The following is a 57671-nucleotide window of genomic DNA, read 5'->3' on the forward strand; positions in this document are numbered from 1 at the left end:
ATGAATACAGTACAAAGCGCTATCGAATTAATACTACATAAAGGGTTACGAAAATATAAATCTAAAAATTCGAAAGCTGGATTAGTATCTATTGCAACACAAGAGAAATTTGAAAGCAAAGTGTTAAATGGCAAGAAGAATAAAAAAGGTTCAGTTTTTATTACTCGTAAGAAAGAAGATTTAAGCGCCAAGTTTGGAACTAGGGGCGTAGTATTATCATCTGAAGAAGCTGTACTGGATCATGTTGGACAGGCTTCACACTGGACACCTAATGTATATAATTTTGGTACATATGGTGAAAATGGTCTTCGTACAATTGTGGGGCATACTGAAAAGAACCTACAACAAATTAACTGTTTTGTTATTGATATTGATTCAAAGTCATTCCCTATGACTGCGATTAATGATGTGGCATTAAATGCAGGTTTTGGTGTACCTACTATGATTCTTGAAACAACAAAGGGCTATCAAGTGTATTATGTGTTGGATAAAGCTGTGTACGTATCAAATAACAAGAACTTTATAGCTATTAAATCAGCGAAACGTATCTCTCAAAACCTACGAGAAATGTTTGCTGAGAGTTTGTCAAACGTGGATTTAACATGCAATCACTTTGGGTTCTTCAGAATGCCTTCAGTACAAAATGTTGTGATGTTCTTTGAGGAAAATGTGTATACATTCAAGGAGTTACAAGAGTGGAGCAAGCGACAAGACGACAACAAGGGAAATGAACAGTTTCATAATGTGATAGAGAGTCCTTTTGCTAAAAACGCTCCTGTAGAGCAACCAAAACAAATGGATGAACTATGGTTCAAACAGGTGATTAGTTGTACAAATGTATCTCCAAAACAAACGAAAGCAGGGCGAAACAATGCGATTTTCACCCTTTCTTTAGCGTGTTTCCAAAGTCAGTACGTTATTAAAGACACAATGGACTTAATGGATCAGTTTAATAGTAACCTAGAGCAACCGCTAGATCATACTGAAGTTAGAGGAATTGTTATGTCTGCGTACTCTGGAAAGTATCAGGCAGCACATAAAGATTACATAGAGCGTTTATTACAAACATATGGGGTGGGTGGACAGGCTTCAGCTTTCCGTGCGCCTTCTGTACTTTGGAAGAAACATAAGAAACAACGTAAGGATCGTGTGCGTAGTCATTGGCACGAGTGGGAAGCTGACATTATTACTTTCTTATCGATGAATTCAAATAATAAACCTGTGCTATACTTTACACAATCAGAACTGTGCGAAGCGCTTAACATTCCACGTAGTACATTAAACACGGTTCTAAAAAGGAGTACAAAAATCTATAAAACGGTTGAGGGAAAAGGCAAAACAGCAAAAACAGGACTATCTACACAAGGAATGCTAATTGCATTTGCTTTAAAGGAAAACGGAAAAAGAAGAGAGAGCTATTTAAACTATTTACAAGGGCTATTCCCTCAAATGGGTAATGTTCTTGGACAAGCAAAAACAAGTAACGCTATGGCGGAAGAAGAAACACTATACGGCATATTAGAAGGGCTACCAGCCGGTTAATTTTTAATTGTCCACTCTGCCAATACATAATTATATCTACGATACACGGTTCGGTCAGCTAGCTATAGCGTTATGGCCTTACATAGTTTATGTTTCTTTTATTCTTGGAGATTAGTCTTATACTACTAGGGTTAACTACTCATTATGGTATGTGAAATTTATAGAGGTTTACTAGAAAATTATAATATTGGTGGTGCTTACTTTGGGTAAAAATTATCCTATAGATCGTGATAGTAGAGGGCGTTACAGACACTCTTTTGTATTTATGAGGGGGGCTACTGTAGATATAAAGCTACTAAATCATGATGATTTGTTAAAAGGTAAAATTTCAACAATAGAAGAGTATTATTGTGTTCTTGATGTGGAGGGGAACGGTGCTCTGTATCAAGTAACAGTTAATTTCTCTGAAGTTAAATATATAAGGCATGAAGAGTTTCCAACTGTTGAAGAAAGATCTCCTAAGTTTAGCGAGGGGAAGAAGAAAACATCCTTTGTATTTGAGATTGGTGAACTGATAGGTTGTGTATTTAAAGATGGTAAGGGGATCAAAGGGACTTTATTGTCTGAAGATGCCTATTATCTTTATGTTAAAACTGAAAAAGAGAATTACTATACAATCATGAAGGGTGCTTTATCTTATGTTACACATGTGAAGCATGATCCATTACTTATGACAAATGATTTCTATACGAAGGAAATGAAACTAGCTGATTATAAAAAGCCTACGGAGTATGTATTTTCTGTAGAGGATACTATTACGGTTTATTTTCCTAGTGGTAAGAATGTATCAGGTGTTGTGTTGGATGAAAGTAAGTATTGGGTGTTGTTGCAGACTGAGAAGCGCCAACTAACGATTTTTAAGGGTAGTTACTCGTATTTTAAACATGAGCCTTATGAGACAAAAGCCTATTTGTATGTTGGGAACAGAAGTTTAAGAAAACAGTTAAGAAGCGAAGGGTAGCTAAAATAATAGTGCAAAAGAGAACTTTGGTTTCATTACTGAAGTTCTCTTTTTTGAAAATATGCATTATTTCATATTTGACAAGTACGGTTTATCGACAATTTACGACAAAATCTCTAGTGTTATTATGCTAAGATACGACATGCTAACATTACGTTAAAAGAATATTAAATGGATCGAGATTATTTTTTAGTTTTGTTTACTTTGATACTTCCAGACTGAAAGGTTCGATTTTAAAATAATAAATTAAAAATTAGAAATTACATAGTTCTATTCAAGGAGAAATGTTTATGCATGATAAAATAAATAAACAAGAAGAAACTAAAAAAGCGTTAATAGAATTTCTAAGAATACTTATTGATGAAATTGATTTTCAAAGAAGAACTCATGGTAAGTTAGCGGAACAAATTGGGATTAGTAGTGGCTTGTTATCAAGGCGTTTATCGGGGAAAAATCAATTCAATTTTTTGAGTTTAATTAAGTTGTTAAATATTTTATATGAAAATGATGCACTTCAAAAACAGAAATTAATACACAAGTTTTGTTTACTTACCACAAGTAAACAAAACTTACGTATTGCGATGGAGTATGCGCATGCTAAAGGAGATTTGAATCTGTTAAAACTACTCGTTGATCAGGAAAAAACATCATCCCTTGCAACAAATAGAGAATGGGCCTATGTATATGATTTGGTATGGACAAGGGGTCAAGGGACTCTTCTAGGTAAAGAGTTACTTGAAAAGTTAGAGAGTAGTAAAAAGGGTAGAGTAATAAAGACAACTGAAATGAATGCTTTATATGATGTTTTGACATGTTATATTATGTATGATATAGAAAAAGTAACCTCTTTTTTCGAATATATTGAGATATCGAAGCCGAAATTCACTGAAATAAAAGATGAATTTACTAGAAATATGTATAAAATTAGGATGAAGGAGGTTCATGCTGCTGCACATTTGTTGGGGGGAGATATAAAAACTTGTCGCAAATTATGTAATGAGATTATAGATACGGAAGATTTGTATGATGTTTTTTCGATACAAAAAGCTTCAGCATATTCGTATTTAGCTGAGTCATATACCTTTGATTGCTTTGAAACTGCATCAAGTTATGTGAAAATGGCTTTGCAATATTTAGATACATTGTATTTTAAAAGAGCGGAAGTAAGAAAAAAACAAATATTAAATACATATGGGTTTATGCAGATGGTACAGTATTTAACTAGTGAGAAACCACTTTTCAACCTAAATGATATTAAGGTGTTTCATCCTGCTGAACAAGCTTTATTAGAAACGCTAAAAGGAAATAGAGATACGGCGATAAAGATTATAAAAAATATGAAAAAAGAGAATGGATATCTATTACCAATAGAGTATTGCTATTTAGGATTGGCGATGAATGATATAGAATACATTCATAAATCTATTGAGTTATTTAGGTATAAAGGAGGAGGGTTTTATAGTGAATTACCGATTTTTATATTGAAATATTTTTCGGAAAATGGTATCATGTATAGGAGTGTAGAAAATGAAAAAAGTATTATGTGTAGTTAAAGTTTTAGTTATAGTTGCTGTTGTATTATGTACAGCTTACGAAAAAAAAGAATCATATCAGATTTCCCAAAAACATGAAAAGCCTTTACTTGCTAAAATGGTTAACCCAGGTGGCGGAGTTGGGTAATTAATTATATTTATGAATGCGATTGTCTCAAATGAGGCAATCGCATTCGCTGTTTTTAGGGATGTTTACTAAATTTCAAATTCGTAATTTAGTAAAGGATTGTGATTTGATTCACAAACTATGAAACGATAACTATATTTTAATTACTAATTATCAAGATTTTATATTAACAAAGCTAAAAAGAAGTGTTAAAATCAGAACAAACGTTCTACGCATTTCCACAATTTGTAATTTAGAAAAGTCAAAAAAAATCCCAGTTATCTAATCCGTTGATAACACTGGGTTTTCCGAAGACTTTTGATATGTAGTTTGGTTAGATGTAGCAGTTTTTGAGAAATTATGGATTGACGATAAAACACAATCGTTGTAATCTTAATTTTGAAAGATGTTTATTAGCATCTAAATTGTGAACTACTAACAATTACATAGTTACATGGGCTGAAAATAAAAAGAGCTACCAACTCTTGATATTTTCGACCTTTTAAAACAACGACCTGTTTTAGAAAGGCTGCCCACTTAATGAAGCATAACGAGATGCAACATCAATAATATTATACTGTTTCGTGTATTTATACAAGATATGTAAATGTATACGTACACGTGAGTTTAAGCAATATTATTGATGTTGTGCGGTTATCCTTCTTAAAAGTGGTTCTTCGGATTGAAGAAAAAGGCGTAGACTAAAACATTAGTTTACGCCTTTTTTGTATTCTGTAAGAAACCCATTGGCTATATGAAAATTTTATAATGCTCACCTTTATATTTGTAATTGTTTATGTGGATAGGGTTGAGTTAAGAAACTTGTTAAGTATGATGAATCTAGACCCTGAGAAAGTCTAGATACAAACTGAAATTTTAAAGATTGGAGAGAAGAACCATGAGAGAAAAAGAGTTTAGCAAAGGTACACACAGGCTTAAAGTAACAAAAGAGATGGATGTTGGCACTCTATTAAACAGAGCGCACAAAGTTAGTACATTTGATGGCAAGAATTTAGTCGTTCTCGACAATGGCAATCTGTACGATCAAACAGTTAGAAGAGAAGTTCCAGTAACAAATATGTTTAGGTATATCAAATGCGTAAGAAATAGCGATGGTATCATCATTGCCAAGAAGAATAAACCATGTGCTACATTGATGCAGGTTATTTTTGAGAGAAAAACAAAGAAAAAAGTGAAGTAGTAATACATTTGATCGATTTAATTGTGCAAGAAATACAGCACACTTGGGGTTCATAGCTTAAGGACATAATTCTTGTGTATGTTCCCCATACGTTCTTTGAAAACTTGATATAGTTGCTGGGGGAAGGGCAAATCATCGCATGCCAATCTATTTCGTGAATCTAGGAGATGCAAGACACGAATAAACCCTTAGGGACAATAGTCCGCTTGAAAATAGCAATCGATGTTGGTCTATCTGTAGCAAGCCTACAGACTACTTAAAGGGCTGTACACATGACGCCATGACGGAGAAATTCCAAAGCGATATATTTGTACAAGCATTCCTTTAACGAGAGGGCGTAACGAGACTAAACGCCCCTGTTACAAATGGAGATACTCCTTTTTCGCATTTGTATCCGACCGAATATAGACCGTTTATTTTTTAAAAATCAAGAATACAAAATATTTTTTGTAGAATTAAACAGATCAAATAGGAGTAAAAAATTATGAGTATGGAATGCCGAGAAAGGTATATTAGGCAAATAGCAAATATTCTTACAAGCAAAACAAAGCATGCAACAGGCTGCCTAATTGAAGGCAAAGATGATGTGTGTTTAGAGTTTCAAATAGAGCTAATAAACGCATTACAAGATAATGATACACTTGCTTATCATGTAGATTTCACCGATTATACAAGCGAAACTGAATGTCTTGCAGCGTTGAAAAAGGCACGTAAACAACTTAGTTCAAATAAGCAAGATGGAAAGACATTATTTCTTTCTCTAGCTTCCTTTGAACGTGTAGAGAAGAAAACAATGGATGCAGTAAAAATATTAATTGGTAGCCGATCACTAGGCATACATTTACTAGTTAGTGCAAATAAGAGATTCGTCCACTTAGTAGGATTAACAGAATACTTGGTTACAATGAACAAATCAGATGTAGTGTTTTCTCAGCTGTACCGCTATAGCACACAAAAGGTACTGGCTTCCCTAAAAAATGATTCATGGGGGGAAGCTGATGAATCATAAAATCGAGAAAATATTGAGAACAAAGAGCATTCATGTAGATTTGTTTAGATTGGATGAAAGATATGATCTCGGACAAAGTATAGATGTTTGCTGTAATAAAATGAATGTAATTCATACCTTTAAAGTGTTTAACATCACTTTGCTAAGAGGTAATCATTGGCTCGTTCATTTGCAGTAAGGTTGTAGTATAGCGCTATAAAAGTAGTGGGGTCTCAAATGTTCATATGTTAATATATTAATGTAATGAATATAAATGGAATGGAGTGTAGAGACCATGTTTAAAAGGTTTAAGTTTTTATCAGCTGTATCGGCTTTATTTATATCTATAACAGTACTGCTTGCAGGGTGTGGAGGTTCTTCAGTCCCCTATAAAAAGGGTGATACTTATAAAAATAGTAAAGACAATTTCGTTACTATTACAGCTGACAACGAATGGAGAGTTAAAGGGTATCAAAATCGTGAAGCAATTTATAAGGTGGAGCCAACGGAATATAAAGTTGATTCGTATTCAGTTGTATCAATTTCTGTAAAAGAAAAAATAAATGGTAGAGATCCTTTGCAGGTTGTAAATGATTATGAATATTACATACTTGCAACTACAGAAAAAGGCTTTAATTCTGTGTATATTGGTTCTTCGCATCCAAATGATACCAAATGGAAAGAAATCAAGAAAGAATTAGAAAGCTCTAGTGATAAAGAGGATCTTTTGAAAAAAGAGTATGAGAATAATAAGAAGACTCTAAAGAAATTCGAAAAGACAAATTAGGACATACAAATAACTGTAAGAGCAGAATCATATTAATGGTTCTGCTCTTTTTTATTGTCAAAATTAAGTAGGGCAATGGGAGGTAAGGGGATATGATCAGCCGAGATCAACTGTTATTTCCAGCTATGATAACTTTTATGGTTTTAATGATTTTGTTATTTGATGCATCGCTATCATTCATAATGATTCTTACAGAAAAGACAATGTAGTAATGGAAAACGTCAAATCAGCTGTAAAAGATGCTTGTTTGTGGTTGTTAGTTTTGGTTTTAACAACTTTAACCTGGCTGGGAATTGAAAAAATGGTTATTACCATGCTTTTAGACTAAATATATTTTTTGTGTGCAAACTCTTTTTGCACATTTTAAATGGGGGAAAGTCATGAATATTGTTGCAACATTTCATTTTGTAAGTGGTTTAAGAAGATCGACTATTATCAAATCGGAGAATATAGAGAAAGCGAGTATATTTATTAATAATAAGTTTTTTCAGGGTGTTGGACATGCAATATTTGAAGTAGAGATGCAAGAAAGTAGAGATGGATTTGAAGGTATTGATGGTAAAGTAGAAAAGTTTGAAGTGTTTCGTGATCAAGTAATGTTTATTGATTATCAAGTGAAATAATTTTATGTAAAGAGAGCAGATCCCTGGGGGCTGCTCTTTTTATGTTTTGAGATTAGCAATAAACAAAGCATATTGAGTATCTTCAATATGTTTTGTTTGTAATTAATCGATAAATTACAAGTTGATTAGAAAGTGGAGGTGTTAGCATGGTAAGGCTTGGTCAAGTCGAAAAAGCTGTTGAAATCGTGAAGGAAGAAGTACAGGAGCAAGAGAATGTAAACACAGCTGTTGTAGGTGGAATAGGAACAGGAAAAGATTTTTCTGTTATAATACCTAACATTCTGCTAGAGGAAGAAAAGAATTTAGTAGTAATAGATCCAATAGATCAAATATCAAATGTGTATACATTTAAAGAAAAACAAGGATATCATATTTTAACGTATAATTTAGAAAAAGAAGATATTTTGCGGCAGTTAAATAATGATTTAATGGCAAAAAAAGAAGAAAAACTTTTAATTCATGTAATCTTCCCTAATGAATTTTTTGGAAATCAAGAAATGAATAGTCAACGTGTTATGGAATTCTTAATGGAAATAAAAGAAATGCAAGATATAAAGTGGGGACAAGAAAAATCATTACATCTTTTCCTTATGGAATATGAAGAATATGCATCTCCTAAGTTTCATGCTATTTTTCAAACATGGTGTGGATACGGAATTAGCACCACGTTGAGCGTTCAGCATGTACTAAGATTGGATGATGTTATTCTAGATAATTGTCATTATGTACTTTATAAAAGAATACTTGATCCACAAACAGCTGAATGGATTGCAGAGAAGCTGAAATATCATCATGTAGAATTTCACTCGAAATTTTTAGTAACAAACTTATTGTTTTTACCATTGACAGCGGGTATGTTAATGGATTTACCTCTTAATTTAGGAATCTTACAGAAAAACTATAGAGATAATCCTTATGGAAATGATTCATGGACAAAACTTGTAGAAACTTACAATGCTGAGGATATTTTGGGCAGAGCGTTATATCCTAAAGTGTAAAAAAATCTAAAGATAAAGATGATAAAAGAGCAGCTCCTTAAAGGTCTGCTCTTTTTTTATAGTCAGTTGTGTATAAGAGTGGAGGTAACAGATATATTTCTTCCTCCTTTCCCCAGGTGATATAGCGTTGTTACCTCTACTCTTATGTACATCTAAAATATTTTAAACAAGATTGGTACTGAAAAAGGGTAGATCCTAAAGGGACTGCTCTTTTTGTTAAACAGTTGTATATAAAAGTAGAGGGAGGTGTTTGTATTGGTAAAAAAACCCCTAATAACGGAATACGAGTTAGCTAATTTGAAGCATAATTCAGAGAAAGAAAAACAAGTGGTGTTAGAAATTTATAGAATAGCTTTTGAAAATTTTTTAGAAAAAGAGTTTACTAGTAAATTTCTTACTAAAAAAATTAGAGAGCAAATGAATAAAGGATTTGATCATTTAGGAATAAGCCTAATGAATTGTAACATTATGGAGAACCGTACTAGTTTCAATTTTAAGGATATGATTAGAAAAACATTTTCGAATTTCTTTTGTAGGTTTTTCTATAATAGTGTCGTTATTAAATGGAAGTATTGGAAATATCGCAAAGACGTAAAAAGAATTGTAGGTATTTGTTGGGAAGATGAAATAATTGAACTTAGCATGGAAGAAATTGCAGAAGAAGTAATTTATAAGAGTAATGTTTACTTGAAAATAATTGATGATCTAGAGAAATCAGGATTAAGAGTAAGTGTGAAAGTTGATGGTGAAATCTTTATTTTACTTTTAACCTGGGGGAAATGGATGGAGACGGACAATGAAGAAGGTTAGAAAATGTAAAAAGTGCCAGGGCAAAGGTTTCATGTTCGGTAAAAATTACATAATAAAAGAGAATTCATTTGGTTATGAAACGCAGGAGTTTGGTATTAAAGTAACCTGTACTAATTGTTATGGGAAAGGTATTAAATAATTGTATGATTCTAAAAAAATATAATTGGTATTCAGAAAATAGATCCTATACTAACCGTAGCAAACGAGGGGGGAAATCATGAACAAGGAAGTCACAATAAAAATTAATGAAAAAGGTTGGGAAATGTTCGTTCAAGTTGGAGAGAACTTATATGAAGAGAAAGGTATCATGCAGAAGTTTAATGATGCTTTAAACGTAAAAGGCGTGTTAGACGAAGATGCTGCATGGATGTCAGATCCTTTGTTTCAAGTACTTAGTGAAAACTTCTTTTGCTATCAGGTAGCAAATGCCTTAATAAAAAGCTAGTAAGAGGGTGAATGTTTTGAATGCAGCAGAAAAAGAACGTAGGATAGGTCAACTGGAAGATGAAATTGGTGGTATATGGATATCTTTATTTATAGGATGTATTATGTTTTTGGCGTTACAGTGGGGAATAGAACCAATGATGAAAAATGTACTAGATAGAGAGGGTTTTCCAACTACTCTTGTTGATATTATTTTTAATTATATTATTGGTGCTGCTTTCTGGATAGGGTATATCATTGGAATTATAACTATTTTGAAGAAAAAGAAAGAAATTAGGAGATATAAAAAAGAAAAAAATTCTCCTTCAAAAATTAATATACAAAAAGATGATATAAATCAGAATCCTGTTTATGTAATTGATCATAGCAAGGATAAAAAAAATCGATATGAAAAAGGGGATAGAGATATGATGAAGCGAGTATTTAACCAAAATAACAATGTTTCTACTAATTTGGGTAAACAGAACACTAATAAAACGAGAGGTAAAGGAAGTCCAATACGTTCATACAATGGGTCTACTCATTCTTCTAATAGTACGGAAAGTAATGACATTAATAATATTGTTTTAGGTGTTGCATTAGGAAGTTCAATTTATTCTTCAGGGGATGATAATAATTGTTCCCAATCGGATTCTTCATCGATTGGTGATAGCGGCCCAAGTTGTGATTAATGGTTTCTGTTGAGGATTAATAAAATAAGAGAATGTAAAAGAAAGAGCAGATCTTAATTGGCTGCTCTTTTTTATTGGTAAAGATTAGCTATAAACAAAGCATATTAGGTAGTAATCAGTATGTTTTGTTTGTAATTAATCTCAAAAGGAAAGGCAATTTAAGAAATTAGGGAAGTGGGGATGGAGATATGAATAAGAAAAAAGCATTAATTAGTTTAGCGTACGCTATGGCGCTATATAGCTTAGTAGGTTGTTCGAATTCTACTAATACAGGTACTATGGCAGCGGAGAATGAAAAGGCTGCTACAAGTGTAAATAAAGAAGTTACAAATACCGAAGAAAATTATGAATTAGGAGAAATTAAGATTACAAATAAAGAACGAAATAAGGAATCAAGAATTGAAATTCTAGAAGCTCATATTGTTGATGATGGTGTAAGGGGAACTGATCCTCGAAATACAGCCTTACAAGAAGTAATCATTTTACATGATAAGGTACAAGATTGTAATTATCTTTATACATATAGCTCCAGTAGTACGGGATCAGGTTCAGCGACAATGAAAAAGCTAGAGTGTGGTAAGAAAGAGTAAGGTGATTCTATGAAGGGGTACCGCCAGCATTTCGGAAAAAAACCACGCTAAGAAAATCAGAGTTAAAAAATCAGAAAATATATCATTATTCCAAGACACATACAGTGTCTTTTTTTATACAAAAAATAATACAACACAATATTAATTGTGTTGTATTAGGTGTTATAATAAATATAAATCTAGGGGTTTAACGCAACACAATTTATCGATAAATAAATACTTTTAGACGCAACACAATTTATAGACGCGGAGGAAATCACATGGATGTTGCAAAACAGTTTTCTTCTTATCTTAAACAAGAGAATAAAACTGAGAACACTGTTCAGGGATACACATCAGGTATTAGACAGTACATAAAATGGTTTGAAGGTTCCTATGACAGAAAATTAACAAAATTGTACCGACAAAATATCTTAGAGTACATTAGTTATTTAAAGAATGTCAAAATGTTGAACGCCAAGTCCATTAACCACAAGATTAGTAGCCTTGCTAAATTTAATGAATTTCTAATACAGAAAGGAAGTCAACAAGATCAAGTAATTTTAAAAACAGACATGATAAAGGTTCAAACTGTCTATGCTTCTCCAACCCAAATTGTTGAATTAGATGTAAAAAAGTTTTTACAAAGTGTGTTAGAGGATAATAACAAACGTAATTATGCAATTGCCACTCTCCTAGCATATACAGGAGTACGTATTTCAGAGGCATTATCTATCAAAATGAATGACTTCAATTTACAGACTGGGGAATGTATTATTCGAAGTGGAAAAGGAGGTAAACAACGAATTGTATTACTAAATAGTAAGGTACTTAGTGCTATCAAAGATTATCTCATCGATCGAAAAACATACAGTACAGCACATGAATCTCCGTATCTTTTTATTAGTAAAAAGCGAGAAAAGCTCGACCGTACGGTCGTCAATCGTATCTTTAAATCATACAGCAATGTTATTACTCCACACCAATTACGACACTTCTTCTGTACGAATGCAATTGAAAAAGGATTTAGCATTCATGAAGTTGCAAATCAAGCTGGGCACTCTAACATCCATACGACACTACTTTACACAAATCCAAACCAACTGCAGCTAAAAAATAAAATGGAGCTCTTATAAAGGAGTAAAGGGGAAACAATGGGAGTTAAACAATTACTGTCAGAGGCACAACGAAATGAGTTAATGGATTTATCACGTTTAACAGAATGGGATTTGGTAACATTTCATACTTTTTCTAAACATGACTTACATTTAATATTAAAACACCGTAGAGGATACAATCGTTTAGGGTTCGCTCTTCAGCTTGCATTAATTCGTTATCCTGGCTGGTCCTTAACAGAATATAAAGACATTCCACAATATGTAGTGGCTTACGTTGCGAGTCAGTTACAGATTCCACCTGAAGAATTTTTAGTATATGCCAAACGTGGGAATACTTTATGGGAGCATCTTGGGGAAATTCGAACAGAATATGGATATCAGAATTTTTCTTCTGAATATAAAGAAACTTTATTACAATTTTTAGTGCAACAAGCAATGGATAACAATAATACCCTCTATTTAATTGAAATAACAATATCTACATTGCGAAAAATGAAAGTCATTCTTCCAGCTATGTATGTGATTGAAGATATCGTCTGGGAAGCAAAGCAACAAGCAGATCAGAAAGTGTATAGTATACTACATGACGGTTTGGTCCAAGAACAAAAAGATCAATTAGATGCGTTACTTTTACCAACTATAAATGGTAAATCTCCATTAGCATGGCTAAAAGATGTACCGGCCCAGCCTTCACCAGAATCATTTTTAAAAGTAATAGACCGATTACAATTTGTTCAAAAAATTGGTCTTACTATTGATACCACAAAAATTAATACAAATCGTCTTCGGCAGCTCGCTAGATTAGGATCAAAATATGAGCCATATGCTTTTAGACGATTCAATGAAGTAAAAAGATATAGTATGTTAGTCTCATTTTTATTGGAGATTACACAAGACCTTATAGATTACGCAATTGAAATTCATGATCGTCTTATGATGAATCTTCAAACAAAAGGGAAAAAAGAACAAGACGAAATACAGCAAGCAAATGGGAAAAAATTAAACGAGAAGATTTTACAATTTATTACTGTATGCGGGACACTAATTGAGGCAAAAGAAACGGGTAAAGATGCTTTTGCAGCCCTAGATGAAGTAATGTCATGGAATGAGATGGTCGAATCTGTTGAAGAAGCAAAACAACTATCACGGCCTTTAAATTATGACTATTTGGATTTGTTAAATACTCGTTATTCCTATGTTAGACGATATGCACCTACTTTATTACGCAGTCTTCATTTTAGAGCGACGAAATCTGGAGAACCCGTTTTACAAGCACTTGATACGATTCATGAATTGAATGAAACAGGTAAACGAAAAGTGCCTCATGGCGCTCCCTTACACTTTGTATCTAACCGTTGGCAAAAACATGTATATGATGATGACGGAAACATTAATCGGCACTATTATGAATTGGCAGCTTTAACCGAGTTAAGAAATCATATTCGTTCAGGAGATATTTTTGTATCAGGCAGTAGACATCATAAGGCATTTGATGATTATCTTATACCGTATGATGAATGGAACGAAGTTTCAAACATTCCAAATGGCCTTACAGCCCCTTTAAAAGCTGAAGATTATATAACTGACCGAATAAACCGATTAAATGAACATTTAGAATGGTTATCAAAAAATAGCGAGAAATTAGAAGGAGTAGATATTAGTCAAGGAAAACTACATGTTGAGCGATTGGATAGAGGAACTCCAGAAGAAGCAAAAGCATTTAGTAAACTTCTTCATAGTATGTTACCCAGAATAAAACTGACAGATTTACTAATAGAAGTGGCCAGTTGGACTGGATTTCATGATCAATTTATCCACGCCTCTACCAATCAATCTCCTGATCAAGAGGAACAGAATATTGTATTAGCTACTTTGATGGCAATGGGGACAAATATAGGTCTTACAAAAATGGCGGAAGCTACCCCTGGAATCTCCTATAGACAAATGGCAAATGCTTCACAATGGAGAATGTATGATGATGCAATGGTTCGCGCTCAATCTATTCTCGTGAATTTCCAAAAGGAACAAAAGTTATCATCCTATTGGGGAGATGGGACAACTTCTTCTTCTGATGGTATGCGTTTATCCATTGCTGTACGTTCTCTACATGCAGATTCCAATCCACACTATGGAACGGGAAAAGGTGGAACCATTTATCGATTTGTAAGTGATCAGCTATCTGCCTATCATGTGAAAGTCATTACTACCAATGCACGAGATGCTCTTCATGTATTAGATGGGCTTCTTCATCATGAAACAGATTTAAAAATTGAAGAACATTACACAGATACAGCTGGATATACAGATCAAGTTTTCGCTTTAACACACTTGTTGGGATTTCGATTTGCTCCTCGTATTCGTGATTTGGCAGATACTAAGCTTTTTTCTATACCTGGTGGAGAAGAATATGAAAATGTTCAAGCACTTTTAAAAGGAAAAATTAATGTAAAGTTAATAAAAGAAAACTATGAAGATATTAGAAGGTTGGCATACTCGGTTCAAACAGGAAAAGTATCTAGCGCTCTTATCATGGGGAAGCTCGGATCATATGCAAGACAAAATAAACTCGCAACAGCACTTGGAGAAATGGGACGAATCGAGAAAACCCTCTTTACGCTGGATTACATATCTAATAAAGCCGTAAGGAGACGGGTTCAAAAAGGTTTAAATAAAGGAGAAGCAATCAATGCATTAGCTAGAATTATATTTTTTGGACAACGTGGAGAATTTAGAGAACGTGCTCTCCAAGACCAGTTACAAAGAGCTAGTGCACTAAACATAATTATTAACGCTATAAGTGTGTGGAACACTGTATATATGGAAAAAGCCGTAGAAGAATTAAAAGCAAGAGGAGAATTTAGAGAAGATTTAATGCCATATGCGTGGCCGTTAGGATGGGAACATATCAATTTTCTTGGAGAATACAAATTTGAAGGATTACATGACACTGGGCAAATGAATTTACGTCCTTTACGTATAAAAGAGCCGTTTTATTCTTAATATAACGGCTCTTTTTATAGAAAAAATCCTTAGCGTGGTTTTTTTCCGAAATGCTGGCGGTACCCCATGAAGAAGCTAATAAAAATGATATTTAGTATAGAGTGTCTCATATTTGCACTGATGATATGGTTTTTCTTATGGTCTTATACATGGATGACTAATGAAGCAAAAGAGGATAAGGTAAAATCCCTACAAACTTATGAAAATATTAAAATAGCAGAAGAGTTAATTGCAAAGGAACTAAATAAGGATATTAAAAACATTAAGTTATTTGATAATAGACATGGCAAAGAACTAAATAATCAAAAATGGGTAGAAGAGGACATGAATTGTAATGTCAAAACGGATGATGGAAAGTATAAAGTGTATTTTAATGTCAAAAAAATAATTGATAAAAAAACGAATACTGAAATGTATGCCCCTAAAAATATTGAAAAGTTAGTAAGGGAGTAACTTAAAATGGTCAATATTATTATCATTTCAGGAATTGTTTTTCTAATATTAGTATTGCTAGTTCTTTATATCCATTGGCTAATAAATTAAAGGGAGAGAAGAAGTATGAAAATAAAAGAAACAGATTGTAAATATACGTATTGGGAAGAATCAATAAAAATGTTTTATAAAAAGCAAGAATGGGAACGAAAAAGACAGCAAGAAAATCAAGGAAAACGAGAAGGTAAGTAGCATGGATTCGCAAACAAAGAAGAATACCAGATCTAAAATAGGGTTAATTAAAGTAATAAGCATAATTATCTTTATTGTTGGAGGGCTAGTTTATATAGGAATTAGTTGGGAGGAGTATCTTGATAAGAGCAATAAGGCGCATGCTATAAAGATAGAACAAACCCATGAAAATATAAAAATAGCAGAAGGGATGATTGAAAAAGAATTAAATATTAGTAGCAAATATTTCAAAATGCTCGGTACACGCACTCTTTTATTTTTATCAGAAGATGCAGAACTAAACACCAATACGGATGCATATTGGGTAAGTAAAGATATAACATGTAAAGTACAAGTTAATGGTGAGAATTATAGCGTTACTTTTGAAACTCAAAAAGTAGATAGTGAAAATGAAGAATTAGAAATGTATGAACCAGTAAAAATTAACAAGATCATAAAGGAGCAGAAATAGTATGAAAAAATTCTTACTAGGATTTGTTCTTATAGGGCTTGTTGGTTGTGTAGATGTTGATAAGCCGGTAACAGGGGATTCTGAAGCTGTACAAGAGATTTCAAGTGAGAAAGAAGGTATTAAGGTTTTTGTAGATAAAGAGACAGGGTGTGAGTATTTATATAGAAATAAATTTGTTGGAAATGTTACATATGGTGGAATGACAATTAGACTAGATGAACAGGGTAAACCGAAAGGGTGTAAAAAAATCTCTGAGCAAAATTACAACTAAATATGGAGGGTTACAATGTCAGTTTATATTGAAGGAATTCATGAGGATTATACTTATGGATTCCTTTTTTACTCTAAAAATAAAAGAATTGTTTTGGATGATGGAGTTCAAGAGTACCCAATAGATGAAGCAGAAGTACTCCTGGAAAAAGAATTCGTGTTTATAGATGAGTTAAGGAAGCTTGATCCATTAAAAGTACCAGGATTAAGAGCAAGGATTAAATTACAAGTGAATTAAATAGAAATCAAAAGTCTATCAAAGCCTATTGGTAGACTTTTTAGTTTTATTTAAACAGTAATGAAGTTGGAAGGGAGGAGAGAATATAATGCCAGTCTTTCATGTTTGGTATAAAAAAGGAATAACAGATGAAGATAAATTACATCAAATTGTCAGGTCGAAAAATGAAAATAAGGCAATATTAAAAAGTGATGCTTATAAGGAGGGAAGGTGTATAGATGATGTGGGAATAGAAAAATATGAGTGCCTTAAAGCGGAATTCGGTATGTCTTTAAGGGAGGAGTTATTCGAGCTTGGATGGGCATTTCGATGTGCGAAATGTTATCAGGTAGTAGGTGATGGCATAATATTAACCAAAGTATTCCGTGGAATATTTTGTGAATGTTGCAAGGAACAGAATGCCAAAGAAATTGATGAGTATTCACATTTTAGAAAAGTTATTGATGCAAGGCTAACTTATATATTTCGTATTAGTTGTTTGCTCATCATAATTGGGACGTGCATGGCTGGATATATTTATGATGGGATTTCATTACCAGGATTTGTTATGAGTTATCTTTTATGGTGTACAAACTGGCTGTTTTATTATATTTCTGTTAATCAATCAACGTTTGAGCCTGAGAGTGACCTGAAAAAAGATTCGATTGCAATAGGCGGTTTTACGTTTATCCCTATTGTGATAAATTTGCTTGTTACTGGTGAAATTCCTAATTGGTTATACCTTGATTGGTTTAATAGCCAGTGGTTAAATTTAAGTTCGTTTTTAATATTAGCTGTAATTTTAATGATAATAGCGTATATTATCATATTTATATTCTGTGTATTAGTGCATGAAGCGATACCTTCTTTAATACGATGGTTAAAACGACAAAGAAAGAGCTATTGGATTGATTTAAATTATGGTGATTGGGTTATTTATAAAGGATGTACTTGTCAGGTAATAAGTTCTAATACTTTATTTCATAGTAATAGATATTCTGTAACTCTTGATGAATGGAGTTACCTTAGTATTGAAAGTATCACTCGCTTAGATGGTTATTTTATAGTTGAAAATAAAAAAAACATAACTGTATTTATGGATGAGGATGAGATTGAAAGAGTAGCAACAGAGGAAGAAATTCAACAAGAAATAAATAGAAGAAGTAAATTCAAGATATATGAGTTTAAGGAAAGATATGGGTTAGAATTCACATGTGAGCAATATGGACCTGAACTCATAGACAATCGATTTTATTCAGAGGGTATCATGTTTAATAATACCAAAGTTAAGAGCAAGGATTAAATTACAAGTGAATTAAATGGAAATCAAAAGTCTATCAAAAATATATGGTAGGCTTTTTAGTTTTATTTAATAAGGAGTGGTTAAGAGTGCTGAACAAAGTAACTATTGAGTTTGGAGAAGGAACAAAAGCCTGGAAGGATATGCAGGATGTAATGACTATTTTAAAAGAAAAAGGATATTCTGTTGAACCTTATGAGGAAATTGGCACTGTAAAACTAACTAAGGGGATTGTTGATGAGATGTCTGAAGAAGATAGAGGAGCAGAGTCATTAGCAGCGGTATACCATTCTAAGTAAATTGTCATAGCGCTATGATTCGACTGAAAGGAGGTTTATATGGAAGAAAGAGCAAGAAGTCCAACCAATCCCCTTCTCTCATGTGAGGATAGATCCTCATGGTTGTAAAGAGAGGAGGAATACGATTGTGGTTTAGAAGGTCATTTAGTTTACTATTTGTTGTTATGCTTCTGTTTGGAAGCTTGGCCGACTTTGTATCAATTGGACATGCAGAAAGTACATCGGACCAGAAACAGGCTCAAGAGAAAAAAACGGACGATGTGACTGTGCTGCAAGAAAAATCTGATCTGAAGAGTACGGGAACTAATCCAAGCGAGGTAGTTGTAGCAAATGGTAAAAAAGGTAGTGAGTTGTTTGATTTTGAAGCCTTTATTAAGCCTTCAGACATTGTAGATGGAACAGCACCTTTTGATTCGAATGATGAAGCAGGTAATGATTCTAGCCCTAATAATGGCATTGTAAGGACGTTTGATACAGTAACGTACCCATTGAAAGTGACGATTAATCCTAAGAAGAATGAAACGTTAAAAAATATTAAGATGAAAATCACTGGTACATTAGAAAATGGAATTACAAACAAGCGTGTTAATGCAAAATTTGCTGTTGGTGGTAAAGAGGATTTGGAAAAGGGTATTGTTTCTTTTGATATGGAATACACGTTAAAGGAAACAGGTAACTCCTTAATGATTCCTGTTACGGTGGAAGTACAAGGGGCGGAGCATGGATTGAAATTAAAGCCTAACATTAAAATCCAGGTTATAAGTGTAGATGGGAAAGATATTGCAAATGAAAATGTATCGCAATCATTTGATGGTATTAGTCCCGTTACTACTTCAGGAAAGGTTAATGTAAAGGCTCGCTTTACTGCTTCTTATGGTGGAATGCCTAGATTGGATTATAAGGTTTATGATCCCAATGCAAAAGAGGATGATCGTACAATCATATATCCAGTTGCTTTAGATTTATTTGTAAATAATTTACCAAACCGAACTGATTTACGAGGAGCTACATTCCCTGCTGGAAAGATTAATTATCACTTTAATTTTTCAGGAAAAGTCGATTGGGATTATAAATCGTTAGGTGCAGAAACATTGAATTTTGAGGGTCGGGATAAACCGATAAAGATCTTTAACTATCAGGCTATTGATAAAATAGTAGATAAAGTGCCACAAGAAGGTACGGAAAGTTTTGAAATTGGTATGAAGGGCTATAAAGATCCTCGTACTGAGACAGCAAACAGTCCTAAATCATATATTCCAAAAGATATATGGAATGCTAGTGATATTGATAAATACACGATTGACAGTGTATGGGATAGTGGAACAGTACGTTTGAATAAACCAGAAATTACAAAGGATCGTGTAGGTTATACGGGTAGTATAGAAGACTATGTAATTGGTTCAACTTTCCCAACGATGATGTCAAGGCCAGGTTATTCAGTAATTCCTACCTTCGGAAAGAATGAAAAAGCATTTTCAAGCACACGTTTCTTAATACATTCAACAAATGAATATTATCCTGTACTGGGTAAAAATAATAAGGATAATCTACCGAATAATGTTTTTTATTATTTAGAATTTGTTATTGATTCTTATGAGGATGGCAAGGGTAATACAATTCCTTATAACACTGTTGGAAGATACACGCTTACCGAAAGGAATAACCCTAAAGGTGCATACTCCATACAAACTACATTCCATACAACAGATCATAAGGAGTTAGGTACACCAAATGTTGGCTATAGCGCTGTATCTAAAGGAGATCCAACAGTTATAGTAGGACAAAATGTAAAAGTCGTTAGTCATTTGAATGTTCGTGCTGTTACAGAAGGTGGTACAACGATGATTTATAAGTGGAATACAGATTCGTTTTATCTATCTAAAAATAGTGCGGAAACAGCTAGGAAGAACATGTTAAACGAGGGGTATCCCAACACTTCTGCGGGAAGGGTTACAAATAGTGATAAACAAAAAATCTATTTTGGAATATCTAAAAAAGGAGATAATTCTTTTGAAACACTAACCCAAAACAAAGATGAGGATTATGATTGGTATAGCACATATGATGAAGCAAAGAAACAAGGTGAAGTAGCTGCTATCAAAAATGATATTAATGCATCTATGGGGGATGGTGAGGTTGTAGCATGGAATATTCCATTAGAGGTAAAAACAAAGAAAATAGGTAGTGTTAATGAAAAAGGAACGCCAAACATAACGGTTACGGATTCAATAGTGTATCCTTCAGCTGATAGAAAAGTGGGTTATCGAGTACGTGGTGAAGGGAAATATAATAACTTTACTGAGTATGATGAAAAGGGAAATATAACAAAACTGCAATCTCCTGTAGGAAGTACTGTGAATTTTGAAACGCTAGGCATTATGAATGGTGAGACGAGTAGTGATGTGAAAACAAATAAAAATACTTACTACAGTTCAGATAATGTTAGTGTAACCGTTGATAATTTAGTAAAGTTACCTGATGCAATGGATTATAATTCATTAGATGAAAAAGTAGAAATGAGAGTGAAAATACCAAAAGGTCTTGATTATGTGGTTGGTTCTGCTAAATATGGTGATCAGTATATCGAACCAAAAATTGAGCAACAAAATGATGGAAGTAATCATTTGATTTGGCATGACACATTGACTCGTGGTAATAAAACGCTCAAAAAAATCAACTTTGAGACAAGAATTAATCCTGTACTACTTCCGCAAGGAAATCAGGTAGGTTTGGAAATTACGAATGTTCTTAGTAGTGCGATGGACACAAGGGCAGAAAAATTTAGGACAAGTTCTAAGAATATTTCAGTTGTGAAAATTGGTATGGTTGGTGTTAGTGAAACAATTGAGAAAGTGACAGGGAAAAAGAACAGTGACTATGTGGTCGGTGTTCAACCGTATACGACAATCAAAGATGAGTCACATATTAAGGCACTTACATATGTTCCAAGAAATAAGGATCATAATGGATCTGCTTTTAATGGTGTTACTTTCTTGAGACAAATAGCACTAGAAAATGCTAATAATAAGAACGTTGAAATATGGCTTAATAACAGCTTTGTTGAATCAAATAATCCAAACAAAATTGATTTAAAGTCAAATGGTTGGTATAGGTATACAGGAGAGCAGGATCTATCAAAAGTGGTCTCTATTTTGCTGTATATAAATGATTCATTAAGTAGCAGCGATATTGTAAAAATGAATCTTGTTTACGGCACACATAAAAATGAATTTGGAGATTTTTACGTAAGTAAAACAGTGGTAAATACCTCTGTTGATTACAAATTATCTCCTGTTTCTAACCAGGTGAAATATACAATTGTAGCAGATGCAAATTTAGGTCTTAGAAAAATAAGAATCGATACTGCACCTGCTGATATTGGTTTGCCAGTAATTGTACGTTTAGACAAGGACATCATTTATGAGGACTCTAATAAGAGTAATGTTGCTGTTAACTTATATGATAAGTCTGATAATAAGTTGGTAGACAGTAAAGTATATACAATTCAGGAATTACCGGAGGAAATAAAATTCAAGGTAGATCCTAAATTTTTAAAGAAAAATAATAAGAGAAACTACGAGGTTAGATTTGAAAAAGTCAATAAAGAATCTATTTTTATCGTAGATGGGAAAGGAAAAGTAGATACGGATGGTTATACTTCTTCTGAAGAAACTGTAAAGGCAAATACAAAAGCATCTACTGAGTTAAAATATAAAGGCGTTATAATGACGGAGCGTGAAGTCGGAAAAGAGATGGAAGTCTTTTATGAAACACTTACAATTCCGTTAAAACAGCTACCTAAACAAAAAACTGGCTATGGTTTTGAGTTGAAACCATTAGTTAGTTATAACAATGAATTAGCGGTTTCTTATGATGTTAAGACAAATGCTTTAGTAGATAAGAGATTAATTGATTCTCATTTGAATTATGAGAAAAAAGGTGATCAATTTGTTGTTCCTTTAGAAGAAGCTGAGAAAACAGGCAGCACGGACAAAAAGAACACTGATTATCTTTTTGAATTGCCACATATTAATGTGGAACAAAAAACGGGTAATTTATTTACAGACCAACAAGTAAAAGACCATGATCCACGTATTAAGAATGCAATAAAGGATGGGAAGCGAAAGTTATATGTTCCTATTTGGGCAGATCTGGGAGAATACAACGTTTTAATAGTATCGGGAATCCCTATAGGCGCTAATAAAGTTAACTTTGAGGTAACACAACCATTAAATTTATATGCATATATGTACGGGACAATTGGCTCGAAAACCCTGGAAGATGATGAATTACTGTTAGAGCCTGTTGATCCAAAAAATCCTTTCTCAAATGGCAAACCGCCTGGTTGGTCAGATGTAGATGTTGCTTGGTTAAAGCAATAGGAAAGGAGATGAAAAATGTGTGAATGTCCTAACTTATCATTCGGCCAAGAAACAAATTATCTTTATGGCGCTATACTTCGTAATTACAGGAATAGTAATTCGTTTAATTGGATATTCGTTGCAAGGCAGCCTTTCTGCTTTTACACAAGCTGGCATCGGAAATTTACTTTCGGGAAATTTATCATTAGGTGATATGTTCCACTTTGACTTTAGCTTTGATACGAGTCAATTTGATGGATTTAGTTTTAATATGTGGATTGTTTTTATAAAAGACAAGATTCATAGTATTATAAATGATTTATTGCCTACTACATTAGGAGCAATTAATATGCTTATGATGGGCAAATACTTAACGGTAGAGCGTGCTATTAAATTAGGCATTAGGTTGTATTAAAAAATAAATAATTGGTAGAAAAAGAGACGTGATTTTTTAATTGCGTCTCTTTTTTATATACAAAAATAAAAATTGAGAGGATGTAGTAAATATGTTAGATCAAAATACGGATCGTAGTTGGTGGATGATTGGTGCAGTTTCTGTTGGTGGTGTTTTGTTAGGAGCAATCCTAATCGCTTATCCTGAAATTTTACAATCAGTAATTGATTTGTTTAAGCAAAAACTGGCTGCTGCATCAAAATAACTCTTTTAAATGTGGATGTTTAACCATTATCCAACAAATTAGGGGGAGTAAGCTCTCCCTTTATTTGCTTGGAAAGGAGTGAAAGAAGTGAAAGAACATCCTTTCATCCTAGTGATAATCGTTTTAGGGATTTTCTTAGTTTCCATAGGTGGTTATTACTATAGAGAGAATTTTGCTACTGATTCAGTCACACAAGGAGTTACAGAGACAGTTCGAGCGAGTGTAATTTCGAATGTAGATAATAGCTCTCGTGTGCAAAGTGGAGAGCTGTTTATTGTAAAGAGTGATTTTGAAAAGGATTTTAAAAAACGTATTGAGTCAAATAAGCTTGTGAAAATCAGTAACGATGCAACATATGAATTTAAGTACCGAGATAATAAGAATGGCTCTACTAAAGCAATTCGAGCCATTATCCATGACGGAGATCAAACGTATCAAGCAACTTATAAAGTAAGTATTGCAACATCCTAGCAGAAAGGAGAATTGTATGTTAGAAGCGTTTAAGAACGTAGCAGTAAAAAAGAAAAAAGACAGTAAATTTAACGATTTTAGCTCTGTGAATTTTCAAAAATCTTTAGAAACAATAAGAAATGATTTGAAAAACAGTAAAGCGGAATTAGTTATTGATGCCATGTTAAAAGAAGAAGCAAGACAAAAAATCAAAGATATTATTAAAGAGAAATATGCAGCTCATTTCATGGATTTTCCAGAAGATAAATTGGTTGAGGTTTATGAGTATGTGGTATCTGAAATTGTTGGAACAGGTGTTATAGAAAGGTTAATTAATGAACGTCCTGATATTACTGATATATCATATAACTCAAGTCACTTAATTGTAGAATCTAGTGATTATAAAGAAATTCATAGAGACACTGATCATCAAATTACGGAACAGTATATAACACGAGTAATACAGAAATTTGCTCATGCAGTGGGAAAAGAGTTTGCTCCTAAATCACCTATTTTTGATGGTGTTTATGACTCTGTACGTATTAATGCGGTTCATCACCAAAATACAACAGGGAATTCTACAATGTCATTAAGGATTGTTCGTCCGAGATTGGCATTACATGAAGGAAACTTTGAAACATTTGCTCCTACGTTCATGCTTGAATTCTTTAGAATTCTCATGGAAACCCGAAATAACATTGTGATTTCAGGAGAAACAGGGACAGGGAAAACCGAGTTTTTGAAGCTTTTGTTCTCATATATCCGATTTGAACATAAGGCAATTATGATTGAAGATGTTCCTGAAACGCATGTAAAAAAACTATTTCCTGATAAAGATGTGTTTAGTTGGTTAACGGGACATGGGGTTACTGTTACAGATCTTATAGAAGCTGCATTGCGAAATAATCCACGCTGGATAATGATTTCAGAATTACGTGGTAAAGAAGCATATGAGATGATTCAAGCGGTGTTCTCAGGACATCATATTGTTACTTCTTTACACTCTGTAGATGCAGAAACTTCTCCAAAACGACTTGTTAATATGTCAAAGATGGGATACCAATTTGATGAAAAATCTCTAGAAGAGGATATTTTGCGCTATTTTAATTTTGGATGCCATATTAAGCGATTGGTAGTAAAAACAACTAAACAAGGGAATGTACAGATTAATAGAGTTATTCGTTATCTAGCAAAGGTTGTGGAATATTCGCCAGAAGGTAACAGAATGGTATTTGAACAAAAATATAAAAATGGTAAATTTACTTATTCAACAGGAAATCTATCTGATCAATTTTATGAAAAGTTAGCGGAAAATGATATGAATTATAAACTTCCTGATTTTAAGGATGAAGTAGCCGTTAAAAAGGATTTAATCATTAGTAGATAAAAAATGGAAAACTCCGAGAAAGGAGGTAAAGGTTTGAAAATCTCTACTTTTAATGCAAAAACAAGAAAAAAGAAATTTGTGAATGCCGAAGAAATTAATGCATTCAAGGTAGCATATGGGAAACCCTTAAACAAAAAGGATTATATGAGATATGCAGCTATTCCAGGTCTAGTTACAGGGGTATTTTCTTTTCTCTTACTTTATATATGGTGGCTCTCATTAATTTTAGGATTGATGGGGGCACTATACGGATTGAAAGTGCTAATGCCTAATATTATTAAAAGGGCATATGAGCGTGATTCATTTAGGGAAAGAAATAAATTTGTCAATAATATGACCTCTCTCTTATCGAATGAAAATCAAACATTATTAATCTCCTTAAAACGAGCGATTAAGCGTGCAAATGGGGAGTTGAGGGAAGATTTAAATATATTAATGGCAAATATTATTGGGGCGGATCAAACACAGGTGATTCATGCTTTTAAACAACTGTCCAATAAATATCGAGAAGATATTACATTTGATCAGTATTTAGAACAACTTGAAACATGTGTTTTAGAGGGGAGAACAAACCTGGAGACATTGAAAGATATTAAAACTCATCACAATGAAACGAAAGAAAAAAAGGATGACTATGCAAGAAAGAAAGAGGGCCATATGAAAGATATGAAAACTCTTTGTTTTATTATAGTAGTGTTCATCTTGGCAATTACTGTTTCTTTTGGTGTTAATACGTATATAACAGCATTTGCAAGACACCCTATTGGCTGGGTTACGGGTGGTATTTATATGAGTACAATATTTTTCTTCTTTAAATCCTTTACTGCATACTTTTTCGATGATTCGATAATGGAGGTCAAAGTATGAAGATAGTAACAGCTAAAAGTAGTAAAAAAAATCGTTACAATCGATTACTGGCGGAAGAAGATTTATATAGCATGTTAGAAGAAATGGGAAATACAAAGGCAATGATTGATAAATTTCAAAAGAGACGATTGTTACAATCATTTGTTATGTGTATTTTCGGATTGCTATTAGGTTTGTTTCTCTCCAGTTGGTGCTACCTCATAGCAATTGGTCTACCAATTTTCTTGTATCGTTCTAAATATACACACGTTAATAAGGTATATAGTGCTTTTAAATTTGAAAGACATTTAAATTTTTCTAAATTCACTAGATTATTAATGCCTTACTTGAAAGAGGCGGGTGAATCAGTGAGTCTATATCAAGTTTTTCGTAAAATACTTAATCGTATGGAAAAGCCAGTAGATAAAAATTCGTTAGCTAAATTAATGTCGGAAATGACAGACAAACCAAATGATATTCAGCCATTCACCGATTATGCTATGCGTTCAAGTGGTAGCGATATGTCAATAAACTTTATGCAACTTGTTTATGATTTTCAACAAAATTCATCAGATACAAACGTTATTAATGAGTTAGGACAAATAGCAAGTGCTGAGTTACAAAGAGCAATCGATGAAATTATCGCTTTTAAGTTAAGACGATTTAATTTCTTCCCTACGAAAATGGTAATGAGTTCTTTCATATTAGTAGTAGGGTTTGCAGCAGCGGTATTGGTATATCACCTATCATCAATTAATCTCTCATAAATAATAGGGGAGGGTGAAATGAAAATGAGTGGGTGTAAAATATGTTAGATGGTTCAATTATGACAATTGTAAAATGGTTTGTAGGGTTAATGTTAATCATGCTGATGGTTGCAGTAACCCTTTTCGGCATTCAATTGAACGATGTAAATTCTTATAAACAACAGGTGAATTATCAAATAGAACGACATGGTGGATTAACAAAAGAATCTATTCAGAATTTGAAGGAATATAGTGATCGTCAATACAAAGGAGCTTTTACTATAAAAAGTGAGCAACTAAATAAAAAAGTTAATTACGGTGACGTTGTTGATTATCAGGTAATAGCAAATTTGAAAATCATACTTTTTAATTTACCTGATGTGAAGATGGAATTTCATGGATCTGCAATCTCGCAAGTACGCTAGAGAGTAGGTGTTTGAGAAATGCTAGAAAATAATACTTTTCGCTTAATAGTTCTTATGGGGGGAGTAATCACACTTATTGCGATTATAACAATATGTTTAGATGAAAAGCCTAATATGGAAGGTTTATTCCATCATTTTATTTCTCAAAAAAACACAAAGTATTAAGTAAAGGAGTCAATTAGATATGGCTAGGAAAGTTGGTAAAAATGAAAAAACACCATTGCAGAATGCAGCAGCGGTGCTTTTAAAGAAACAAGGAACGATATATGAGGAATGGTCTCAAAAGATTGTAAGTGACAATTGCTTATCTCTACTTCAAGGGGGAAATCCTGAGTGGAGAAATAAGATGTTAGAAGGAGCTGCGATGGATCTCATCGCAGCTTCTGTTGTTGAAGAGGAAAAAAAGAACAAAACACAAAGTCAATCGGATGCACAACCGAAACCTAATCATTTAACTCAAAATAATCAATCACATAAATAAGAAAGTGGGAATTTAAAATGGATCTATTCAATATTTTTGCTATCAAATTATTAACTTACAATGATTTCTTTGATTCTGTAAGTAATGCATTAACATCTTGGTCTGGAAAGTTACAAGGACTTGGTATAGCAGTTATTATTTTCTGTGTATGTATTATTGCTTTCATGTTCATGTTCGGCGAAGGGCCAAGCCGTACAGCGAAAAAATGGCTACTTTACATTGTTGTTGGTGGTGTTCTTTTATGGGGAGCAGGAACTTTCGCAAGTACAGTTCAAGGCGTTACAGCTGGTTTCTAAGAAACACACTGAAAGAGAAGCTTACTAATTGTGGGCTTCTCTTTTGTTTTAAAAAAATTCTATATTTGAAATGAGGTTAAGAGAGTGTATATTGTAGAGTTTTTACAAAAAGAACAATCAAAAGCTTTCAAAAAGTTTTTAAGGAAGAATAAAGCAGGGAACGGAAAACAACTAGGGTTAAAGGCAGCAGAAGAGTTAATTCAAAGATATATTGAACAAAATCAACAATCTGATCAAGTGCTACTGTTATTGCAAGATGTTGAGAATGAAAAGGCATATGAATTTGAATTACCGGTACAAGTAGGAAGTGAATTTTCTTTACTCAATGCTATTTCAAAAGACCTTGAAAAAGGAACAGATTATAACTTAGGAATGGAAATCAAACAAGGTATATATGAAAGTTACAGAGCTGAAGAAGGTGGAGCAGTTATAGAACATGAGGAAGGAGCACCTAAAAAGAAAAAAGGTGGCTTGTTCGCTAAATTGTTTGGAAAAAAGGAAGAAGTACCACATGGTGATAATGAAGTGAAAAAAGAGTTTGCAGGTGTAGAGGAAAATCCTTTTGAAGAAATGCCTATGCATGAATTGAAAAGTAGGGGAACACATCATTTTGAGGATGAAGATATTCAGGGGCTACAAGAACACGCTGCTGCTTTAGATGAAAAAGAAGATGATGATCCATTTACAATTGAAGAAGAAGAACAAGATGAATTACCCGCAGGAGTGAACTTGGAAAAAGTGGCTGAAGAACTACCATTTCCTACAAATGAAGTTGATTCAGTTCAAAGTATAGAAGAAGAGCTATTTAGTAACGGTTCAGACGTTCAGAAAACAAATCAAGAGCCTGTAATTGAAGCTCAGAACCAAGGTGTAACATTCCCTGATTATGAAGAATATCTGAACCTTAGTGAAGTTGAGACAAAGCAAGAAAGATATGATTCACGATTTACTATCAAGCACTTACTAAGTCGGTTTGGTATGAGTGAGGAAGCAACTACAGGGCTTGAAAAGAAAAAAATGCAATATGTAAAAAACGTGTTAAGTGGAAAAGATTTTTTGCTGATTCAAGATAAATATTACCAAGAAGTAAATAATTTGAGAGATGAAATCCGTTTGGCTCTTGAAAATATTTATAAAGAAGTCATGATGCGTGATTATCAAAAAGAAGCTGAAGAAAGGCTGCAAGACATTTTTGAACAAGGTTTCCAAACAAGGTTAGCAGAGTTAAATGAGTTTGAGAACAAAGAAATGCAAGAAATGCAAAAAAAATTATCTGTATTTACTGAAAAACAAAGATTAGCATTAGAGTCTTTTAAATTGCAGCAAGAAGCAGAATTTACGGCATATCAAACAGAATTAGAAGGGCGTAAGAATACGTTAGTAAGTGCGTGTGAAGAAGAATTAAAGAAAGAAAATGAAATTGAAAAGAGAAAAGCAACTTTAGAGAAAGTGTATGAGTTGAAAGTAGAAGGCAAAAAAGAACTGATCAATAAAAAGAACGAGTATTTATCTGATTCTATAGAAATGACAGAACAGATTATGAACGCTGCCAATGAACAACAAGAAGTGGGGTTTGCGGTTTTAGAGGATAAAATGAAGCAGTTAATCCCTGAATGGAAAGAAGAAATTCAAGCAGAGCACGATAAAGAAATGAAAGAACGTCAATTAAAAATAGAAGAAGAAAAGAACAGAATTGAAGTAGAAGCACTAAACTTACAACAAAGAAAAGAGGAAGCGAAAGAGGTAAGGAGCACCGATAGAGAACAGAAGCTATTGAATATCATAGAAGATTTAAAAGAAAAGTTATTAAAAGCTCATGCTAACCCAGAACAACAGCCACTACAACAACCAGTGATGATGTATCCGCAACCTGTACAACAGCCAGTATATATGTATCAACAGCCAGTACAACAAGCTCCAATACAGCCACAACAACCTGTAATGCAACAACAAACAAAAACGTCTACAAAAAAACGGAGAACATTTTTAGCTAGACTAATGGACTCTGAGTAAGTGGTTAATAAGGAGGGAATGCGAAAATGACACTATTAAAATTCAAGCGGAATAAGTACCTTCATCATAATTACAATATTGATGGTGAAGACCTGCCACAAGAAAAGAATAGGATAAATAAAAAAGCACTCGCAATTTCTTCACTTGCGGTGCTTTTTCCTTTAGGTGGACTAAATTTTGTAGCAGGTACGTACTACGCCATTGTAAATGAATTATCAAAAACGGTTGAAAAGCCAACTATTTTTGATGTATTTGGTACGGATTGGGAGAAAGGTATTTCAATTAAAAATGTTTTTCTTCCTGTTCTGCCTACAAATATGTACTTGTTTGGCTTATTAGCTTCTACGGTGATGGGTTTTTTGGTGTATTCAAAGGTTAATTATCGAAGTGACGAAAATGTAGCTTATGGTCAAAAGGGGGATAGCCGTTTTACTACAATTGAAGAAATTCAAGAACAGTATAGAGAAATTCCCGAAAAGACGGAAATGTTTGAGGGGTATGGCGGTGTTCCTGTATCACATTATAAGAACAAATATTATGTCGATACAGATACAGTCAATACAGCAATACTAGGGGTTTCTCGTTCAGGTAAAGGGGAAACGATTGTCGTACCAATGATTGATAATTTGAGTAGAGCAAAAAATCAATCAAGTATGGTTGTAAATGATCCGAAAGGAGGCGCGACACGTTCCTAAGTGAAAAGCTTAGGCACTGTCGAACTCAACAGTTCAGCAGTGAACTGTCATTTTGAGAAGTCAAATGAAGGAGTAACGTCTGGAAGGGCTTCCCTTAATCCTCCGACATGCAGGAAAGTAAGCAAGTACTGAACTGTGTGAAGCTCGGTGAAGTCGGTTGAAGGTTACCGTAAATTAGTATCTCTAATACGAAAGCTATTCAGCGGTGGATGGTGTAACTGATAGACCGGAGGTCTATAAAACACTCAAGGTTAGGATGCGCGATGAACTAGAGGCGATCGCTAGTAAGCGCAGACGAATCCCTGATGGTACGGGTCTATATCGGGAGGGAATCGAAAGGTTCTCTGACACAAATAAGTGTCGCTACTGTGGGTGAGTAAAACTCTCCTTTATGAAAGCCCATATATCGTTACAGGCGTTATTAAGGTAGCAGGCTCATAGGGGAAACCTAAAAGTGTATGTACAGATAAGAATGACGGAACGTGGTAAGCTGCCGACATGGAGGGCTTGTTCTCTTTGAAGTGTTGCCAAGGAAAGTCACAATGAGATTAGTTGTCGATATAACTTGGTTTAACGGCAGTGAAAGTGGTGGCACAGTACCGATGAAACGTGTAATGAACGTGGAGGGATAGCCACTAGTCGATTGAAGATTGAAGGTTACTATTGGTTAACATGGTTTCGAGTAAGACTAAGAGATGTAATGCTCCAAAGTAATAAGGAGGTTACAGCCCATGTTAAAGAAAACCAAGCTAAGACATAACGAATATTATGATACACAAAAAAAAGTGTATGACAATTTATACTCGAACAGTCTTAACGGTAACAATTTCTTTCAATTGGAAACGATGGAACGCCGTATGCCCGGAAACGGGCGCGTACGGTGTGAAGTGGGGGAAAAGCTGGAGATAATCTCAAAGGCTTACCTATCACTATAATTGTATAGTGCATCTAAAGAGACATTAGAAAAACGTGGGTATGATGTTCAAGTTTTGAATATCTCAGAACCCTTACAAGGAATGTCGTATAACCCGTTACAGTTAGTCATTGATGCATGGGTGAATGGCGATGACCAAGAAGCGGCTAAACGAGCGAATACATTAACATTCTCTCTTTATAACAACCCAAATGCTGGTGATAATGCATTCTTTAATACATCTGCACAAAATGCGATTAACGGTATTATTCTCGCTATCGTGGACTATTGTGTGAAGAATAACTGTATTGAAAAGATTACAATGCACAATGTATCTCAAATGCTAAATGAATTAGGTACTTTTTATTATAAAGAGAAGCCTGATGATTTTACCGAAAAGAGCGCATTAGATGAATATTTTAAGAGTCTACCGCAAGGTAATGTCGCAAAGATGCAGTATGGATCAACTAGCTTTGCAGGAGAAAAAGCAAAGGGGTCTATTCTAGCAACAGCCAATCAAGGGTTACAAACTTTTGCGGATAAAATGTTTGCAAAAATGACTTCGAAATCAAGCTTGGATTTAAAACAAGTAGGTTTTCCTAAAAATCTATTTTTTCAGTTGGATGAACGATTTTTGAATAAGCGTGTAACGGTATCTTTTCATAAGAATAACCAAGAAAAAACGGAAATTTTAAGCTATGAAATTAAGGTGAAAGCCTTAGGTATGTGCAACATGAACTTTGATGAATCCCTAGAAGATGGGGATTTATTACTAATTCGTTATCAAGATGTAGAAAACCAAAAAAAGAAGTACAGATTATTTTATAGCTTACAGTTTGAAAAACTGCTAGATGAAAAGGGGCAAGTTGTTTATCAAAAGAAAGAGGGATGCGAACATAAACCTGAGTATCAGCGTCAAGTCACACTGATTTTAAAAGCTAATACTTTTCCTTTACAACCGAAAGCGAAGTTATCGTATTCCAATAAGCCTACAGCTGTATTTATGATCGTCCCCGACTACGATAAGTCGAATCACGCACTAGCAAGTATTTTTGTTAAGCAGCTGTATACAGAGCTATCGATGAATTGTAATGATACAAAGGGTAAAAAGTGTTATAGGCGTGTCCATTTCTTACTAGATGAGTTTGGTAATATGCCACCTATTGATGATATGGGTGGGGTATTAACGGTTTGTGCTGGGCGTAATATGCTGTTTAATTTGGTGCTTCAGTCATACTCGCAAATTGAGAAACTATATGATAAGCAAGCGAAAGAAATCAAACAAAACTGTCAAAATCATCTTTATATTATGTCGACAGATCCTGAAACAATTGAAGAAATTTCAAAACGTGCTGGACATGAAACTATTATTGGAAAATCTTCCAATGAAAGTCACTTGGATACAGATAACAAGGTAACGAAAAGTGCAGACCAACAACGTATCATCTCTCCAGATAGATTATCACAATTTCTTGAGGGAGAAACTTTAGTTATTCGTGCATTGCATAGACAAGATTTAAATAGGAAAAAAGTGCGACCATATCCGATTTTTAATACACAAGGAATGACAATGCCTTTTCGTTGGCAATTTCTATCGAGCTTGTTTGATACTTCAAATGATTTAAATGATATTGATATTCCTTCCTTACATACAGGATTAGATTTAACAGAGCTATACCTAAACTTCTTGGATTTTATATTAAATCCAGTTGCGAAAAAGGAATATATTAAAAAGCAACAAGCTAATCCTGTAGTGAAAAAAGAGCAAACAGATATTAATGAAGCGATTAAATCGCTCATTGGTCTTGTGAAAGAGAAAAGAAATAGAAACGACACTGAAGATATTCAGAAACGACTTGTACAAATGCTATTAGATTATGCAAAACATACCATCGTTCCAAAGACGGAAGAAGTGAAGTTTTTAAAAGAACATTCTTCAGATGATGAAATCAAGATGTATTTAGAAAAAATATTGGACATGTTGGTAGAGTAATTGATTTGAAATCAAGCAGAAAGGTAGAAAAGTAATGGCTACTATGAAAATAAAAGAATGGATGTTACGTAGTAAAAAATCTTTAGTTCTAGGGATTTTAGCAGTCGCAATGCTATTTGGAAGTTTCACGTTCACACCGATTGCGTATGCTTTTGATTGGTACAAATTTCTTGGTCTGAAAGATGTGGATACAGAAAAAGCAATTGTCTTTTTAAAAAATGAGTGGATACAATATGCTGATTTTTTAGGTTCTATTTGGCAAACAATTCAAGGAGGGATAATAAAGACATTACTCTATATCGTATCAGCGCTAGAAGGACTAATTCCTGACACTTTTTCTTTTTTTGATGTGCTAAAAGATGCAGGATTAAATGACTTTGCATCATCTATTATAAAGGGTTTATTCTATGCCTTATTCGTATTAGTTGTCGTATGGTTAGGGATTAGAACAATTATTCAGCATAAGCCCCCACGTTTTAAATCAGTAGGAGTTAACATTATTGTAATGATTGGCTTACTAGGTGGATTAAATGAGTTGATGGCGGATATGCAGAAGATATCCACTGATTTCTTTTCGGAAACGACAAACACTAGTAAAACAAAAGATGGATTGGCTTGGGATTTAGTCAAGCAGAATACAGCTGATCTGATTTATTTAAGTAAAACAGGATTCGATCCAATACGAGGGAAAAAGGAAAATGAACCAGCAATTTCATCTACAGATAATAAACCGAAAAATGGAATGGGAAAGGAAGTCTTCCTTCAAGCAAATTTGGGGGATATAGTGACACCAGAGTCTATAGAAGATTTATCAAAGCAGGATGGAATTCCTGAAGAAACGAAATTTTTATCTTATAAAATTACAAATGATGGGGATAAAGAAGTAATAGAAGAAATAAAGAATAGTGTGTTTAATCCATTTAAGGATAAATTTCCAGGGGGCTATGTTCGTTATCCAATGAACTTCGGGACTATATTTTTGGGGTTATTAGCTCTAGGAGTTGCTTATTTATTTACAGTTTTCGTATTTGTGATGACGATATTTGAAATTGCCATGAAGAAAATTATTGCGCCAATTGTATTCGTTACAGATATTGAAACGGGCGAAAAAACAAAAATGGTAATGCAGGATATCTTTAAAGGGTTCTTAATATTTGCCTTTACAGGTTTAAATTTAAGATTCTATACAATTATCGTTAACTATTTAGCAGAGAAAAACATCAATGCGTTTTTATATATCGTAGCAATGGTTTGTTTAACTGTCGCATTAATTAAAGGATCAGAATCTATTTTAAAATACTTTGGTGTTGATGTTGGATTAAAAGAAGGAAAGAATCACTTAATGGGTATGGTTGGCGGAGCTATGGCAGCGAAAGGAGCTGTGAAGGGCGTTGGTCGTATGTTTAGTGGTGCGAAGAACCTAATGAGTGGTGGAAGTGGACAAACACGAGAGGATACGCCTAAACGCTCTGAAATGGACTCGAATCATGAGAGTGCTGATCTACATGGAGAACAAAAGAATAATGCTAAAGGCGGCGGTATGCAAGCGAAGAAATTTGCTAGAAATACGGGCGCTGCGTTGAGTTATGCTACTAATCGTGGAGTTGGCGGCATGATGAATGATGCAGGAAATAAAGTGGCTGAGACTGTTGGTGGCGCTGTTGATAAAGGGAAAGAAAAAGTATCAGGCGTTGCGAAAGGCGTATCGGACGGTGTGAAAGGTACTGTAAGTGAATTTAAGAGTGGTCAAGAGCAAGGTAAAGAAAAGGCACAAGAAAATGCTGATCGTCAAACACTAAATACAATAGGTAAAGGTATTCAAAATAATGCAAATGCAGGTATAGAGCCATCTGCTAGCCCTAAGATGGCTAATCGTTCGAATGTAGCTTCTATTTCAAATGAAGGGCAGCAAGGCAATGTAAAAGGCGAAAGACAAACAGCGGAACGAGAAATCGAATTACAAAACAAACTAAGAAATACAGGAAGAGAAGAATCACAGCAAGGCAATGTAAAAGGCGAAAGACAAACAGCAGAACGAGAAATCGAATTACAAAACAAACTAAGAAATACAGGAAGAGAAGAATCACAGCAAGGCAATGTAAAAGGCGAAAGACAAACAGCAGAACGAGAAATCGAATTACAAAACAAACTAAGAAATACAGGAAGAGAAGAATCACAGCAAGGCAATGTGAAAGGCGAAAGACAAACAGCAGAACGAGAAATCGAATTACAAAACAAACTAAGAAATACAGGAAGAGAAGAAGGACAGCAAGGCAATGTGAAAGGCGAAAGACAGACAGCAGAACGAGAAATCGAATTACAAAACAAACTAAGAAATACAGGAAGAGAAGAAGGACAGCAAGGCAATGTAAAAGGCGAAAGACAAATAGCAGAGCGAGAGATTGAGCTACAAAATAAATTAAGAAATACCGGAGGTACTGAAGCATCGCAAGGAAATATAAAATCAGGGACACAAACAGTACAGCGTGATGTGAACGTTCAAGATACATTAAGAAATACAGGTGGAACAGGAACAATCAATAGTGATGCAAAAGCAGGTGTAGCAACAGTACAACGTGATGTAAATGTACAAAACAATGTAAGAGGAAGTGAAGCGGTAAATAACGATGTAAAAGCAGGCTCAACCACGGTACAACGAGATGTGAATGTACAAAACAATATAAGAGGAAATGAAGCGGTAGAGCATACTGCAAGGGCAGGAGCAGCAACAGTACAACGTGATGTAAATGTACAAAACAATGTAAGAGGAAGTGAAGCGGTAAATAACGATGTAAAAGCAGGCTCAACCACGGTACAACGAGATGTGAATGTACAAAACAATATAAGAGGAAATGAAGCGGTAGAGCATACTGCAAGGGCAGGAGCAGCAACAGTACAACGTGATGTAAATGTACAAAACAATGTAAGAGGAAGTGAAGCGGTAAATAACGATGTAAAAGCAGGCTCAACCACGGTACAACGAGATGTGAATGTACAAAACAATATAAGAGGAAATGAAGCGGTAGAGCATACTGCAAGGGCAGGAGCAGCAACAGTACAGCGAGATGTAAATGTACAAAACAATGTAAGAGGAAGTGAAGCGGTAAATAACGATGTAAAAGCAGGCTCAACCACGGTACAACGAGATGTGAATGTACAAAACAATATAAGAGGAAATGAAGCGGTAGAGCATACTGCAAGGGCAGGAGCAGCAACAGTACAACGAGATGTAAATGTACAAAATAATGTAAGAGGAAATGAAGCGGTAGAGCATACTGCAAGGGCAGGAGCAGCAACAGTACAGCGAGATGTAAATGTACAAGATAATGTAGTAGAAAGAACAAAATCAGGATTAAGACAAAGAGGAAGTAAACATAATCGGACAGATCAATTACGTAGAAAATGAGATTAGGAGGGTTAGCTGTGAAAGTAATTGATATTGCGAATCAAAGAAGAATTTACTTTGAGATGAAACAGCGAGAATCACAGGCGAGTATCTTAATAATAATAGCGGGATTGTTTGCTGCCGTCGCTATAATGGTTTTTCAAATAAGTTTTGAATTAGATCATTTATATCATTACATTGTTATTTTTTCCTTTCTAACTTATTTTTCTCTCCATCTGTACTCGAAAAACAAGTCATCAAAAAATAGAGAGAAAGCAAAAGGGATTTTAAGATGAATAACTGGATATTTGCTATCTTGATGTTAGGAGTTGCGATTGTGTTAAGCATGATCGCAACTTTTTTTAAACAGATTTTTAGAGTGCTAAGGCGAAAGAAGAAAAAAGATCCTAAGTTGGTTACAGTAATGAACGCTGAGTATGTAAATCAAGATTTTTTTGGGGGGAATTTTAATGAAAGAGTTTCTAATAGAAATACTAAATAATCAATTTGTAATGCAAATTATCTTTACAACAACACTTTCATTTGTAGTATATATGATATGTTTTATTGCCTATAATGGAGGGTTTTGGAGAGATATGCAATTAGATGCTTCAGAGCATATCTTTCTTGAGCTTGATCCTTTACTGCGCATTATAGTAAAACCTGCCTTATTAAGTTGGCTAATATATGACAAGCCCTTTATTAAGCAATGGTTTTTATGGTCTTTAGATCATACTTTAGTGAAATGGATTATTGGGATTTTATTTGTATTAATTGTGGGGGTATGGATTTTACAAATAGCAATGTGGGTATATTGCTTTGTAAGAGAAACTATTTACGCAATTATACGTTGGAAAAGAAAACAAAGGATAGCATTTACAACACAGGAAGAAGAAATATTTGATTTTTGTGTAGACAAATTTCCGAGTTATACAGAAAAATATTTAGCTAATGAATTAACTGATTCTGTAGAAGCAAAGGAGATAATTTATAAGTCATTTTTATGCTTGCACATTTTGAATCCTAAAGGTTTGCGTAATTATTATGGTTTGCGTGTTTATGAATATGATATTAAAGATTATCCTGAGGAACATCCAGTTAAACAATATTATGCTAAGTTTGAAAAGTATCCACTTTTTATAAAGGAACGTATGGAAAACGATAGTAAAATGTTTAAAACTATGAACCTATATATTAAAAGTACGATAAGAGAGTATAAGTCTTGTAACAATAAGGGGGAAAAATAAAATTTATAACGTAATAAGGGGAGTGTTGAGTAATGGAAATGATGCGTAATCCTAAGAATACAAAGCAAGAAATTAAGTTAGCCTTCTTTTATATCATGGATGGAGCAATCATAGTTCTAATGTTAGTACTAGCAAGTTATATGTCGAAGCTTGTTCCAGTCGGAGGACTTGGAAGGATAATGTTTTATGTGCTGTTTGGGGCGTTTGGGGTGTTCTTATGTATTAAACCTCATAACAGTCCTACAAATAGAAATATATTTGTGATTTTGGATATGTTGAAGATGGACAATAAAAACTATCATCCAATTGAAGTAAATACCATAAGCAGCGAAACAAAAAAGAAATAGGAATGAAAGGAGAGTGCAGATATAGCGCTCTCCTTTTTTATATCTCATGAAAGGAAAGATGAAGATGAAAGTTGCGACAGTTGAATCTAAAAAAGTAAACCGAAAGAGACAAGTTGAGTCAGAGAAAAGTAATGGAAAACAAAGTTTTATTTCAACGATCTTTGCTTCTTTTAAAAATACGGATGCATCAATTGTTGATGTTGCACCTTATAAACGACTGGAACAAAAAAAGGGGATCTTAGTAGATCGTAGAGACAACTTGCAGGTGTATTTAAAGGTAAAGACTACGGACTTAATTTCTATGAACAAAGATGATTTAAATCGATTTATGAATCAGTTAACTAGTTTATGTCGTGTGTATCATGAGCCATTCAAGATTTTGTCTCTAACGTACTCTACAGAAACAACAGAACAACAGGTGTACTGGAAGCGCATGGCGCTACGTTATCAAGGGAAAATGAGTCAAGATGTGTCAGAGAGAAACGAAGAACACTTATGGTCTCAACGCTATAGTTTAGCAATTGAAAATTTAAATCGGGTACTGTGGGTAGAAAAGAATTTAAAGGAATTGGCTTTCTTCATTGTTGTGTATGCAAAAAATGAAACAGAGTTAGTAAAGAATGTGAAGGACATGAAGCGCTATGGTGGACGTCAATTTAACTTGCAGAATATGAAAGCAAAAGAAGTTGAGAAGCTAATCTTTAAGCTACAAAACATGAATTCAGAAATGTAAAAGGAGGAAATGAATAATGGTAAAGTTGGGGAAAAAAGAACACCGAAAATATCGTACTGAAGGATATGATTTAGATTTTATTTCGAGGGTGCAGCCGCAAGGTGGCATTAAATTTAATGAGAAGTACATAGCGCAAGGTGATTGCTATGTTGCATGTTTACATGTGTACTATCTAGCTGAAGATATTCCTCCGCTATGGCTAACGGCACTCATGAACAATAAAGATACCGTTTCAAGTGTAGACATAGCGACAGCGAATAAAGAAGAAGTAGTAAAAGACATTAACCGTTCTATTACTGAATTAAAAGACCGTATGACATCAGAACGTCGTTCTACTGATCGTGACGATGCTCATTGGGAACTACAAAATTTAACAGACTTTGCTCGTTCTATTACGCAGCAAGGTGAAATTGTTAAACTCATAAAGTTGCGTATCTTCATATATGATCCAGTGCTAGAACAATTGGAGAAAAGAATTGGTGATATTAAGAAAGAAATTGCGGGGCAGAACTATAAAGCGCAAGTGTATGTTTTTAAACAAAAAGAAGAGTGGCAAACATTGTTTGCAAGCTATGACGATCAAATAGAATACTTGGGAGTGAAAAGTGGCTATCCATTACCTTCACAAAATATTGGTTTCGGTATTCCATTTCATCATCAAGATTTAAAAGATCCAAGAGGAATTTATCTAGGACAAACTACTACAGGTGGCGCATTTATTTTAGATCCGTTTTTCTCTACAAGTACTAGAACATCATTTAGTGGTTTCATCTTTGGTAAGATGGGTGCTGGTAAATCAACACTACTTAAACAAATCGAAGAAGGATTGGTTGCGAAAGATTGCTTCATTCGTGGTTTTGATAAAGCAAGAGATTATTACACAATTGTGCAGCAGCAAGGCGGTAAAATAATTGATTTAAGTGGGGTTCAAGATTCGGAAGAAGTAGAAACAGGAATGATAAACCCCTTAGAAGTATTCGCAACGAAAATTACAAATACAGGTGCAGTTGATGAGAAAGGTTCATTCATTCAACATATTTCTAAAGTCACGAATATGGTTCGATTTTTAAATTCAGAATTTGATGATACGGTGATTCAAGAGTTTCGTAAACATTTGTATGCTTTCTATATTGAGTGGGGACTTGTACCTCAAAAGGGAAGTGATCGCCCGTACAAAGTAACGGGATTCCCTCCTAATCACTATCCAATTTTAGAAGATTTTTATAAATATTTAAGTGAGCTGAAGCTAGAAGCGGGAGCAACACCACAACGTCTCCGTGATTTAGAAGCAATCAAATTGCAGGTGGAGGACATGATTACGGTGTACGGTGATATGTTTAACGGTCATACAACACTTAAAAACTTTGAAAATGAGCAGATTGTTTTCTTTGATATTGATGGGATTTCAAAATACGATAAATCAGTTTTTAACTGTCAATTGTTTACCGCATTAACATTGATTTGGAGTCATGCGCTTAAAAATGGTCGTCAAATGAAGTATTTACGAGAAGAAAAAAACTTATCAATAGAAGACGTTAAGTATTTCATGGTTTTCCTTGATGAGTGTCATAACATTATCAATTCGCAAAATGAATTTGCCAATCGTTATGTATTAGAGTTCGAACGTGAGATGCGAAAATTCTTTGCAGGTATATTTTTTGCGACACAATCCCCACAAGAAATGTTACCACCACCAGGAAGTACAGTGGATGTGTCTACGATGAAAGCCATCTTTGAATTAACTCAATACAAAATATTCTTGAACATGGATAACTCCGTGTTAGAGACTTTAAAAAGTGTTCTAGGTGAGAGTTTAACAGAATCGGAGTTTCGTATCTTACCTGAGTTGAAACGAGGGGAAGCAATTGTACAGGTAAGTTCTACTGAAACATATAACGTGATGTTTGATCCTGACGAGAAACAATTAGAACGCTTTAAAGGTGGTCAGTAAAATGGCAGCGACGCAAGAAACAGCAATAGACAAGTATAAGAAAGTGAAAAGAATAAAATGGCTCGTTCGCTTGTTAGGTGGTTCTACAGGAGTAATAATTGCGGCAGCCATTACGATTCTTTTAATTGTTAGTATGGCGATTTTGGGTGGAGAAAGCTCTACAGGTACACCGAATGGTGGCATAAGTGGGAATGCTTCAGTGCAGAATTTACCACCTGAAGTCATGAGGTGGCAATCGATGGTGGAGCAGGAATGTGCAGCGCAAGGTGTACCAGAGCTAGTTCCATATGTACTAGCAATTATTATGGTAGAGAGCAATGGTATTTCAGAAAAACTACCTGATATTATGCAGTCTTCAGGCGCGACACGTTTCTCTATAAGCGTTTAGACGTGAAGTGAGAGTGTTGCTGAAATTTATCTTAAGCAACAATAACTAATATATCGAGAGTTGGAATGAAAATCGTCATGTTGAATTGAAACAACTCCATTAATACTCCTACATGCATGATTTGTTAGTAGACAGATTGTGTATGAAGCTAGGTGAAGTCGGCTGAACGAGCCTAAGTGATTTTTAATCATATGGTGTAGGATAGGTCGGATGGCTGAAAAGATAACTATGGTGAGAATGTCCCTTATGGGTCTGACGAATTTGCGAAGGTACGGGTCTAAAATTGCACTATACCGAAAGGTATAGCACACAAGAGTGTGGTAGGGTACCGAGAAGTACGAATCTGACGGTAGGAAATCGGGATAAGCAACGATGAGCTTATAAACTCTACAGGCTTATAGCAAACACCTACGGTTATCATGAATAGCTAGATATATTGGAACGTGGGAAGCAAAAAACTGCTAAATGAAAACAGCTACTACTGGGCAGGTGGATATAAGGTAATTAGCCGAAATTCCTTTATTTTTGTGAAGGTAGGGGCACAGTACCGTTGAAGCGTCTAATGAACGTGGAGGGATGGCCCCAAGTCTAGTTTGTTTTATGTTTAATTTTAAGAAAATGAAGCTCAATGGTCAGGTAGGAATGTGGGCAAAAACCTAGGAGGTTTCCACAGTTGAGCACAACAATGAGATATTGGGAATATTACAATATGCAAGAAACATTTGATAGGTTATATGAAGAAAGTCAAGGAAATAAATCATTCCATGGTCTATATGAATTGATTACTTCGGAGAACAATATTCTTTTAGCATACCGAACAATAAAATCTAACAAGGGGTCCAAAACCGCTGGCACGGATTTGTTCACGATAGATAATTATAAACCAATGTATAAAAAGGAATTCTTATCATTGGTTTGTAAACAACTAGAGATATACAAACCAAAAGCAGTAAAGAGAGTTTTTATTCCTAAGTCCAATGGAGATAAAAGACCTTTAGGAATTCCAACAATGTTTGATCGGTTAATTCAACAAATGATTAGGCAAATTTTGGAGCCGATTTGCGAGGCGAAATTTTACGAACATAGTTATGGATTTCGTCCGATGAGAGGAACAAAACATGCCATTTCTAGAGTAATGTTTTTGATAAGCAGAAATACTTTTCATTACGCGGTAGATATAGATATAAAAGGATTCTTTGACAATGTTAATCACACATTACTTCTAAAACAATTGTGGAATATGGGTATTAAAGATAAGCGAGTGTTAAAACTTATCTATTTAATTCTAAAAGCACCAATTAAGGGATTTGGAATTCCAAAAAAGGGAACACCACAAGGTGGAATACTCTCGCCATTACTATCCAATATAGTTTTAAATGATTTAGACCAATGGATAGCAAGCCAATGGCACTATTTTGAAACATCATATCCATATACAAATAATGCAAATCAAAAGCGAGCAATGAAAGGTACCAAATTGAAACAAGGATTTATTGTTCGTTATGCAGATGATTTTAAAATTATGGCAAAGGATTTCCGAACGGCACAAAAATGGTTTTTCGCGACAAAAATGTATCTCAAGGAACGATTAAAGTTGGACATTTCACCAGAAAAATCCAGAATAATCAACCTTAGAAAAAACAAATCTGAGTTCTTAGGATATTTATTATATGTAGTACCCAAAAGAAACAAATGGGTTTGTAACTCTAGGATATCAAATAAGAAAAAGAAGCAAATCAAACTTGAGATCAAAAAGCGAATAAAAGCTATTCAGTTGTCATCAACTCGGAAAAATGTGCAATTATATAATGCCTATGTACTTGGACTGCGTAACTATTTTAGGTATGTTACACATGTAAATATTGAAATGAAACAGCTTGCATTTAACCTATCATTAGTAATATTCAATCGATTAAAAAGTGTCGGGAAATATGAAGTTCCAATCAATGCACCTCCGGTGTTTACAAAATTCTTTAAAAATAATTATCGAACATTTAAAGTATGTGGTATTTACTTATTTCCACTAGCGGATATACAAACAGCAACTATATGGAATTACACGCAAACCCAAACACCTTACAATCAAAAAGGCCGAAAGATTGCCAAACATATTGAGTTAAATAAATTGGTATTAGGCGAAATTAAGAAACTACTAACTGCAAATATCCCTAATGAAAGTATAGAGTACTTGGATAATCGAATGGCAAGGTATTCTATGTTGAATGGAAAATGTGAGATACTTAAAGAATTTTTACCAGCAAGTGAGCTACATTGCCACCACTATATTCCGAAGGGATTAGGCGGAACAGATGAGTATGAAAATCTTAGAATCATTCATAAAGAAATTCATAGATTAATTCACATGACAAATAAACAAACGATTGAATCCTACTTTCAAAAACACTCGTTGACTGTGGAACAAGTTAAACGAATAAACCAATATCGAAGAGCTTGTAATTTAGAAAAAATTAAACAATAAACAAATTAGATGGAGCGCCGTATGAGGTGAAAGTCTCACGTACGGTGTGGAGTGGGGGAAAAGGTAGAGATAACTTCAAATCCTTACCTATCACTAACAGTCACAAGGTTGGGCAATGAATACAATTTCTAACCCGAAAGATTCTATTTACTACGGTGTTATGCATTTAAAAGGCGCATTTGATGATGCGAAAATGCTAGGGATTAATGATTTGTTAGCCATTGTACAAACATACAACTTTGGTCGTAATTATGTGCATTGGTTAGCGACAAATAGTAAAACGCATTCTTTACAAACGGCTGATTATTATTCTTTAACAGTTGTTGCACCTGCTGGTGGTAATAGGAATGGAACAACAATTGGATACAGTCAACCTGTAGCAATTGCTTACAACGGTGGTTATCGCTATATCAATGGCGGTAACTTTTATTATGCAGAAATGGTGAAACAATATTTAAGTTTTAATAACGGGACTGCACCAGTAAACGGATCAGAAACCTTTAAGAAAATAATGGAGGAAGCTTTGAAATATAACGGAAACCCGTATGTTTGGGGCGGGAAAACTCCTGCACAGGGATTTGATTGTAGTGGATTAACCTCTTGGGCATTTAGAGCAGCAGGAGTCAATTTAAATGGTTCAGCATCAGAACAATACTATGCAACTGTAGAAGTTGATCCGAAAGATGCACAACCAGGCGATTTAGTTTTCTTTAAAGGGACATACGGTGGGCCCGATCATGTAAGTCATGTAGGGATATATGTTGATGCTAATACAATGTATGATTCTGAAAGTTCAGGGATAGGGTATCACCAATTTACATCACCAGGATGGCAAAAGTACTATGCAGGAATTAGAAGAGTAGTTCCAAAATAAAAAAAGAAATGGGTGCAAAATAAATGAATAATATATCAAAGATTTTAGGTGTAGTGTTGATTTTATCACTGGCTTTTAACGGAATACTGAGTTATAGCACAAAGAAAGAATTTGAAAAGAAGGATAAAAAACATCATGTGACTGTAGCGGAAAAAGAGAAGCAAATCGGAGATTTAAAAGTGAAGTTGGAGCAGGAAAGTAAAAAAATAAATGAGGGTGCAGCGGACGAAAATAAAAAAGAAAGTAATCCAACAGTAGATTTACAAAACAAATACAGAGAAGTTGCAAATCAATTCGTACATGCTTATTTAGATTATTCGGTACAAAATAAAGGCGAAAGACGAAACAACTTGTTAAAAATAACGGACAAAAAGGTAGTAGATGTAGTAGCACCTAATACAGATGATTTAGGCGATCCAAACTTCAAATCACATGTAAATAAGGCTGCAATATACATTAATTCAGAAGGTGATATTTCTAAGAAATGTACGGCTTTACTTGATGTGGAGTACACAATTGAGGGATTAGAAAATAAAAAAACAACGATTAACAGTGTTGTAAAGATAACGCTAGAAAAGCAAGGGGAAGAAATTAAAGTTGTAGAGTATAATCCGTATCCAGCGAAACGATGAATAGAAAATGATGTAAACGAAAAGCCCCTTACTAACTAGTATGGGGCTTTTCGTTTAACAAATAAATCTAACAGGAAGGAGTAACATCATGCTTTTGAGTGAACTAAAACCCAATCATGATTATGTAAAAGAAGGTAGGTATTTAATTTTAAGTCTACGAAAAAAGAAGGGGATTCGAAAAGATAAGTTTATTGAAATCCCGATAACATGGTTTGATTATAACTTTGGGGAAAAAGTGGAATGGCTCATTGTACGTGAATATCAGTCTAGTGTTAATGGGAAAGAAAAGTATACAAATTATAAACTTGAAAACATTCACGCTCACGTGAGCGTAGTAAATGTGAAAGGAGAAACAACAAAATGAATTTTAATTTTGGAATGAATAAGGAAGGTAGAAAGCCTGCAAATACAAAAAGGAAGGCGTATTTATATACTTTAGGAAGTTTTTTCACAGTGTTTTTTGTACTTTGTATTTCTCCTGTTTTTAGTGGAGCGACATATAAATTTGAAGAAATGAAAATAGGTGAGTATCAGAGTTTGTCCACCACGGTAAAGATTTCAGTTGCAAAAAAAGAATACAATCCAGTCAATCAAACGTTACGAATTGATTATGAGTTAAGGGCAGATAATGACTCTCAAATTCTAAGTAATATGAAATACAAAGTAGAGAATAAATACATTAAACAAAAAGATAATAACGTGAAAACGAAGGTTTATCGGGCAAGTGATAACTACATTGTGGTAATTAGTGAAAATGTTCCTGAAGAATTTGGTGTTGTATCTTCGGTTGTGAAGCCTGAATATATTCATCCTGAATTGCAAACGGACGTGGATGATCTAAAGGAACGGAGCTTGAAAACGTACGTTTTAGAAAATGAAAAATTGATTAATAAAGAATTGAAAAAGGAATCGAAAGATTTCTATGAAAAAGAGTATCTTGCATTTTCGCAACAGGGATTGAGAAAAGAAATGAAAGAAATAGAGAAGAAAATTGATGATAAAGCTTCAGCTATGAAGCAATTAAAAATCAAAAATGAAAAGTTAACAAAAGAAATGGAGTACCAAACAGAGGGCGAAAAAGTGAAAACCAAAAACACAATAAATTCAAATGAGTCTACCATTAACAACCATCAAAAAGAAATTGATGTATTAAAAGAAGACATCAAAATGAAAGAAAAGAAAATTAAATTGCTGAGTGAAAAGAAAAAAACGATATAAAAAATAGTGTTTTTGAGTGACCACTAAGTGACCACTGAGTGCCACGAAATGACCACTATCCTTAAAATATGACCACTGAGCGACCACTCGGAGAGGATTAGTGATATCAATTTGAGTGAAGTAGAAACCTAATAGGCACAGCCTATTTAAGCGCTTTGTTTACAAAGTGATATCAGGTTTCCTTATGCTCTTTTTTAATCACTGTCTTTAGTTCTTAACTAGAAAGGAGGAAATACGACTATTCTAGTTATGCATTTATCAGAAAGGAAGTAATAACATGGACATCTTGTTAAGAGGTATTGATCCTAAATATATAAAAGATATTGATAAGAGGTGTGAATTAATAAGTGTGAAATTGAAGAGAAAGTATACTCGTGCAGAATACTTGAGAAGTCTCATTCAAAACGATGTAGAACATTCTTTGCTTCAGTTTAAGCAAGATAAATTTGATGAAGCAGTCGGCAATGTTACCGTGTCATTAGAAAGACAAGAGAATAAGTTACAAGAGTATATAGATGCAACTAATGAATTAATAATGAAATTAGCTACTCGTAATTAAAGACAGGAGAGAGAATATGAGTGAAGTGGTTTTGTCTGATACAGCAAAGTTTAAGATTACTAGAATTCATAATGATATTGTGGAGGAATACTTGCAACAGCATCCTGAGTATAAAACTAAAGCGGATGTGTTTAGACGTGCAATTGGGTTGTTAGATGAAGATATGAGGAAGGAAAAAGGCGAGGATGATGTATCACTTTTGAAAAAAGAAGTGAAAGGTTTAACGCAAGCCGTTAATACAATGAAACAACAAATGGATATATTAATTAAGTTAAACATGGAACTTATTGCACGATCAGGAAGCGATTTAAGTTTAGAAGAATTGGAGCAGGAAGTTAAAAGTGAAATTGCTTCTGCTGTTACAAAGAAATCGGAAGGGAAGTTCTCTCGAACTGTTAAACGTGAACCTATAGAAGTAAACATGCAAGAGCAGGAACACATACAGAGAGAAGTTAAAACACCATCTTTTGCAAAGAAAACATTACCGATGATTACGGATGATGTACAAATTGTCATGAAAAAAGGTAAACCACATAAGGCAATTTCTAGATTAGGACAGACCATGTATGAGGAAATTGAGTGGGAACAAATCCCCGAACATAGACGAAAAGAATTAACATAACTTGAAGGAGAATGATGTATGGGAAAATCACCAAGTATCATATTAACATCTCAATATACCATTCCAAACCAAAAGAGTTTTACAACGTATGTAGATTATTGCATGAGACAAAAAGCACTTTTAAAAGAGAGACATACCTTAACAAATACAGAACTAACCGAACTGAGTCGATTGCAAAATGCAATTGACTCTTTTGATATGGAGAGGGGAAGTCCTCATTCTAATCAAAAGAAAGTGAGTGTATCTGAAAAAGAAGCAGAAGCAAAAGTGCTTTTAACTTCTCCAAACAGTTTTAATACTACGACTGATTTTGAAAAGTATGTTAGCTATATGGGAAGAAAATATGCGCTAGAAAGCAAAAAGAAAATGACTAAAACGGAAGAAGAAGAGGTGTTATTACTTAATAAACATATAGAAGATTTGTCTCCTGAACAAATGCAGGAGAAGATAAAAGCAGAAGAAATTTTGTCGGGTGTTTTCTCGAAAAATAAAAATGTAATTACCTCCAATGATTTAAATGAAATAAAAGAGTTGGTGGGAAAAGCACAAAATAAAGGTTCGGTTTATTATCAAGATGTTATCTCATTCGATACGGACTTTCTAATAGAACAGAAACTATATGATCCTGTAACGGACGTGTTAGATGAAAATCGGATTCGAAATGCAAGTCATAAAATGATGGAACAGTTATTCAAGGATGAACAAATTGAAGAGAATAACGGCTTTTGGTTTGCATCTATTCATCGGAATACAGAACACATTCACATTCACTACGGAACAGTAGAAAAAGAAAATAGAAGGAAGCTAGTCGAAGTTAAAGTGGATGGAGAAACTTTTTACGAACCAAAAGGAAAAAGAAAACAAAGTACACTAGATCATATGAAAACAACTTTTGCGAACTCTCTCGTAGATCGTACAAGTGAGTTGAGTCGAATATCTAATCTAAGAAATAACTTAGTGCAAGAAGTCAAAAAGGAGTATCTACAATCAAAAGAAAAGCAACCAAGTAGGGAAGTTACTTTGTTACAAGAGATATACAACGGGTTACCTAGTAACAAAAAAGATTGGACATATGGCAGCAAAAGAATGCCGAATGAAACAAGAAATAAGATTGATGAACTGACAGGATTGTTAATGAAAGAAAATCCTATTTTTAAGGAATATCAGGAAGCTGTAGAAAAAGAATCTAGTTTTCAGAAGGGTTTATATGGAGAATCGGAACGGGAAGAAAAAGATTACGCAAAGAATCAAATGAAAGATATGCAGAAGCGTATGGGTAATTCCTTACTAAAAGAACTGAAGAAAAAGCAACCATATGAGGACAATCCGTTGTATCAGTTTCAGCAAAAGAATGAACAGATTAAAAAGAAATATGAAAGGGGGCGGTTAGAAAAAAGAAGAGAGTACACTACATATTCTCAATACAAACCGCCATTAATTCGAAAAAAGGATGTCCGAAATATTGAAGCGGCGTTGAATGATGATTTAACAAAATGGCGTGCAGAACAAGAGTATGAGCGTGTACAGGAACGAATTGCACGACAACAAGAAATGGATTATTAATTTAAAAGGAGGATTTAAAGTGGAGAAAAAAGTGTATTATTCCATCGTTTCAAGTACAAGATTTAGCCGTAATGAAGAAAATAGAACCATTATAGAAGAGAATATAAAGAAAGGAGAAAATCATTTTCTAATTCGGAACGATGATTATGGTGAGTGTTTTGAGGTGGATTTTGAGAAGCAGATAACTGAAGAAGAAAATGAAAACTGGATACTGGAAACGGTTATTGGTTTTGCTGAAAAATATAAAATTACAGAATTTGAGTTGTGGAAAAAATTTGAGGGTGATTCTACATATGATAAAGGATTTGGAATAGTGATAGTGGGTTCAATGGATAATCCAATGCTAAAATTTAAAGAAGTATACTCGGGTTCGTTAGAGAATTGGAATATAAGTTGGGACAAAGGAAAACAAACTTACGAAAAAATATACTTCAAATTAGCGTTGTAATAATAGAAAGGTAGTGTGTAATATGTTTCAAAATAATTTTTATATGATTGATCATGTTGACCAAGTAAAGAATGAGGTTCATCTAAGTAAATATTTATTTAATAAGCAAGTTATCGTAAAAGTTTCTGAAGAAGAAGCGGCAGCCTATGTCGAGTTTATGCAAGGAGCAGCGGAACATGATAGTTTACCATTTGTTAAATATGATGAAGAAAGAGGGTTAATTTGCGAATGACCTACACAAAAAAGAAATATACACCTAAGACAAAAGAGCAAATTAAAGAAGAAACACAAGAAATCATGGACAAGGTTTTTACCGATATTACGAAGTACTATGAATCCACTGAAGACATGATTGAGTTGGCTGGATTCATGGCGAAGTTTAGTAACTATTCTCCTAGAAACATGCAGTTAATTAAATCACAATTTCCACATGCGTATGCTTGTGCGAGCTTTAAAACATTTAAAGATGCAGGATTCCATGTAAATAAGGGTGAAAAAGCAATGAAGGTTTTTCATCCTTATGTAAAAGAATTTGTAAGAGATCAAAAAACAAAATTAGCAATTCCACTAACTAAATTAACTGCGGAACAAAAGCAACAAGTGAAAACTGGTGAGTTAAAAGTGGAGAAGCAAACAAATTATTATTTGAAAGCAACAGCCTTTGATGTTTCACAAACAAATGCAAGACCTGAAGACTTGCCTAAAATATTCCCGAATCGTCAGTTTAATTTTGAGGTGACAGAGGAAAACAAAGAGTTATTAAAGACAGGTATAGAGGCATTAGCAGAAAAAGAAAAGATTGAAATTAAAATGATGGGCAATCAAGGCGCATTAATTAATGAATTAGGTAATGCTCATGGTATGCATTTACAAGCTGTTGACGGTTCTCATTCCGAAATAGTTATGAATACTCGAAACACCGAAACAAAAGAATTAGCTGTATCTATACATGAATTAGCACATGCGAAGTTACATAATGTGAAGGTGGATCATTCAGAACACACACCTACAAAAGAGTTTGAAGCAGAATTAACTTCTTATATAGTGTGTAAGCATTACGGCATGGATACGAGTGAATTTGCCATTCCTTATATAGCCCAATGGACGAAAAACGGACAGGATATAGAAGAGAAAGACAAATCTATTATGCGTGTTCACGAAACCGCAAGTAGCTTTATAAATACAATTGATAAGAAAATTTCTGAATTGCAAAGAGAGAACGAAAAGAATAGGGAACAAGATAATGGAGATATAAAAGGTCAATCTAATTCTGAAGAACAACAGAATAAGGTTGACCATTTTTTATCTAATAAAACAGAAAAAGATGTAGATGCAGCCGCTATAAAACAGCAAGAAACAAGAAGGATTGCACGTATGGCATATATGCAACAAATGGAGAGGTAAGAGGACATCTTAATAGGTGTTCTTTTTAATTTTAACTAATAAGGAGAAGAGAAAACGATGATGTTTTATGATGATATGGGAATAAGTACGGAAGAAACAAGGCAATTTATGGGGATGGTGCTTGAAGACTTAGAACATTATTATCATTCAAAGGAAGGGGTTTTGGAATTAGCTGAGTTTATGTCTAGATTTAGTAATTATTCGGGTAGAAATATGCAAGTGATTAAATCGCAATTCCCTGATGCGTATGCATGTGCAAATTTGAAAACTTACAACAAGGCTGGCTTTTCTTTGAAAAATGGAGAACAGGAAATGAAGGTTTTTCATCCTCTTATCAAAGAATATGTAAGAGATCCCAAAACAAAAAAAGAAGTTCTTGTAAAAGATTTGACAGTAGATCAGAAGGGACAGGTTAAGAAAGGCGATTTAAAAATAAAGAAAGACATAACTTACTATTTAAAGAAATCGGCATTAGATATTTCACAAACCAATGCTACTAGTGACGACTTGAAAAAGATATTCCCGAATCGTCAATTTGATTTTGAGGTATCAGAAGAAAATAAAAACATGTTGATTTCTGGAATCCATGTTGTAGCTGAGAAAGAAAAAATTGAAAGTAAAGCACTTGATGAAAATGAAAACACCTTAGAAATAAAGCAAATACCTGAAGTCATCTATGAATTGATTCGTGAAAAATTGCAAGGTGAAAAAGGAAAAGGGAGTAAAGATGAAGTGGCGGGAGATTTTGAAACACGAATGGCTACACATATTGTTTGTACACATTACGGGATGGATACGAGTGAAAATACAGTACCTTATATTAGTAAATGGGTTGAAAGTGATCAAGATTTAAAAGAAAAAGATTCTTCTATAATAAACATTCACGATACAGCAAGAACGTTTATTAATGTAATAGATCAGGAAATCTCTGAATTACAAAGGGGGACAGAAAAAGAACTACAGAAACACAATCCAGTAATCAGTAACGATACAAAAGAATTAAACGAAAAAGATGCAGTAAATGATGAAAAGGAGCAAAAGAAATTCGAATTTCCTGCTTTTCAACAAAGAGTCCTTAAACGTATACAAGAAAAAGCGGAACAAAATGTTGCTGAAAACATTGGGTTAAATTTAGGGAGTCATTGGAATGCTGTCTCTCAACGGGCAGAGCTAAATTCAAAAAATCGATGGAATGATTATAAAATTAATCTTTCTGAAGATGGAAAATATATAGAGGATATTCAGCCGAATATGATTTTGAGTTTGGGTGAATTAAATACAATCGTCAATAAATTTGGAACTGAAAAAGAAGTAGAGAATTTGAAAATCGTAACAGAAGAAATGAAACCACATTATGAAGCTGACTCAAAAGAAACAGAGTTATTTAATACACATGTTGCTAAAGTATCGGTAGATCAAGATAAAAACATGAAGGTTGAATGTATTTCTGAATATGTATCAGACAGTGACATTGAATTTGATTTTAACCACTCTGTAGCTGAAGCGATTGATAGTATTAATTCTTCTATTACAAAAGCGCACAAAGAAGTAATGAGCGAAGAAATTGAACGTCAAGGAAGTAATCAAGAATTGAGTACAGGACAACAAGATGAAGAAGCAGCCGTTATGAAAAAGCAAGAAGCTAGAAAAATAGCACGTATGGCATACATGCAACAGATGGAGAGATAAAAGGACACCTTAATAGGTGTTCTTTTTTATTTTAAATTTCAACTAATAAGGAGAGAGAAAAATGATGGATAACCATAAAGTAGTAACAGGCATTCAACAAAAAGCAGCTCTAGAGATTGACGAGAAAGTAGGTATTGATTTAGAAAAGCATTGGGAAAATTACGAAATTCAACTGTCCGAAGACAATCGAGTAATCGAAGAAATTCATCCTGATATGCGTTTGAGTTTAGGAGAAATGCTATCTGTTGTAAATAGATGTGGAACGGAAAAAGAAATGGAAAACTTCAATCAAATTGCAGATTACCTTGAACCGTATTATGAAGCTGAACTTATTCAAGGAGAATTCTATGATACGCCAATTGCTAAAGTTTCAACAGATAGACAACAAAATATGAAAGTGGAGTGCCTATCTGAATATGTATCAGACAGTGACATTGAATTTGATTTTAACCATTCTGTATTTGAAGCTGTTAAACATATCAATCATTCAATTACTAAATCACACAAAGAAATTATGAATGGTGATGTGGAGTATCAAGGGCTTTATCCAGTAAATGAAGATATGGTTATTTACTGTGAATCGACAGGGAAACCATTGCAGCAGGATGAAGCGGCTTATCACTTTGAGGGCTATGGATATGTAGTAGCAGAAGAGGTGATTCCTGAAGAGATAGAGGGAAAAGATGCTTATTATACAACAATCGGCTACGAAGATGTTGAAGAAAAACGACTTGCTCCTCTTAGATATATGGAAGAAAAGAAGATTGAAGATGGAGAACTTTGTTTCAATCCAGTAGAAGAGATCGTAAATGATCGAAAAAGCGAAACAGAGGAAGTTTTTCAAATGGAATCCGCTAAAACAGTCGGGTCGGTGAAGAAAGAGCATGGCGCTATAGAGGTACAAGAATCAAAAACCATCCCTGAAGTTGGAAAGCGATATGTTGGGAAAGATACCGTCCATGAGGAAGAACAACAGCAAATATCGCAAACAAGAGAGCAAGCAAGAAAACATTATATGATGAAACACATGCTTGGTCGGGATTATTAATATAAGAAAGTGGGATAACCAATGAAGTATAAAACGCATCTTACAACAAGCCTAGCGGTCGCCCTGCCTGTCTTGGCATCAACGGGAAACCTCACGATTGGAAATGTGATAGCGGTTAGTTTTGGGGCTTTGTTGCCTGATATAGATGAACAACATTCATGGATTGGCAGGAGAACTCGTGGAGTATCGGACTTAATGAATATGGTATTTGGTCATAGAGGAATCACTCATTCACTATTTGGTTTAGTGCTTGTGTTGATTCCTATTTTATTTGCAGTCGGGATGACACCATTGACCTTTACGAATGGCATGTGCATCCTTGCAGGATACTTTCTACATCTAGTGGAAGACAGTTTCTCTAAAAAAGGTATTAAGTGGCTGCTGCCATTATCCAATAGAAATTTCCAAAGTGGATTCCATATTTTTTACTACAGCTATAACGGTATAGCGGAAAAAATGATTTTAATGATTAGTACGATTGTAGTTGTGTATGAGTTGTATTCATATGGAATGGCAAGTTTCCAATTTGGGGCTTCAGGCATTTTAGAATCCTTTAAAGCGTTATTTAGTTAAAGCAGAACAAATACAAATATAAATAAATCGAAAATGACCATGTGAAAATGCATGGTCTTTATTTATTGGAGGAATTGCTATGGAACAACAAAAGAAGAATACCAAAAGATATACCGAGGAAGAAATTGAAAAGGCAGCATCACTTGATATTGTGGATTATTGTATGCAAAACGATATCCCTGTAAAGTCTGACAGTGAACGTTATTACCGTTTAGCGGAACACGATAGCTTAATCATTGATAGGAAGAAAAATCAGTTCTACTGGAACAGTAGAGGGGTTAACGGGAATATTATCAAGTTTGTACAGGAGGTAGAAGATGCTTCGTTCCCTGGGGCGATGCAGCGATTACTGGACGGAGAACAGGACTATGAAAAAGCTTCAGAGGTTACATTTGTGAGTGAGCCTTATGATTGTGAACATTTTGCGGAAAAAGAAGTACCTCAATTCGATAGAGCAAGGGAATATCTGACTGAGGAAAGAAAGATTGATCCGCAAGTTGTAGATGCATTGCATAAAAAAGGACTGATTAAACAAGATAAGTACAACAATGTATTGTTCCTATGGAAAGACCGTGAAACGGGAGCGGTAATGGGTGGATCAGAGCAAGGAGTCGTAAAATCGGATAAATACAAACGTGGGGCGTGGAAAAGTATCCAAAAAAATTCTACGGCTAACTACGGTTTTAATGTATTGCAGGGCGAACCCCGAAATCTAAAGTTCTTTGAGTCCTCTATTGATTTACTAAGCTACGTATCACTACATAAACATGACCTTAAAGATACGCATTTAGTTAGTATGGAAGGGCTGAAACCACAAGTAGTATTTAATTACTATATGAAGAGTCAAGAGCGGATTGGTGATGTTCCTGACAGTCTTTCATTATGCGTTGACAATGACAAAGCAGGTAAAGCTTTTGCGGAACGATTGATACATTTTCGCTATGAAAAGAATGATGGAAGCATAGTTGCATTTAAGCCGGAATATCCGCAAGCACCGTCTAAAGAACAAAAATGGGATTGGAACGATGAATGCAAGCGAGTAGCCAATCAACGAGAACAAGGAAGACGTACAGCTTATTTACAACAAATGGGCAGAGAGAGATAAATAATCGAAATGTAATTTTAAAATGTGTGAAATGAAGTTGAAAATGTTGATTTTTATTAGTAAACCGCATATAATAAAGGTACAAAATTAGAGTAACCTTACTTTAGTAGGTGCGAAAAAATTGGTGTAACTCTACCGTAGTGAGTACCAAAAAATTGGTGTAGCCTTACCGTAGTAGGCGCTAAAAAAGAATTTTAAAAGTAGGGAGAGTTTTCTTCCTACTTTTTTTGTTTCTAGGGGGAGAAGAAAGTTGGCTAATAAAGATAATCCTAAATTCTACACCATTTCAACTGAATATATAGATTATTTAAGAGAAACGGATAGTAAAGTACCTTTTAATAAAGATGAACAGCATAGTAGACCGTATGTAGGTGTATTGGAAAAAATCAATGGTCATGATTATTTTGTACCTTTAACATCACGTAACGATAAAAATTTTAACAGTCAGGTCAGTGTGAAATTATTCGATACTGATGAAAAGCGAATTGGAGTTTTATTGGTTAATAACATGATTCCAGTCCCAGAAAAAGAGTGTAAAGAAATTGATATAGCAGAAAAAACAGCAGCAGACCCTCAGTATGGTAATTTGATGTTAAAACAGTATTTATTTTTAAAAGAAAATATGGATCGAGTTACTAATAAAGTGGAAAAAGTATATAAAGATGTAACTGTACAAGGAAAGCCTTCACATAAACAAAAATTCTTAAAAGGAGTTTGTTGTGATTTCCCTAAATTAGAAGAAAAGTGCCAAGAATATAAAGAAAGAGATCAAGCTAAAGAAAGAGATAAAGCTAGAAGAATAGCATATATGCGTCAAATGGGGCGTGAGAGATAAAAAGGACAACATAGCGTTATGTTGTCCTTTTTATATACAAAATTTTATTAGTGAGAGGAAGAAGAAAATGAAATATCAATTAGAATACGATAAAGTTTTAACAACGAAAAAAGAATTTGTTCTAGAAAAAACAGGAGAGATTATTTCTGGTGTTTCAATGTTAATTCGTTTTGGTAAAGTTTTTGAAGGAAAGCCTTCAGATGGCTTATATACATATTTTGAAGAAGCGGATTCAACTTTGTCAGGACTATTAAGGATAGCTTATGACTCTGAAACAAAGAAGTTTGATTTTTACTCACATGATATTCTGGGGGACAATTATGAAGTTGTTGGTTATACAAAAGATGTAGGTGTAGGATTTACAGAAGGTCATTTTATTAGTAAAGAAGAATTTGAAGAGATTATTGAGAAATATGGTCACTTCTTTGCTACTGATAATTCCTTACAAAACTGTGCGTATTGGGTTCATGAAATTGAAGAAAATGATAATCAAAATAACGAAGTAGAAACAATCGAAGAATATTTTTCTATGGCTTTGGGAGTATCTAAATCAGAGACGTATGGATATATTGCAAGATATAGTGAGGAAGTTCCGGTTTGGTGTTTCCTTTTAAAACGTGATGGTGCTAAAGGGGAGAAATATTATGGTGAGCACTGTCCTTTGAATAATATAAATCTAGAAGATTTGATAAAAGTATTTTCTTTGTTTTCTAA

The 57671-nt window shown here is 34.0% G+C and carries 58 protein-coding genes and 4 pseudogenes (1 of these 62 running past the window's edge); all 62 read left to right on the forward strand.

Annotation, left to right across the window (positions count from 1 at the left end; genetic code table 11):
- Positions 1–1542, forward strand: a complete 1542-nt coding sequence (gene repS, locus ACXKY9_RS28255) for a replication initiation protein RepS (RefSeq protein ID WP_016097341.1) — start codon at positions 1–3, stop codon at positions 1540–1542.
- Between the two features lie 202 nt (positions 1543–1744).
- Positions 1745–2503 (forward strand): hypothetical protein, encoded by a 759-nt coding sequence (locus tag ACXKY9_RS28260; RefSeq protein WP_021729741.1) that lies wholly within the window; start codon positions 1745–1747, stop codon positions 2501–2503.
- 290 nt (positions 2504–2793) lie between these two features.
- Entirely contained in the window at positions 2794–4056 is a 1263-nt protein-coding gene (locus ACXKY9_RS28265; RefSeq protein ID WP_016097515.1) for an AimR family lysis-lysogeny pheromone receptor, read from the forward strand.
- Positions 4031–4183 carry a hypothetical protein gene (locus ACXKY9_RS28270; protein ID WP_016097514.1) on the forward strand — a complete coding sequence of 51 codons (153 nt, stop codon included), beginning with the start codon at positions 4031–4033 and terminating at the stop codon, positions 4181–4183. Before ACXKY9_RS28265 ends, ACXKY9_RS28270 begins: the two co-directional genes overlap by 26 nt.
- An 877-nt stretch (positions 4184–5060) precedes the next feature.
- Positions 5061–5363 (forward strand): hypothetical protein, encoded by a 303-nt coding sequence (locus ACXKY9_RS28275; protein ID WP_016097513.1) that lies wholly within the window; start codon positions 5061–5063, stop codon positions 5361–5363.
- Between the two features lie 484 nt (positions 5364–5847).
- A complete protein-coding gene (locus tag ACXKY9_RS28280) occupies positions 5848–6372 on the forward strand; it encodes a hypothetical protein (protein ID WP_016097512.1) in 525 nt (174 codons plus the stop codon).
- On the forward strand, positions 6362–6550 hold the full coding sequence (locus ACXKY9_RS28285; RefSeq protein ID WP_021729740.1) for a hypothetical protein: 189 nt from the start codon (positions 6362–6364) through the stop codon (positions 6548–6550). The genes ACXKY9_RS28280 and ACXKY9_RS28285 overlap by 11 nt, the downstream gene beginning before the upstream one ends.
- A gap of 96 nt (positions 6551–6646) precedes the next feature.
- Entirely contained in the window at positions 6647–7138 is a 492-nt protein-coding gene (locus ACXKY9_RS28290) for a DUF5512 family protein (protein WP_016097511.1), read from the forward strand.
- A gap of 380 nt (positions 7139–7518) precedes the next feature.
- Positions 7519–7761 carry a hypothetical protein gene (locus tag ACXKY9_RS28295; protein WP_016097509.1) on the forward strand — a complete coding sequence of 81 codons (243 nt, stop codon included), beginning with the start codon at positions 7519–7521 and terminating at the stop codon, positions 7759–7761.
- Between the two features lie 146 nt (positions 7762–7907).
- Positions 7908–8759: a type IV secretory system conjugative DNA transfer family protein gene (locus ACXKY9_RS28300; protein ID WP_073340412.1), complete on the forward strand. Its 852-nt coding sequence runs from the start codon at positions 7908–7910 to the stop codon at positions 8757–8759.
- A 246-nt stretch (positions 8760–9005) separates the two neighbouring features.
- Entirely contained in the window at positions 9006–9569 is a 564-nt protein-coding gene (locus ACXKY9_RS28305; RefSeq protein WP_073340416.1) for a hypothetical protein, read from the forward strand.
- A 217-nt stretch (positions 9570–9786) separates the two neighbouring features.
- Positions 9787–10014 carry a hypothetical protein gene (locus ACXKY9_RS28310; RefSeq protein WP_016097505.1) on the forward strand — a complete coding sequence of 76 codons (228 nt, stop codon included), beginning with the start codon at positions 9787–9789 and terminating at the stop codon, positions 10012–10014.
- Positions 10015–10030: 16 nt separating this feature from the next.
- Positions 10031–10684 (forward strand): hypothetical protein, encoded by a 654-nt coding sequence (locus ACXKY9_RS28315; protein ID WP_016097504.1) that lies wholly within the window; start codon positions 10031–10033, stop codon positions 10682–10684.
- Positions 10685–10872: 188 nt separating this feature from the next.
- Positions 10873–11274 (forward strand): hypothetical protein, encoded by a 402-nt coding sequence (locus ACXKY9_RS28320; RefSeq protein WP_016097503.1) that lies wholly within the window; start codon positions 10873–10875, stop codon positions 11272–11274.
- Positions 11275–11534: 260 nt separating this feature from the next.
- Positions 11535–12389 (forward strand): TnP I resolvase, encoded by an 855-nt coding sequence (gene tnpI / locus ACXKY9_RS28325; protein ID WP_000382147.1) that lies wholly within the window; start codon positions 11535–11537, stop codon positions 12387–12389.
- Between the two features lie 18 nt (positions 12390–12407).
- Positions 12408–15371: a Tn3 family transposase gene (locus ACXKY9_RS28330; RefSeq protein WP_000538375.1), complete on the forward strand. Its 2964-nt coding sequence runs from the start codon at positions 12408–12410 to the stop codon at positions 15369–15371.
- Positions 15372–15524: 153 nt separating this feature from the next.
- Complete coding sequence (locus ACXKY9_RS28335) at positions 15525–15824, forward strand: hypothetical protein (RefSeq protein WP_228522939.1); 300 nt, start codon at positions 15525–15527, stop codon at positions 15822–15824.
- A 105-nt stretch (positions 15825–15929) separates the two neighbouring features.
- On the forward strand, positions 15930–16055 hold the full coding sequence (locus ACXKY9_RS28340) for a hypothetical protein (protein ID WP_016097501.1): 126 nt from the start codon (positions 15930–15932) through the stop codon (positions 16053–16055).
- Position 16056: 1 nt separating this feature from the next.
- Positions 16057–16506, forward strand: a complete 450-nt coding sequence (locus tag ACXKY9_RS28345; RefSeq protein ID WP_016097500.1) for a hypothetical protein — start codon at positions 16057–16059, stop codon at positions 16504–16506.
- Position 16507: 1 nt separating this feature from the next.
- Positions 16508–16777 carry a DUF6440 family protein gene (locus ACXKY9_RS28350; RefSeq protein ID WP_016097499.1) on the forward strand — a complete coding sequence of 90 codons (270 nt, stop codon included), beginning with the start codon at positions 16508–16510 and terminating at the stop codon, positions 16775–16777.
- Positions 16778–16792: 15 nt separating this feature from the next.
- The gene (locus tag ACXKY9_RS28355) at positions 16793–17014 is read left to right on the forward strand and encodes a hypothetical protein (protein WP_016097498.1); all 222 of its coding nucleotides are present in this window, start codon (positions 16793–16795) and stop codon (positions 17012–17014) included.
- A gap of 88 nt (positions 17015–17102) precedes the next feature.
- Entirely contained in the window at positions 17103–18296 is a 1194-nt protein-coding gene (locus ACXKY9_RS28360; RefSeq protein ID WP_016097497.1) for a hypothetical protein, read from the forward strand.
- A gap of 86 nt (positions 18297–18382) precedes the next feature.
- Positions 18383–18592 carry a DUF8088 domain-containing protein gene (locus tag ACXKY9_RS28365; RefSeq protein ID WP_021729731.1) on the forward strand — a complete coding sequence of 70 codons (210 nt, stop codon included), beginning with the start codon at positions 18383–18385 and terminating at the stop codon, positions 18590–18592.
- Positions 18593–18690: 98 nt separating this feature from the next.
- Complete coding sequence (locus ACXKY9_RS28370) at positions 18691–22974, forward strand: hypothetical protein (protein WP_044129296.1); 4284 nt, start codon at positions 18691–18693, stop codon at positions 22972–22974.
- Positions 22975–22993: 19 nt separating this feature from the next.
- The gene (locus ACXKY9_RS28375) at positions 22994–23368 is read left to right on the forward strand and encodes a hypothetical protein (protein ID WP_016097494.1); all 375 of its coding nucleotides are present in this window, start codon (positions 22994–22996) and stop codon (positions 23366–23368) included.
- A gap of 91 nt (positions 23369–23459) precedes the next feature.
- Positions 23460–23612, forward strand: a complete 153-nt coding sequence (locus ACXKY9_RS28380; protein WP_016097493.1) for a hypothetical protein — start codon at positions 23460–23462, stop codon at positions 23610–23612.
- Positions 23613–23699: 87 nt separating this feature from the next.
- Positions 23700–24083: a hypothetical protein gene (locus ACXKY9_RS28385; protein WP_016097492.1), complete on the forward strand. Its 384-nt coding sequence runs from the start codon at positions 23700–23702 to the stop codon at positions 24081–24083.
- Positions 24084–24099: 16 nt separating this feature from the next.
- Entirely contained in the window at positions 24100–25449 is a 1350-nt protein-coding gene (locus ACXKY9_RS28390) for a CpaF/VirB11 family protein (RefSeq protein WP_016097491.1), read from the forward strand.
- A 33-nt stretch (positions 25450–25482) separates the two neighbouring features.
- Positions 25483–26316 carry a hypothetical protein gene (locus tag ACXKY9_RS28395; RefSeq protein WP_016097490.1) on the forward strand — a complete coding sequence of 278 codons (834 nt, stop codon included), beginning with the start codon at positions 25483–25485 and terminating at the stop codon, positions 26314–26316.
- Positions 26313–27062 (forward strand): hypothetical protein, encoded by a 750-nt coding sequence (locus ACXKY9_RS28400; protein WP_016097489.1) that lies wholly within the window; start codon positions 26313–26315, stop codon positions 27060–27062. The genes ACXKY9_RS28395 and ACXKY9_RS28400 overlap by 4 nt, the downstream gene beginning before the upstream one ends.
- 41 nt (positions 27063–27103) lie before the next feature.
- Complete coding sequence (locus tag ACXKY9_RS28405; RefSeq protein ID WP_016097488.1) at positions 27104–27466, forward strand: hypothetical protein; 363 nt, start codon at positions 27104–27106, stop codon at positions 27464–27466.
- Positions 27467–27484: 18 nt separating this feature from the next.
- Positions 27485–27631 carry a hypothetical protein gene (locus tag ACXKY9_RS28410; protein ID WP_016097487.1) on the forward strand — a complete coding sequence of 49 codons (147 nt, stop codon included), beginning with the start codon at positions 27485–27487 and terminating at the stop codon, positions 27629–27631.
- Between the two features lie 19 nt (positions 27632–27650).
- Complete coding sequence (locus ACXKY9_RS28415; protein ID WP_016097486.1) at positions 27651–27947, forward strand: hypothetical protein; 297 nt, start codon at positions 27651–27653, stop codon at positions 27945–27947.
- 17 nt (positions 27948–27964) lie between these two features.
- Entirely contained in the window at positions 27965–28243 is a 279-nt protein-coding gene (locus tag ACXKY9_RS28420) for a TrbC/VirB2 family protein (protein ID WP_016097485.1), read from the forward strand.
- Positions 28244–28327: 84 nt separating this feature from the next.
- Positions 28328–30256: a coiled-coil domain-containing protein gene (locus ACXKY9_RS28425; protein WP_016097484.1), complete on the forward strand. Its 1929-nt coding sequence runs from the start codon at positions 28328–28330 to the stop codon at positions 30254–30256.
- Positions 30257–30282: 26 nt separating this feature from the next.
- Positions 30283–30933, forward strand: a pseudogene (locus ACXKY9_RS28430) (type IV secretory system conjugative DNA transfer family protein); the annotation flags it as partial.
- 953 nt (positions 30934–31886) lie between these two features.
- Positions 31887–33857 (forward strand): annotated as a pseudogene (locus ACXKY9_RS28435) (VirD4-like conjugal transfer protein, CD1115 family); the annotation flags it as partial.
- A gap of 34 nt (positions 33858–33891) precedes the next feature.
- Positions 33892–37263 (forward strand): pLS20_p028 family conjugation system transmembrane protein, encoded by a 3372-nt coding sequence (locus tag ACXKY9_RS28440; protein WP_047225425.1) that lies wholly within the window; start codon positions 33892–33894, stop codon positions 37261–37263.
- Positions 37260–37538: a hypothetical protein gene (locus ACXKY9_RS28445; protein WP_016097298.1), complete on the forward strand. Its 279-nt coding sequence runs from the start codon at positions 37260–37262 to the stop codon at positions 37536–37538. Before ACXKY9_RS28440 ends, ACXKY9_RS28445 begins: the two co-directional genes overlap by 4 nt.
- Positions 37535–37744, forward strand: coding sequence for a hypothetical protein (locus tag ACXKY9_RS28450; RefSeq protein ID WP_016097299.1), 210 nt, complete (start codon positions 37535–37537; stop codon positions 37742–37744). Before ACXKY9_RS28445 ends, ACXKY9_RS28450 begins: the two co-directional genes overlap by 4 nt.
- Positions 37713–38489, forward strand: a complete 777-nt coding sequence (locus ACXKY9_RS28455) for a hypothetical protein (protein ID WP_016097300.1) — start codon at positions 37713–37715, stop codon at positions 38487–38489. The genes ACXKY9_RS28450 and ACXKY9_RS28455 overlap by 32 nt, the downstream gene beginning before the upstream one ends.
- A gap of 32 nt (positions 38490–38521) precedes the next feature.
- A complete protein-coding gene (locus tag ACXKY9_RS28460; RefSeq protein ID WP_016097301.1) occupies positions 38522–38836 on the forward strand; it encodes a DUF5592 family protein in 315 nt (104 codons plus the stop codon).
- Positions 38837–38900: 64 nt separating this feature from the next.
- Complete coding sequence (locus ACXKY9_RS28465) at positions 38901–39569, forward strand: TraC-like domain-containing protein (protein ID WP_016097302.1); 669 nt, start codon at positions 38901–38903, stop codon at positions 39567–39569.
- A gap of 16 nt (positions 39570–39585) precedes the next feature.
- The gene (locus ACXKY9_RS28470) at positions 39586–41520 is read left to right on the forward strand and encodes a VirB4 family type IV secretion system protein (protein ID WP_016097303.1); all 1935 of its coding nucleotides are present in this window, start codon (positions 39586–39588) and stop codon (positions 41518–41520) included.
- A gap of 1 nt (position 41521) precedes the next feature.
- A pseudogene (locus ACXKY9_RS28475) lies at positions 41522–41878 on the forward strand (lysozyme family protein); the annotation flags it as partial.
- 703 nt (positions 41879–42581) lie between these two features.
- Positions 42582–44387, forward strand: a complete 1806-nt coding sequence (gene ltrA, locus ACXKY9_RS28480; protein WP_000108316.1) for a group II intron reverse transcriptase/maturase — start codon at positions 42582–42584, stop codon at positions 44385–44387.
- Between the two features lie 97 nt (positions 44388–44484).
- Positions 44485–45261, forward strand: a pseudogene (locus ACXKY9_RS28485) (C40 family peptidase); the annotation flags it as partial.
- 23 nt (positions 45262–45284) lie between these two features.
- The gene (locus ACXKY9_RS28490; protein ID WP_016097306.1) at positions 45285–45893 is read left to right on the forward strand and encodes a hypothetical protein; all 609 of its coding nucleotides are present in this window, start codon (positions 45285–45287) and stop codon (positions 45891–45893) included.
- Positions 45894–45981: 88 nt separating this feature from the next.
- Complete coding sequence (locus ACXKY9_RS28495) at positions 45982–46257, forward strand: DUF5513 family protein (protein WP_016097307.1); 276 nt, start codon at positions 45982–45984, stop codon at positions 46255–46257.
- Positions 46254–47111 carry a hypothetical protein gene (locus ACXKY9_RS28500; RefSeq protein ID WP_016097308.1) on the forward strand — a complete coding sequence of 286 codons (858 nt, stop codon included), beginning with the start codon at positions 46254–46256 and terminating at the stop codon, positions 47109–47111. Before ACXKY9_RS28495 ends, ACXKY9_RS28500 begins: the two co-directional genes overlap by 4 nt.
- 277 nt (positions 47112–47388) lie before the next feature.
- On the forward strand, positions 47389–47670 hold the full coding sequence (locus tag ACXKY9_RS28505; protein WP_016097309.1) for a hypothetical protein: 282 nt from the start codon (positions 47389–47391) through the stop codon (positions 47668–47670).
- A 16-nt stretch (positions 47671–47686) separates the two neighbouring features.
- Positions 47687–48292, forward strand: coding sequence for a hypothetical protein (locus ACXKY9_RS28510; RefSeq protein WP_016097310.1), 606 nt, complete (start codon positions 47687–47689; stop codon positions 48290–48292).
- Positions 48293–48310: 18 nt separating this feature from the next.
- Positions 48311–49855: a MobP2 family relaxase gene (gene mobP2, locus ACXKY9_RS28515; protein ID WP_016097311.1), complete on the forward strand. Its 1545-nt coding sequence runs from the start codon at positions 48311–48313 to the stop codon at positions 49853–49855.
- 19 nt (positions 49856–49874) lie between these two features.
- Complete coding sequence (locus ACXKY9_RS28520; RefSeq protein WP_016097312.1) at positions 49875–50303, forward strand: DUF5514 family protein; 429 nt, start codon at positions 49875–49877, stop codon at positions 50301–50303.
- Between the two features lie 22 nt (positions 50304–50325).
- Positions 50326–50535 (forward strand): DUF5511 family protein, encoded by a 210-nt coding sequence (locus ACXKY9_RS28525; protein ID WP_016097313.1) that lies wholly within the window; start codon positions 50326–50328, stop codon positions 50533–50535.
- Positions 50532–51707, forward strand: coding sequence for an ArdC family protein (locus tag ACXKY9_RS28530; protein WP_016097314.1), 1176 nt, complete (start codon positions 50532–50534; stop codon positions 51705–51707). Before ACXKY9_RS28525 ends, ACXKY9_RS28530 begins: the two co-directional genes overlap by 4 nt.
- A gap of 57 nt (positions 51708–51764) precedes the next feature.
- Positions 51765–53396: an ArdC-like ssDNA-binding domain-containing protein gene (locus ACXKY9_RS28535; RefSeq protein ID WP_016097315.1), complete on the forward strand. Its 1632-nt coding sequence runs from the start codon at positions 51765–51767 to the stop codon at positions 53394–53396.
- Between the two features lie 61 nt (positions 53397–53457).
- Positions 53458–54444 carry a hypothetical protein gene (locus ACXKY9_RS28540; protein ID WP_016097316.1) on the forward strand — a complete coding sequence of 329 codons (987 nt, stop codon included), beginning with the start codon at positions 53458–53460 and terminating at the stop codon, positions 54442–54444.
- A 21-nt stretch (positions 54445–54465) separates the two neighbouring features.
- Positions 54466–55017: a metal-dependent hydrolase gene (locus tag ACXKY9_RS28545; RefSeq protein WP_016097317.1), complete on the forward strand. Its 552-nt coding sequence runs from the start codon at positions 54466–54468 to the stop codon at positions 55015–55017.
- Between the two features lie 79 nt (positions 55018–55096).
- A complete protein-coding gene (locus ACXKY9_RS28550) occupies positions 55097–56122 on the forward strand; it encodes a DUF3991 and TOPRIM domain-containing protein (protein WP_016097318.1) in 1026 nt (341 codons plus the stop codon).
- Between the two features lie 250 nt (positions 56123–56372).
- On the forward strand, positions 56373–56957 hold the full coding sequence (locus ACXKY9_RS28555) for a type III toxin-antitoxin system ToxN/AbiQ family toxin (protein ID WP_016097319.1): 585 nt from the start codon (positions 56373–56375) through the stop codon (positions 56955–56957).
- Positions 56958–57024: 67 nt separating this feature from the next.
- Positions 57025–57671: the start of a hypothetical protein gene (locus tag ACXKY9_RS28560; protein WP_016097320.1), read on the forward strand. 655 nt of this gene lie beyond the right edge of the window; the window shows 647 of its 1302 coding nt (coding positions 1–647); the start codon lies at positions 57025–57027; the stop codon falls past the right edge of the window.

This window comes from Bacillus sp. 2175 (assembly GCF_057812155.1).

Bases quoted from the DNA above. Each gene is read 5' to 3' on its own strand.
- repS (WP_016097341.1), top strand. From the start codon at position 1: ATGAATACAGTACAAAGCGCTATCGAATTAATACTACATAAAGGGTTA.
- ACXKY9_RS28265 (WP_016097515.1), top strand. From the start codon at position 2,794: ATGCATGATAAAATAAATAAACAAGAAGAAACTAAAAAAGCGTTAATA.
- ACXKY9_RS28270 (WP_016097514.1), top strand. From the start codon at position 4,031: ATGAAAAAAGTATTATGTGTAGTTAAAGTTTTAGTTATAGTTGCTGTT.
- ACXKY9_RS28275 (WP_016097513.1), top strand. From the start codon at position 5,061: ATGAGAGAAAAAGAGTTTAGCAAAGGTACACACAGGCTTAAAGTAACA.
- ACXKY9_RS28280 (WP_016097512.1), top strand. From the start codon at position 5,848: ATGAGTATGGAATGCCGAGAAAGGTATATTAGGCAAATAGCAAATATT.
- ACXKY9_RS28285 (WP_021729740.1), top strand. From the start codon at position 6,362: ATGAATCATAAAATCGAGAAAATATTGAGAACAAAGAGCATTCATGTA.
- ACXKY9_RS28290 (WP_016097511.1), top strand. From the start codon at position 6,647: ATGTTTAAAAGGTTTAAGTTTTTATCAGCTGTATCGGCTTTATTTATA.
- ACXKY9_RS28295 (WP_016097509.1), top strand. From the start codon at position 7,519: ATGAATATTGTTGCAACATTTCATTTTGTAAGTGGTTTAAGAAGATCG.
- ACXKY9_RS28300 (WP_073340412.1), top strand. From the start codon at position 7,908: ATGGTAAGGCTTGGTCAAGTCGAAAAAGCTGTTGAAATCGTGAAGGAA.
- ACXKY9_RS28310 (WP_016097505.1), top strand. From the start codon at position 9,787: ATGAACAAGGAAGTCACAATAAAAATTAATGAAAAAGGTTGGGAAATG.
- ACXKY9_RS28320 (WP_016097503.1), top strand. From the start codon at position 10,873: ATGAATAAGAAAAAAGCATTAATTAGTTTAGCGTACGCTATGGCGCTA.
- tnpI (WP_000382147.1), top strand. From the start codon at position 11,535: ATGGATGTTGCAAAACAGTTTTCTTCTTATCTTAAACAAGAGAATAAA.
- ACXKY9_RS28330 (WP_000538375.1), top strand. From the start codon at position 12,408: ATGGGAGTTAAACAATTACTGTCAGAGGCACAACGAAATGAGTTAATG.
- ACXKY9_RS28335 (WP_228522939.1), top strand. From the start codon at position 15,525: ATGACTAATGAAGCAAAAGAGGATAAGGTAAAATCCCTACAAACTTAT.
- ACXKY9_RS28340 (WP_016097501.1), top strand. From the start codon at position 15,930: ATGAAAATAAAAGAAACAGATTGTAAATATACGTATTGGGAAGAATCA.
- ACXKY9_RS28345 (WP_016097500.1), top strand. From the start codon at position 16,057: ATGGATTCGCAAACAAAGAAGAATACCAGATCTAAAATAGGGTTAATT.
- ACXKY9_RS28350 (WP_016097499.1), top strand. From the start codon at position 16,508: ATGAAAAAATTCTTACTAGGATTTGTTCTTATAGGGCTTGTTGGTTGT.
- ACXKY9_RS28355 (WP_016097498.1), top strand. From the start codon at position 16,793: ATGTCAGTTTATATTGAAGGAATTCATGAGGATTATACTTATGGATTC.
- ACXKY9_RS28360 (WP_016097497.1), top strand. From the start codon at position 17,103: ATGCCAGTCTTTCATGTTTGGTATAAAAAAGGAATAACAGATGAAGAT.
- ACXKY9_RS28370 (WP_044129296.1), top strand. From the start codon at position 18,691: ATGGTTGTAAAGAGAGGAGGAATACGATTGTGGTTTAGAAGGTCATTT.
- ACXKY9_RS28380 (WP_016097493.1), top strand. From the start codon at position 23,460: ATGTTAGATCAAAATACGGATCGTAGTTGGTGGATGATTGGTGCAGTT.
- ACXKY9_RS28390 (WP_016097491.1), top strand. From the start codon at position 24,100: ATGTTAGAAGCGTTTAAGAACGTAGCAGTAAAAAAGAAAAAAGACAGT.
- ACXKY9_RS28400 (WP_016097489.1), top strand. From the start codon at position 26,313: ATGAAGATAGTAACAGCTAAAAGTAGTAAAAAAAATCGTTACAATCGA.
- ACXKY9_RS28405 (WP_016097488.1), top strand. From the start codon at position 27,104: ATGTTAGATGGTTCAATTATGACAATTGTAAAATGGTTTGTAGGGTTA.
- ACXKY9_RS28410 (WP_016097487.1), top strand. From the start codon at position 27,485: ATGCTAGAAAATAATACTTTTCGCTTAATAGTTCTTATGGGGGGAGTA.
- ACXKY9_RS28415 (WP_016097486.1), top strand. From the start codon at position 27,651: ATGGCTAGGAAAGTTGGTAAAAATGAAAAAACACCATTGCAGAATGCA.
- ACXKY9_RS28420 (WP_016097485.1), top strand. From the start codon at position 27,965: ATGGATCTATTCAATATTTTTGCTATCAAATTATTAACTTACAATGAT.
- ACXKY9_RS28440 (WP_047225425.1), top strand. From the start codon at position 33,892: ATGGCTACTATGAAAATAAAAGAATGGATGTTACGTAGTAAAAAATCT.
- ACXKY9_RS28445 (WP_016097298.1), top strand. From the start codon at position 37,260: ATGAGATTAGGAGGGTTAGCTGTGAAAGTAATTGATATTGCGAATCAA.
- ACXKY9_RS28450 (WP_016097299.1), top strand. From the start codon at position 37,535: ATGAATAACTGGATATTTGCTATCTTGATGTTAGGAGTTGCGATTGTG.
- ACXKY9_RS28455 (WP_016097300.1), top strand. From the start codon at position 37,713: ATGAAAGAGTTTCTAATAGAAATACTAAATAATCAATTTGTAATGCAA.
- ACXKY9_RS28460 (WP_016097301.1), top strand. From the start codon at position 38,522: ATGGAAATGATGCGTAATCCTAAGAATACAAAGCAAGAAATTAAGTTA.
- ACXKY9_RS28465 (WP_016097302.1), top strand. From the start codon at position 38,901: ATGAAAGTTGCGACAGTTGAATCTAAAAAAGTAAACCGAAAGAGACAA.
- ACXKY9_RS28470 (WP_016097303.1), top strand. From the start codon at position 39,586: ATGGTAAAGTTGGGGAAAAAAGAACACCGAAAATATCGTACTGAAGGA.
- ACXKY9_RS28490 (WP_016097306.1), top strand. From the start codon at position 45,285: ATGAATAATATATCAAAGATTTTAGGTGTAGTGTTGATTTTATCACTG.
- ACXKY9_RS28495 (WP_016097307.1), top strand. From the start codon at position 45,982: ATGCTTTTGAGTGAACTAAAACCCAATCATGATTATGTAAAAGAAGGT.
- ACXKY9_RS28500 (WP_016097308.1), top strand. From the start codon at position 46,254: ATGAATTTTAATTTTGGAATGAATAAGGAAGGTAGAAAGCCTGCAAAT.
- ACXKY9_RS28505 (WP_016097309.1), top strand. From the start codon at position 47,389: ATGGACATCTTGTTAAGAGGTATTGATCCTAAATATATAAAAGATATT.
- ACXKY9_RS28510 (WP_016097310.1), top strand. From the start codon at position 47,687: ATGAGTGAAGTGGTTTTGTCTGATACAGCAAAGTTTAAGATTACTAGA.
- mobP2 (WP_016097311.1), top strand. From the start codon at position 48,311: ATGGGAAAATCACCAAGTATCATATTAACATCTCAATATACCATTCCA.
- ACXKY9_RS28525 (WP_016097313.1), top strand. From the start codon at position 50,326: ATGTTTCAAAATAATTTTTATATGATTGATCATGTTGACCAAGTAAAG.
- ACXKY9_RS28530 (WP_016097314.1), top strand. From the start codon at position 50,532: ATGACCTACACAAAAAAGAAATATACACCTAAGACAAAAGAGCAAATT.
- ACXKY9_RS28535 (WP_016097315.1), top strand. From the start codon at position 51,765: ATGATGTTTTATGATGATATGGGAATAAGTACGGAAGAAACAAGGCAA.
- ACXKY9_RS28540 (WP_016097316.1), top strand. From the start codon at position 53,458: ATGATGGATAACCATAAAGTAGTAACAGGCATTCAACAAAAAGCAGCT.
- ACXKY9_RS28545 (WP_016097317.1), top strand. From the start codon at position 54,466: ATGAAGTATAAAACGCATCTTACAACAAGCCTAGCGGTCGCCCTGCCT.
- ACXKY9_RS28550 (WP_016097318.1), top strand. From the start codon at position 55,097: ATGGAACAACAAAAGAAGAATACCAAAAGATATACCGAGGAAGAAATT.